Origin of the sequence: Burkholderia sp. Ac-20349 (assembly GCF_017104865.1) — a bacterium.
Taxonomy (GTDB): Bacteria; Pseudomonadota; Gammaproteobacteria; order Burkholderiales; family Burkholderiaceae; genus Burkholderia; species Burkholderia aenigmatica.
Genome location: NZ_JAAGPM010000013.1, coordinates 1 through 56,857 on the forward strand (window position 1 = coordinate 1; position 56,857 = coordinate 56,857).

The following is a 56,857-nucleotide window of genomic DNA, read 5'->3' on the forward strand; positions in this document are numbered from 1 at the left end:
GAAGCGGCGCATATCGCGCTGCTGCTCGCCGTTCGGCATCAGTTCGAACTTGAAGGCCTGGAGTCGTCGCATCGGACGATTGTATGTCTGGCCCACAAGAGCGAGTCAAGCCATTCGACGTGGTCGCAATTACGTCTTTCAAGTGCTACTCGAGCATTCGTAAAAAGCTGTGGGGCGGCGCGCCGTGGTCTCTGTCTTACATTGCCGGAAGTTGTGGCGGAGCGCCTGTCGAAATCGTTCGCAAATACATCGACCAACAGAAAACGCCCCACTAGCAGCCCGGAAGGATGCCTACGGCGTCCGCGCTATCCTCCCCCGCCCTGAAGGACGAGGTTTGACGTGCATTCAGATCAAACTGGCGGACGGTACCCAGTGGCATGTCCAGTACGGCAACAGCGGCGACTACGATTTCAAGTCGAGCCAGGGGTTTGCCGATCACGGCGACTGGAAGGCCGAGGACGGCAAGATCTGCAGCAAGGGCCGCAAGATCCCGTACTCGTGCAACGACGTTCGCGTGAAGGGCGACGACCTCTATCTCAAGCGCGACAACGGCGAAATCATTCAGTTCGTCGAATCGCATTGAGCGCCGTGCGTCGGAACGAATACGCGCATTCGGGCAGCCACGGCTCGGTACGCTTCGCGTCGACGCGGCGCCACGACATTGACCAGGAGAAGCTGCCGCATTCCGGCCCGCCGCGGCGGAATGCGCCAGCCACCGCTACGATGCCCACGCTTCCCGCCAGCCTGCGTACGCGGTTTCGTTATTTCGCTCCGATGCGCCCGCCTTCGCGCTGGACCCGCGCGTGGCTGCTTGCGGTCGCACTGACGCTGCACGGCTATTCGGCGCATGCGCAGAACCCGCCCAAGGTCGTCGATATTCCGACCCGTCCCGGCGTGACCCAACGGTTTCTCTACATCGCGCCCGACGCGCCGAAGGCCGCGGCCATTCTCTATGCCGGCGGACACGGCGGACTGCAGCTGGATCCATCCGGACGATTCGGATGGGGCGCAGGCAACTTTCTCGTCCGCACCCGGCAGCGGTTCGTGAATGACGGCATCGCGGTCGCGGTCATCGATGCGCCGAGCGACCGCCAATCCGCGCCCTATCTCAACGGCTTTCGACTTTCAAAGGAACATGCCGACGACGCGCGTGCGGTGATCGCCTGGTTGAGGGAGCAACTCCACGTACCGGTCTGGCTGGTCGGAACGAGCCGCGGCACCCAGTCCGCCGCGGCCATTGCGATTGCGCTGGCCGGCGGCGGCGGGCCCGACGGTATCGTGCTGACGTCCACCATCCTTCGCGAAGATCGAGGCGGTACCGCGGTCACGGACATGGACCTTGCCAGCCTCAGGATTCCGGTGCTCGTCGTGCATCACGAGAAAGACGGCTGCAGGAATTGTCCGGTGTCCGAAACGGATACGCTGATGAAGAAGCTGGACCAGTCGCCTAAATCCGACCTGATGATCGTGTCGGGCGGCACGTCCCGGGGCGATCCGTGCGAGGCGTTTGCCTATCACGGCTTCAATGGCCTGGAGAGCGGCGTGGTCGACGCGATCTCCGCGTGGATGCTCGCTCGTTGAACGTGCGCGCCGCGTGGTGCAGTCGCGGTTGCCTCTTGTAATCCTTCGCTGTCACCTGCCTGCCAGCATGGACGGCCATGCCTTCCGCGTACGCATTGCGCATCACTGAAACGGCATGCCGCCGCACGTCGCCCGCGCGGCGTTTGCTTACTTGCTCGCCGCGTCGCCCTGTTGCTTCTGCAACTTCGGCGGCAGCCGCCAGTTACCGCTACGCCGCAACCCGTCGACGAACTTCGCGCGCTCGTCCGGCGTCAGCGTCGCCGCGAAATCGACGACGCTGCGCTCGACCTGCGCACGCAGCGCGGTATCGGCCGCACGCGTGCGGTCGAGCGCGGCGTCGATCGCCGTCCGATCGAGTTGCGGCGCGGCGAGCAGGTCCAGCACGGTGATCCGGCCGTCGCGCCCTTCCCGCGCGAAATCGCGGCCGTCCTTGCGCGCCGCCTTCAGTGCCGCGGCGAATGCCTGCTGGCGCGTATCCGGCAATTCGTCCGCGGCGAAACGCAATGCGGTGCGCGACGCCGGTGCGCCCGCGGCCCGCAGGTCGCGATGCGTCGAGAACCACTGATACGCGCCGCCGCCGATCGCGCCGAGCATGAATACGTTCAGCACGACCGAACCGACGAGGATGAATTTCCAGCCACGCTCACTCATTCATCACTCCAGTCCACGCTCGGTCCGCCGAACGTCGTTGTCAGATAGCCGGGCTCATGCGAAGGCGGCACGCTGCCGAGCATCAGCATCGACACGGCCACCGCGCCCGCGAGCGCGCCGGCCAGGCCCACGCCCGCGAATGCCGCGCCCGACCACCACACGGCCCACCGCCGCCGCGCGCGGCGCGGTGCGGGCGCCGTCGCGACGATGCGCTCGACGAGCGCCTGCGCGGGCGGTGCGACCGTATCGTTGGCGAGCCACGCATCGAGTTCGGCGGCATCGTCCAGCGCCGCCAATGCGTCCCCTGGATGCGTGCGCGCCCAGGCCTCGGCGGCCGCGCGCTCGCCGTCCGGCCAGCGCCGCGCATCCGAGCCGTACGCGGCGACGATGGTACGAAATCGTTCGGGTGTCATCGGATGTCCTCGCTAGGTGAATCGCCGGCCAGTTGCGCGCGCAAGTTTCGCCGGGCGCGCGCGAGCAGGCTTTCCAGCGCGTCGACGGTAATGCCCATCAGGTTGGCTGCCTCCACGTTCGACATTTCCTGATAGTACTGGAGCACGAGCGCTTCGCGTTGCCGCGCCGGCAACGCCGCGAGCGCCTGCCGCACGCGCGCGTCGCGCGAGCGGGTCTCCGCCCGGGTGGCCGGCTCAGGTTGCGGATCGGGCACGTCGGGCAACACATCGACCGGTTCCTCGCGGCGGCCGCGCAAGCGGTCGTAGCACAGATTCAGCACGACGCGATGCAGCCACGTGTCGAACCGCGCCTCGCCTTCGCGCCAGCCCGGCGCCTGTTTCCAGATCCGCAAGAACGTCTCCTGGGCGACGTCCTCGGCTTCCGTGCGGTCGCCGAGCATACGCGTCGCGAGCGCGAGCAGCCGCGGCAGCTTGCGCGCGACGAGCATGCGCACGGCCGACGCGTCGCGCGCGCCGACCCGTGCCACCAGTGCCGCGTCCGGATCGCCGTCGCTCAACGCGGGGCGCTCCAGCGCATCGCGCGTCTGTGCCGAGGCGCGATCGTCGATGCGCCCACCGGCAGACTGAAGTTCATCGTCATGCTCTCCTTGCATGCGCCGCGCCATTACCCGGCCCCGCCACACCGGCGGTTCGGAATCGCCGCACGCATCGCGCACGGCATCGGCAAGATCCGTTTCATCGGCATCCGTTTCAGGCCGCATGGCGATCGTGTCGATCGGGTGCCGGCCGCCCGGACGCGTTCGCGTGAGCGGCGGCCGGCGCGTTCAATATACGACGACCGGCGCGGGCCGGTAATAGGCTGGGCGCGCCGGCACGACGACACAGCCGGCCAGCACGATGGCTGCGGCCGCCAGGATCACCACGGTTCGAAAAGGCATGGCTGCGACTCATGACGTTGCGGGAAGAAGCCGCCGTGCCGGCACCGCGTGCCGTGCGGCGGCATGCGCATCAGGCCCAGTGGCCCGGAACCCAGCGCCACGCCGGACCGCGCGCGGCCCAGTGGCCCGGCACCCAGTGATAACCGACACGCACCACTTGCCAGTGGCCTGGAATCCACACGTAGCGGCCCTGCCGCCAGTGCCAGTGGCCCTGGTCCCACACGTAGCCCGCGCGCGGCGCCGGCATCACTTCGACGCGAGGCGGCGGCGGCGCGTAAGGCGCGACGATGACGGCCTGCGCGAAGGCGGCGGACGCAGCCAGCGCGGCCACGCATGCCGCGGCAAACCGCAACGAAATGGAAAGCTTCATGAAAGACTCCGAAGTAGCGGGTATCGACCGGAAGCGGCCGTTCATGCGTTAAACGGCGCGGGCGAACGGAATCCGTCGCGATGTCGGCAAAAAAATTTCGACCGAACCGGACGCGCGTCGGCGCGGGCCGGATGCCACGATGCGCAAGCTTGGGGATGTGCCGGCGCTTGTATGGGGTTGCCGCGCTGTCACAACCCGGCAAAACTGCCCTTCGACAATGTTCGGCACCGGGATCCCGCTCGTTTCCGGCCCACGCCCCGGCCACGCTTGCGCACGGCCAGGCGGTTCCACATCTCGCGTCTCCACCAACGAAAACACCGACCATGTCGAACCAGGACAACTCCCCGATCCAGCCGAACGAGCCGGCCGCGTCCGTGTCGCGTCGCGGCTTCCTGAAACTCGCCGGCGTGTCCGGCCTCGCCACCGCCGCCGGCGGTCTCGCGGCAGCCAGGGCCGCCGCGTCGAACCCGGACGGCACGCCCGAACAGGTCCACCTGACGTGGGGCAACGACCCGACGTCGGAAGTCGTGATCTCGTGGGCATCGCTCGCGTCGGCCGTCAATCCGCGCGCCCGCATCGTCGCCGACGGCGAGCCGCCGCGCATCGTGCACGGCGTCCAGCGCCTGTACACCGACGGCCTGAACGGCGAGACCGTGTTCGCGTACCACGCGCGCGTACACGGGCTGAAGCCCAATACGCGCTACCGCTACGAGATTACGGCCGACAACGACAGCAACGCCGCGCAGCCGTTCTCTGCGAATTTCTCGACCGCGCCGCGCGGCCGCGCGCCGTTCCGCTTCACGAGCTACGGCGATCTCGCGACGCCGAACGGCGCGTGGGTGCTGTCGTCGCCGCAAAGCCGCTTCGCGGTGCAGGCGGTCGAGCAGTTCCAGCCGCTGTTCCACCTGCTGAACGGCGACCTCTGCTACGCGAACCTGAACCCCGCGCACCAGCCCGAGGTGTGGCGCGATTTCGGCAACAACAACCAGACGTCGGCCGCCAATCGTCCGTGGATGCCGTGCCCCGGCAATCACGAGATCGAGTTCAACAACGGCCCGCAGGGGCTCGACTCGTATCTCGCGCGCTATACGCTGCCGGAGAACGGCACGCGCTTCCCGGGCCGCTGGTACAGCTTCCGCGTGAGTTCGGTGTTGTTCGTGTCGCTCGACGCCGACGACGTCGTGTACCAGGACGCCGCCGCGTTCGTCGGCGGCCCTGCGCCGCTCGTGCCGGCCGCGAGCACGGGCCGCCCGCCGATCGAGCCCGGCACGTCGTTCTACGTGCGCGGCTACAGCAACGGCGAGCAGACGCGCTGGCTCGAACACACGCTGCGTCATGCCGCGCATGACGACGACATCGACTGGATCGTCGTGCAGATGCACCAGGACGCGCTCAGTTCGTCGAAGACGGGCAACGGTTCCGACAAGGGCATCCGCGAAGCCTGGCTGCCGCTGTTCGACCGTTACGGCGTCGACCTCGTGCTGTGCGGCCACGATCACGACTACGAGCGCAGCTACCCGGTGCGCGGCTGCAATCACCGCGCGGGCGTCGATGCGACGACCGGCGAAGTCGTCGAGACGCTGCAGCCGCGCCCGGTCGGCTCGAACGACCCGGATCGCACGAAGTTCGACACGAGCCACGGCACGATCCACCTGATCCTCGGCGGCGGCGGCACCAGCGCGCCGCTCGACGTGTACGGCGAGAACCCGGCGACCGGTTTTGCGCGGGCGAAGGTGTTCACGAAGCCGAACCGGCCGGTGCCGGGCACGGCGCCCAATACGTTCGTGCGCGAGCCGGCCGATGCGCTCGAGGATGCGATCTGGTCCGCGCGGCGCGATACCGGCACCGGCTACGGGATCGCCGTGTTCGACTACGAGCCGGGCAAGCCGGACGGACACACGACGATCACGATGCGCTACTACCACGCACCGGGCGCCGACCAGCACCCGACCGCCGACTACGAGCTGTTCGAGACGATCGAACTGAGCAAGAAGCGGAACGAACGCTGATCGGGCGGGTGCCCGCTGCGACGGGCGCCTGCTGCTGCACGCAGCACGACTCGTTGCATGCGCAACGTTACGGAGCGATCAGGATGCCGCGGTTCGCGAAATAGCGGTCGAACGTCGCGCGCGGCATCGCTACGTTCTGCTGCGTGCGTACGTCGAACCCGGACGGGTTGTGGAACAACCAGTCGCCGGTGTCGCGGTTCGCGCCGAACACCAGCACCATATGCCCGCCGCGCGACGGCGGCTCGAACCCGTCGTGCCGGATGCCGGGATGAACCGATGCCATCAGCATGTGGCCGTCATGCAGCTTCGGTTCAAGCGCGGCCGAATCGATCCCTTCCACGACGTCGCCGTCGATCCCATACCGCTCGCGCACCCAGTGCACGAAAGGCCGGTAATGCAGGCGCTTGCCGGTGTCGCCGAGTTCGGGCCGGTAGACGCCGAACCCGACGGCTTCGCGTACCAGTTCGAGCAACGGCACGATCGTATTCGAACGGTGCGCGAGCAGCATCTTCAGGCACGCCATGCCGCAGATGCTCGGGCTCCACTGCGCATATTCTTCCGGCGTGCTCGCGCCGGAGCGATGCCACAACGGATCGTCCTCCGAGCGCAGTTCGCGGGAGACGAACCGCGAAACCAGGTGCGACGATTCCCATTGCGCGAAATACGGCACTTCTTTCATGGCTTCCCTCTCTGAAAGCACGATGCGGGCGGCTCGCTACATCAGCGAGAACGTGATCTTCTCCTTCATGCGAATCGGGCGTGCGCCCTCGTCGGCGGTACAGTGAATGCGCATGAACGCCGCGGTCACCACGGCATCGAGTTCCGCGTGCCCGCTGCTCTCCAGCAGCGTCACGTCCGACACCGTGCCGTCCGGCAGCACGACGCCGCCGACCGTCACCTCCCCGCTTTGCCGAGCCCGGCGCGCGCTGGCCGGATATGGCACGTCGCGGGACTCGATCCGGGTGCAGCGCGTGACTTCGGATGCGTAGAGGTAGGACGCGTCGGCACGCGCGACGCCGGAAAGCGCGGCGAAGGCGGTGGCGGAAATGGCGAGCATTGAGCGATTCAACATGGATCTTCTGGTTGGTCTTATGAGATTCGATGCATGCGACGACGGCTGCGTGACTATACCGCGATGGCGCGCAGGCGCCTGTCACACACCCATTGCAGGGCGTTGCGCCATGACACGCGCTAGACTGCCCGCCTCCCCCATCGGCCCATGAAGATGAGTTTCGAATACCGCATCCACACGATCCCGTCGGCCGACGCATTCGATGCCATCGCGAATGCGTTGCGGCAAGCGCATGACGACATCGACATCGATCCCGACCGACGACAGCTTGAAGTCCGTGGCGACACCCGCGGCTGGCCGCTGGTCAGCCTGTGGACCGACGACGACGGCTTCTTCCTGGCCACGACACTCGGGCGGACGCGATACACGATGCTCGACTCGATCGGCCGCGCGTTGACGGCAATCGGCGTGGCTTGGCACATCGACGACGCATGACCGGCGCCCCCTTTCGACGGCTTGCCTGAATCGGCCCCACACGCCGAGCCGGCACCGCGCCAATGCCCGCCATTCGGCCGTCCCGGCTTCGTCCCTTTAAGCTACGCATGTCAGGGCACGCCACCCCGCGCCCTCACCGGCCTCACCCGCGCGACGAGGTAAGGTGTAAACCCTTATTTTTGCTTGGTCTATTCTCAACCTAAACTGTGTCTACAGTTTGTAGACAATGAAATCATGTCCAGACAGAAGCTTCAGACCGCTGCACCGGATGCCGAATCCGGCGGTTCGGCGGATCGCAAGAACGTAATGGCGGAGACACTGCGGCGGCGGATCGTGAGCATGGAGCTCGCGCCCGGCGCCGTGGTCGACGAGCTCGCGCTCAGCGAGGAATTCGGGCTCTCCCGCCCGCCGGTGCGCGAACTGATGCGCCAGATGGCGGCGGAAGGCTATCTCGAGCTCGAGCCGAACCGGCCGGCCCGCGTGTCGCCGATGGGTTATCAGTCGTTGCGCAGCTTTTTCCTGGCCGCCCCGCTGATCTACGTCGCGACGACCCAGCTGGCGGCCAGCCACGCGACGGCGGAGGAAGTGGAACGGCTGAAGGCGATCCAGGCGCAGTTTCGCACCGCGATCGAGGAGAACGACCTGCAGGCGCGCGTGCTGCAGAACGATGCGTTCCACTTCGAGATCGGCCGGATCGCGCGCAACGCCTACCTGATGCCGAGCCTGCGCCGCGTGCTGATCGATCACGCCCGCCTCGGCAAGATTTTCTATCGCTCGCCGGAGACGAGCGACATGCAGCAGGACCTGGAAACCGCCGTCAGGCAGCACGACGAGATCATCGAAGCGATTGCGCAGCGCGATGCGCAGCGCGCCGGCGAGCTGGTCCGCAGCCACATGGAGCTGTCGCGCCGCCGCATGGCCGAGTACGTGATTCCGGAAGGCCTCGACGTACCGATCCAGTTTTAACGGCCGCACCAGACGGCGCACGCTTTCACGTGCGCCGCCTTCTCATGCCATCGATCATGACTCTTTACCGATATTGGATTTAGGAATGCATAAGGTCACATCGCTTCCAGCCGACGACAGGATGTGCGGCTGGTACCACACCAGCCGGCAGCGTCAGCCCAGGCCATCGCACCGCGGGGAATCCAGCGCGCGCTGGGCCGTCGTCGGTGCGGGTTTCACCGGCCTGGCCGCCGCGCGGCAGCTCGCGCTGAATTTTCCGGATGACGAGATCGTCCTGGTCGACGCCCAGGAAGTCGGCTTCGGCACCTCGGGTCGCAACGCCGGTTTCGCGATCGACCTGCCGCACGACATCGGCGCCGACGACTACATCGGCGACATCCCCACCGCCCGGACGACGCTGAAGCTGAACGTGCTCGGCCAGACGATCCTGCGCCGGCTCGTCGCCGAGCACGGCATCGATTGCGCGATGAGCGCGTCCGGGAAATACCAGGCGGCCGTGGAGCCACGCGGGATCGCCGTGCTCGACGCCTACCGCCGCGGTCTCGACAAGCTCGGCCAGCCGTACGAAATGATCGAGGCCAAGGATCTGCCTGCGCATATCGGCACGTCGTTCTACCGGAAGGCGCTGTTCACGCCGGGCACCGTGCTGATCCAGCCGTCGGCGCTCGTCAAGGGGCTGGCCGACTGCCTGCCGCCGAACGTGACGCTGTACGAGCACACGCCGATCACCGACGTCGAGTACGGCGACAGGATCGTACTCGCGCACCGCCACGGCCGGATCACGGTCGACCAGCTGGTGCTCGCGAACAACGCGTTCGGCATGCGCTTCGGCTTCCTGCAGCACACGATGCTGCCGGTCTTCCTGTATGCGAGCCTGACGCGCCCGCTGACCGGTGCCGAACAGGCGCAACTGGGCGGCAAGCCGTTCTGGGGCGTGATTCCGGCAGACCCGTTCGGCAGCACGCTGCGCCGCACGCACGACAACCGCATCCTGGTGCGCAACAGCTTCAGCTTCAACCCCGACGGCCGCCCGCGCGAAAAGTACCTGCCGCGTTTCGCCGACCGGCACCGGCTGTCGTTCGAACGCCGCTTCCCGATGCTGCCGGACGTCGAGTTCGAGTACACGTGGAGCGGTTCGCTGGCGCTGTCGCAGAACCACAAGGGATTCTTCGGGCAGCTTGCGCCGAACGTCTACGGCGCGCTGTGCTGCAACGGCCTCGGCATCACGCGCGGTACCGTGACGGGCACGCTGCTCGCCGACTGGCTGGCCGGCAAGCGCAGCGAGCTGGCCGATTTCCTGCTGGAAACATCCGGACCGAACCGCACCCCGCCGGAGCCGTTCCTGTCGATCGGCGTCAACTCGACGCTCTGGTGGGGGCAGCGCAAGGCGGGACTCGAAAGCTGACCGGGCCGCGACGAGCGTAACCCCGCCAGGAAGCACCCTAACAACGATACCGATTCATGCATCACGCTTAGTAGACCATATCAATAGATCGCGCGACGGTGTTCCGTGCGCAATTTCATGGAAGGAGACAGGCAATGTCAACGCATCACGTTTCCATCGAGGATGTTCCGCTCAATGGATTCCACCAGTTGCTCACGATCCGCTCGGGCGGCGGCTGGCTCATGGACGGCTACGTGCTGAGCATCATCGGCGTCGCGATGGTGCAGTTTTCCGACGCACTCGGCCTGACCGGCTTCTGGCAAGGCATGGTCGCCGCGTCCGCGCTGATCGGCATCTTCTTCGGCGGCTTCATCGGCGGCTGGCTCAGCGACCGGCTCGGGCGGCAGAAGCCCTACTTCTTCGGCCCGGTGATCTTCTTCGTCTGCTCGCTCGCGCAGTTTTGGGTCCAGTCGGGCGAAGCGCTGTTCGTGCTGCGCTTCCTGATCGGTATCGGCGTGGGCATCGAATACCCGGTCGCCGGCTCGCTGCTTGTCGAATTCATGCCGCGCAAGTATCGCGGACCGCGCCTCGCGATGCTGACGATCATCTGGTTCTTCGGCGCGGCGCTCGCGTACATCGTCGGCAACATCATCCTCGGCAGCGGCGGCCCCGATGCATGGCGCTGGGTGCTGGCCAGCCCGGCCGTGATCGGTCTCGCGCTGTTCGTCGTGCGCATCGGCACGCCCGAATCGCCGCGCTGGCTGCTCAGCAAGGGCCGTGTGGCGGAAGCGGACAGCGTGATCCGGAAAGTCTACGGCCCGTCGTTCTCGGTGAAGAACCTGCCGGAAGAGCAAACCGAAAAGAAGATCTCGCTGTGGGCACTGCTGCACTCGGGCTACGGCAAGCGAATGCTGTTCGTGTCGGTGTTCTGGAGCTGCTCCGTGATTCCCGTGTTCGCCGTCTACTCGTTCGCGCCGCGCGTGCTCGAAGCGCTGCACCTGACCGGCAAGTGGGAATCGCTCGGCTCCGTGGCCATCACGTTGCTGTTCGTGGTCGGCTGCATCATCGCGACGTGGCTCATCAACGAACTCGGTCGCCGCGCGATGGTGATCCACAGCTTCCTGTGGTCGGGCCTCGCGCTGCTGGCCCTCGGCGCGTGCTCCGGCGGCTCGGCGGTGCTGATCCTCGTGCTGTTCGGTGCGTATGCGGTGCTGATCGGCGGCGCGCAGGTGCTGCAGCTCGTGTACCCGAATGAAATCTTCCCGACCGACATCCGCGCATTCGCGGTCGGCATGGACGCCTCGCTGTCACGCATCGGCGCGGCGGTCGGCACCTGGCTCGTGCCGATCGCGCTGCAAACCGTCGGCATCGGCAACACGATGTACGCGGCGGCGGCCGTCTCGTTCGTCGGGCTGATCGCATCGCTCGCGCTGGCGCCCGAAACGCGCTCGCTCAGCCTGCAAGAGGCCGCTTCGCTCAACCACTAATCCCATCACCGGTGCGCCGCTGCGCTCGCAACGGCACACCGTTCGTCAACCCGACCGTTTCCCTTTCCGCGGAAGAACATCATGAATTTCGAAGGCATCTACACCCCGGCCATCACGCCCCTGAACGCCGCCGGCCAGATCGACAAGACCGCATTCGCCGACGTGATCGAATCGCTGATCGCGGCCGGCGTGCACGGCATCATCATCGGCGGCTCGACCGGCGAATACTATGCGCACACCGCGCAGGAGCGCTTCGACCTCGGCGCCTGGGCGCGTGAAGTGATCGGCTCGCGCGTGCCGCTCGTGATCGGCACCGGCGCGGTGCGCACCGAGGATTCCGTCGAATACGCGAAGGCGGCCAAGGCCGTGCGCGCCGACGCGATCCTGGTCGGCTCGCCGCCCTACGCGCTGCCCACGCAGCAGGAGAATGCCGCGCACGCGCTGGAGATCGATCGCGCGGCCGGCCTGCCGATCATGCTGTACAACTACCCGGGCCGGATGAGCGTGTCGATGGACCGAGAATTCTTCCGCACCGTCTGCGACGCGTCGAAGAACATCGTCGCGATCAAGGAAAGCTCGGGCCAGACGGGCCAGCTGCACATGCTGGTACGCGAGTTCCCGAACATCAGCGTGTCGTGCGGCTGGGACGACCAGGCGCTGGAATTCTTCGCGTGGGGCGCGCGCAGCTGGGTCTGCGCGGGCTCGAACTTCCTGCCGGCCGAGCATATCGCGCTGTACCAGGCGTGCGCGATCGAGAAGGACTTCGACAAGGGGCGCCGGATCATGTCCGCGATGATGCCGCTGATGGATTTCCTCGAAGGCGGCAAGTTCGTGCAGTCGATCAAGTACGGTTGCGAACTCGTGGGGCTGCGCGCGGGCGGCGTGCGCGCACCGCTGCGCGGGCTCGACGAACCGGAAAAGCAGGCGCTGGCCGCGATCGTGGCCGGGATCAAGCGTGAAGTCGCCTCCGTCACCGGAGGCCAAGCCTGATGACCGACCTGCTCAGCGCGTCCGAATACGCGGCGCTGGCCGCGGCGTTGCGCTTCCCGACCGGGCCGTTCATCGACGGCGCATTCCGCCAGGCCAGCTCCGGCGACACGTTCGCGACCGTCAATCCGGCCACCGACGCCGTCCTCGCGCAGATTGGCGCGTGTAATGCGGCCGACGTCGACCTCGCGGTCGCCCATGCACGGCAGGCGTTCGAGGACGGTCGCTGGCGCAAGCTGGCGCCGTCGCAACGCAAGGCCGTCCTGCTGAAGTTTGCCGACCTGCTCGAGCAGCACGCGCACGAACTCGCGACGATGGAAAGCCTCGACAGCGGCAAGCCGATCCGCGAATGCCAGAACACCGACGTGCCGGAGACGATTCATACGATCCGCTGGCACGCCGAGCTGATCGACAAGATCTACGACAACACGGCCCCCGTCGGCGGCAACGCGCTGGCGCTCGTCGTGCGCGAGCCGATCGGCGTCGTCGGCCTCGTGCTGCCGTGGAATTTTCCGCTGCTGATGCTCGCGTGGAAGATCGGCCCGTCGCTCGCGGCCGGCTGCTCGATCGTGGTCAAGCCGGCCAAGGAAACCACGCTCACGGCGCTGCGCGTCGCGGAACTCGCGCACGAAGCCGGCGTGCCGGCCGGCGTCTTCAACGTGCTGCCGGGCGGCGGCAAGGAAGTCGGCGAGCCGCTGGGCCGTCATGCGGACGTCGACATGGTGAGCTTCACCGGGTCGACGGATACCGGGCGGAAGTTCCTCACGTACGCGGCCGAATCCAACCTGAAGCGCATCGTGCTAGAGTGCGGCGGCAAGAATCCGGCGGTCGTGCTGCCCGATGCGCCCGATCTCGACGCGGTCGCGCAGCACATCGTCAACGGCGCGTTCTGGAACATGGGCGAAAACTGCTCGGCGTCGTCGCGGCTGATCGTTCATGCCGACATCAAGGACGAACTGCTGCGGCGTATCGGCACGCACATGCGCGAATGGACGATGGGCAACCCGCTCGACCCGGCGCACCGGATCGGCGCGATGGTCAGCAAGGCCCACTTCGAGAAAGTGCGCTCGTACCTCGAGCAGGCCGGCGCGGAACGCTTGAAGGTTGCGTTCGGCGGCCAGACCGACGGCGGCATTTTCGTCGAACCGACCGTGGTGGACGGCGTGAGCCCGCACAGCCGGCTGTTCCGCGAGGAGATCTTCGGCCCGGTCCTGTCGGTGACGACGTTCACCGACATCGGCGAAGCGATCACGCTGGCCAACGACTCGGTGTACGGGCTCGCCGCTTCGGTCTACACCGGCAGCCTGAACCAGGCGATCCGGCTGTCGCGCGAGATCCGCGCGGGCGTCGTGACCGTCAACTGCTTCGGCGAAGGCGACGTGACGACGCCGTTCGGCGGTTACAAGGCGTCCGGGTTCGGCGGCCGTGACAAGTCGATCTGGGCGCACGACCAGTACACCGAGATCAAGACCATCTGGATCGACGTACCCGTGGGCCCCGCATAAGCGGGCCGCATGGGATTGCCGGTTGGCGCCGCCCCGCGGGACGGCGCCAACCGGCTCATTCCGTCCGCCATCGCGGTTCGTGCGGGCGGAACCGAATCATCTGAAATCGAATTTGAATGTTGAAACAGGCAGGAAGCATGAAGCGCAAGAATAAGGCAACGCTCGCCGGGCTCGGCGCGGTGTTGTTGTGGGCCTCCGTCGTCGCTCTCGTTCGCGGCGTGAGCGAAAGTCTCGGCGCGACCGGCGGCGCCGCGATGATCTACACGGTGGCATCCGTGCTTCTGCTGTTTTCGGTCGGCTTCCCCGATCTGAGCCGGTTCCCGAAAAACTATCTGCTGTGGGGCGGGCTGCTGTTCGTCGCGTACGAGCTGTGCCTGTCGCTGTCGATCGGCTATGCAAGCAACGGCCAGCAGGCGATCGAAGTCGCGATGGTCAACTATCTGTGGCCGAGCTTCACGCTGGTCGCGGCAATCGTGTTCAACAAGCAGCGTGCCAACCTGCTGGTCGTGCCCGGCGTCCTGCTGTCGATGCTCGGCATCTGCCGGGTGCTCGGCGGCGACCAGGGCCTCGATCCGGCCGGCATGCTGCACAACGTCACGGACAATCCGCTGAGCTACGGCCTCGCGTTCGTCGGCGCGCTGATCTGGGCCGGCTATTGCACGGTGACGGCGCGCATCGCCGACGGCAAGAACGGTGTCACGCCGTTCTTCATGCTGGTTGCGCTGGTGCTCTGGATCAAGTTCGCGATCGAAGGCGGCGGCGGCATGACGTTCAGCCTGCATGCGGTCATCTACATCGTGCTGGCGGCATCGGCGCTGGGGTTCGGCTATGCGGCCTGGAACACCGGCATCATGCACGGCAACGTGACGGTCATCGTCGGCGCGTCGTACTTCACCCCGGTGCTCGCCGCCATGCTCGCCGCGACGCTGCTGCATGCGCCGCTGTCGATTGAATTCTGGCAAGGCGCATCGATGGTATGCGGCGGGTCGATCCTGTGCTGGCTCGCGACACGCGGCCGGCGCCGTGAAAAAGCCGCGCCCGTTCGGGTCGGCAACGAAGCGCAGGGCAATTGCCAGGGCTGACGGTACCGGGCGCTTTCGTCGCGCTGCAACGCGAACGCCCCCGGCGGTCCTGCAAACCGCCCGTCAGCGCTAGCGCGACTCCAGCGCGATACGCACGGCCAGTCCGGCCAGCACTGTGCCCATCAACCAGCGCTGGGCCGACGCCCAGACCGGCCGCCCCGCCAGAAAGCCCGCGATGGCGCCGGCCATGCATGCAATCAGCGCATTCACACTGACACTGACCGCGATCTGCACGCAACCGAGCGCCAGCGATTGCGCGAGTACGCTGCCGTGCCCCGGCGAAATGAATTGCGGCAGCAGCGACAGATACATCACCGCGATCTTCGGATTCGCGAGGTTCGTGACGAACCCCATCGTGAAGAGCCTGGCGCGACTGTCATTCGGCAACTGCCTGACCTGGAACGCCGAGCGACCGCCCGGCTTCAGCGCCTGCCACGCCAGGTACGCGAGATAAAGCGCGCCGGCAAAGCGCAACGCGTCGTACGCATACGGCACGGCCATCACCAGCGCGGTGATGCCCAGCGCCGCGCACACCATGTAGAACACGAAGCCCAGCGCGACGCCGCCGAGCGACACCAGCCCGGCACGGCGACCCTGGCAGATCGAGCGCGAAACCAGGTAGATCATGTTCGGCCCGGGCGTCAGCACCATGCCGAGCGACACGAGTCCGAAAGCAAGCAAGGTGGGCAAGGCCGGCACGGCAATCTCCTTCGGGGCGAAGCGGTCAGGGGCGAGTTCGAACAATGTATTGCATCTCGATCGACATCGTCATGAATAAACTGCAAGCCGCTCATGAGCGCTGTTCATCGCACCGGCCGCACGCTACCTGCCTTTTTTCGCGCGCGTGTGGAGCGCCTTCCCTGCCTTCGCGCGTTGTGCGTCGACGAGCCGCACGAACTCATCTGCGACCGCATTACCCGCCGTATTCCACGACAACCGCACCGAACGATGCAGCCTCGGCGACAGCTCCAGCACGCGGCCACCGAATGGCGTGTACGTGAGCGTGATGCGCGGCACGATCGACACGCCCATGCCGGCTTCCGCCATCGACAGGATGGTGCGCATCTCGACCACGTTGAACGCGGCCCGCAGCGGCGCGTCGCTGCGCGCGAAGTAATCGGCGATCACCGGCCCGCATCCTGCCTTCGAGAAAATGAACGGGGCCGTGGACAACTGCTTTGCCGACACGCTCTTGCGGTTGGCGAACATGCCGTCCGCCGCCACCGCGACAAAGTCCTCGTCGAGCAGCGGCAGATTGTGCGCGAACGTCTTCGTGCCGGCCACCACGCCAATATCGGCCGTCCCGTCGTCGATCCACCCTTCGACTTCGCTGTCCGTGCCTTCGAGCAGCACGGCCGACACGCCCTGGTGCATCTCCTTCAACGCCTCGAGTGCGGGCACGACGAATGCCAGCGACACGCTCGGCAGCGACGCGACCACCAGCTGCCCTTCCAGCTTGCCGCGCGACAGGCTGAACTGCTGGCGCAACAGCTGCGCTTCGCGCACCACGTTCTGGATGGACGGCCACAGGCGTTCGCCCGCCGCGGTCAGGACGACCGGCTGCCGGTCGCGCCACAGCAGCTTGACCTCCGTGAGGTCTTCCAGCTCGGTCAGGGCATGACTGATCGCGGATTGACTGCGGTTCAACCGGTCGGCCGCAGCCGTGAGCGAACCGAGTTCGACCACGGCCGCCAGGGCCTGCAACTGGGCAAGGGTCATCGGGTCTCCTCATTCCGGGATATGTAGGTTGTGCATGATGCGGCAAGCTGTCGTGAATTATATTGAACCGCGAACCTGATCGGGCCGACGATACCGGTGGTGCGCCGCGACCCGCGTCGAATGTCCGCCGCGCCGCTCAGGTAAGATGCATCCTCGAACCGCGTGCCGATTGCCTGCGGCCCCGGCCGCACAACGGCGCGGCGCCATGCGATCGACTTCCGGTTCGAGCCCAACCAGAACAAATGCGTGCACCATGCACGCGACCGCAACAGGCTCCGTCGGCAGCGCTCGCTGCCGGATAGGCCGCGACATGCCATTCCATGATGCATTTCAATCTGACTGAAGGTGTGCTGGTCTCCAGCCTGCAGGGGCTCAGCGCGTTCGATCTGGCCGGCATCGCCGTCGCGCTGCTGCTGGGCGGCATGGCCAAGGGGATCACGGGCATCGGCGTGCCGCTGATCGCGATGCCGATACTCAGCCAGTTCCTGCCGATCCGGCATGCGGTGCTGCTGCTGTCGATGCCGATCATCCTCGGCAACATCCCGCAAGCGCTGGAAGGCGGCCAGGTACTGGCGACGGCACGCAAGATCGCCGCGCCGATCGCGGGCACCGTGATCGGCAATATCGTCGGTGTCGCGATCCTGCTCTCGCTCAACCCGGGTCATGCGCAAGCGGCGTCCGGCGCGCTGCTGATCGTGGCCGCGGCGCTGATGCTCGCCGCGCCGAAACTCAACCTGCCGGACGCATGGCAAAAGCCCGTCGGCTTCGCACTCGGCTTCGGCGCCGCGCTGATGGAAAGCATCGCGTCGGTGCCGGGCCCGCTGCTCGCCACCTACCTGATTTCGTCCGGCGCAACCGGGCGCGTCTTCACGAAGCAGATCGCGATCATCCTGGTGGTGTCGATCGTCACGCTGATCACGACGTTCAGCGGCGCCGCGCACGCGAGCGGCGCCGACCTCGCGATCTCGGCGGCGGCCAGCCTGCCGGCCATTGCCGGCATGTGGCTCGTTCGCCCGCTGCGGGACAAGATGTCGCCCCGGATCTTCAGGATGGTCGTGCTGCTGTTCGTGCTCGCCGCGGCGTCGCAGATGATCTGGAAATCGGGCGTGCTCCGGCACGGCGGATCGCACGTTACCCAGATGAACAACGCGCACGCGGGCAAAAACTGAGAGATGGCGTAAAGCCATCGATCGCGCATGCGTTCTGAAAGCTGCAAAGCGTAGTATTCGCGGACCCGGCGTATCGCCCCGCCCGACGGCGCGGACGATACGTCACCGACTTTGCTGCTCGCACGCCGACATCCACATCGGCGCTGCCGCGCTTTCAGAGGCATGAAATGGAAACCTACGTGTTGCTCGGCTGCGGATTCGGCCTTGGCCTGTTGATCGCCATCTGGGGTATCTGGCAGCTCAAGTAACGCTCGCCAGACCCGTCCGCGCGCAAGCCATCCGTAGGGAGATGGACGGGAAATTGTAGTTGACGGCTGTACCCTCCGCCCAACTATTTCGCACTCCGACCCACCTGTCCGGCAGCATCGCCTACGCGTGCCGGCTTCCGTTCGACAGCAAGCGCGATCGGGCGGCACCGAAGCGCGCGCATTCGGCCTTGAGCCAGTCCGAAAAAACGGCGGTACGCGGATCGTCGGGATTGCGCGACAACAGCATGTAGCGCGCCGGCGCACGCACGTGCGTGCCGAAGACATCCACGAGCCGTCCGCTCGCGATTTCGTCGTGCACCAGCGCGGCGCGCCCCATCGCGACACCCTGATGGTTCAGCGCAGCCGTGATGGCAAGGCTCGAGAAATTGAACTGCGGGCCGTCGAGATGCGCCGTCCACGCCGGACGGACCTCGTCCAGCCACGTGCGCCACTCCACGAACTCGGGTGCGCCGCCCCACGGCGCGGCGTCGTGCAGCAGAACGACGCCGTCCAGCGATTCCCCGCTCGCAAAGGACGGATGCTGCGCCAGATACGCGGGCGTGGCGACCGGAAACAGGATTTCGTCGAGAATCGCCTCGGCATGCAGCCGCGCGTAGTGCACCGGGTCGTAGCGCACGGCCACATCGATGTCGTCGGTCTCCATCGCCTGGCGATCCAGCACCTGAAACTCGGCCTTCACGCGAACCGGCACGTTCGGTTGTTGCCGGTGAAATTCGGACAGGCGCGGCATCAGCCATTGCAGCGCGAGCGACGGCAGGCAGCTGACCTGCAGCGGAGCATCCGACATGCCAAGCGCCTGAAGCGTGCGATTGATGTCGACGAACGCGCCCGACATCGTCCCGAGCAGGATCCCGCCCTTCTCGGTCAGCTTCAGGCCGCGCGCCTGGCGCACGAACAGCGGATAACCGAGCCGGTCCTCCAGGTTCCGGATCTGCTGGCTCACCGCGCTTTGCGTCAGGTTGAACGCCTGCGCCGTCTTCGTGAAGCTCAGCAACCGGCCGGCCGTTTCAAAGCAGAGCAACGCACCCAGGAGCGAACCGTCGAGTCGCATAGATATCAGTCAGGCTAATGGATTCATTAGAAATCGGCGCTTTTGCGCAGGCTGCCGGAATCGTAGCATTCCAGCCATTCTCCCTGCTTATCCGATGCAAGACCGATCCATGACCATCACGCTCCAACCCGCCGATCTATTAGCCCAACTGCAAGCCCGCCACCCGTTGCTGTGGCTGAATCCCCATGCCGGCAGCCCGCTGCCGCCCGACGCGCCGGCGCTCGACGCGATTGCGATGGCCGAAGCGCGGCTCGCGCGCTGCGAACCGCTGATGGCCGAGCTGTTTCCCGAACTCGCGGCGAGCGCGGGAAAAATCGAGTCGTCGCTGATGCCGGCCGACGGCCTGCAGCGCAGGTTGACGCTCCCGGCAGACGCACACGGCGCCTGGTTCATCAAGCGCGACGACGCGTTGCCGGTCGCCGGCTCGATCAAGGCGCGCGGCGGCTTTCATGAAGTGCTCGCGCTCGCGGAGTCGATCGCGATCGAGCAGGGACTGCTCGAACCCGCGGGCGACCGCCGGATCCTCGCATCGGCCGCCGCACGCGAACGGTTTGCCGCGCACACCGTCATCGTCGGCAGCACCGGCAATCTCGGCCTCAGCATCGGCGTGATGGCCGCCGCGCTGGGGTTCGAGTCGGTCGTCCACATGTCGACCGACGCGAAGCCGTGGAAGAAGGCGCGCCTGAGACAACGCGGCGTTCGCGTGATCGAGCATGACGGCGACTACGCGCAAGCCGTCGCGGCCGGACGCGCGCAGGCACGCAATCAGCCGCGCAGCCACTTCGTCGACGACGAAGGCTCGCTGCTGCTGTTCCTCGGCTACGCGGCCAGCGCCCGGCCTCTCGCCGCGCAGCTCGCCGCGGCGGGCCGCCGCGTGGACGCGGCGCACCCGCTCTTCGTCCATATCCCGTGCGGTGTCGGCGGCGCACCGGGCGGCATCGCGTACGGTCTCAAGGCACTGTTCGGCGAGCACGTGCATTGCTTCTTTGCCGAACCCGTTGCTTCGCCGTGCATGCTGGTCCAGCTGGCCGCCGGCCCCGGCAAGCCCGTGTCCGTCTACGACGCGGGGCTCGATAACCGGACCGAAGCCGATGGCCTCGCCGTCGCGCAGGCATCGCACCTCGTCAGTCCGCTGATGGCGTCGTTGCTGTCGGGCGTCTTCACCGTCAGCGACGCGCAGCTCTACGCCCAGTTGCTCGCGGTTCAGCACGCGACGGGCGTGGCGCTCGAGCCGTCGGCCGCCGCTGCCGTCGGCGGTCCCGGCTGGCTGGCGCAGTCCCCGGCCGGTCTCGATTACGTGGATCGCCACGCGATCGACCTGCGCCGGTCGACGCACGTGATCTGGGCGACGGGCGGCTCGCTCGTGCCGCCGGAAGAACACCGCCGCTTCCAGTCGCATGCACAAGCGCTCGCCGCTACCGCACCCGGCGCGTGACACGTTGGGGTTGGGGCCGGCACCCCGCCCGGTTCCCGAAGACGCGTTAGACTGTCCGGATGGAACAATGCCGTTATTGCCAGAGAATCCGCGATGAATGGGATTGCCACGGTGACGAATGCCGCCGGGCAATCGCCAAGGCGCTGCGCCGGCAGCGTGCGGGCCTGCCCATGGTGCCCGATCGCATCCGCAACGAACTGCCGTCCGGCGCGCCGACCCAGCAGGTGATCGCCGTGCTGTCGCGCCAGCGCCTGCGCGCGCGCCGCGGCAACGAGGAACGCCGGGAACGCAAGGAAATCGACGACGACGTCTGATCCGGCAGCATCGCAGCCCCAGCCCCACCCTCGTCCTCTCCGCCCGCGCCTTCGCCGCCGGGCGCCCATCCGTGCACGCCCCCTGTGCCGCACGCATCCGCCCCCTCGCCCTTGCAAATCCGGCAACATCGAATAGGGACAGAAGGCGTTTGTCTCGGAATTATTGCCCCGGCTGCAAGGATCTTTCGCTGAAACCCACGTTTACCCTAGGTCACCCGACGCCTACGATGTAATCAACCGCTTACGACATGGTGTCGAACGCGGAAGCCAATAAACATCGGAGGTCATCATGAAATCGCTCGTTTCCGCAGTCGTTGCCGCTGTCGCCCTGTCCGCCTCGTTCGGCGCATTCGCCCAAAGCACCGTGACCCGCGCTCAAGTGCGCAACGAACTGGTCCAGCTTGAAAGCGTCGGTTACAAGCCGAGCCAGTCGAGCCCGCACTACCCGGCCGACATCCAGGCCGCACAAGCCCGCGTGCACGGCGCCGACAACAGCGGCTACGGTGCGCAACCGGCCGCAGCCGTCCAGGGCGGCGCACCGGCCGTGAAGGTGCAAAACCCGCGCGACTCGATCTACTTCGGCCACTAAGCCTGCCGCTGCGCGCCTTCGCGCGCAGTCCGCACCGGCCACGAGCCCGTCCCGCGACGGGCTCGTCGCGTTTGCATCGTGCGTATCAGCGGCCGGCCGTCACCGGCTGCCGCCCGACGCGACCCGGCCGGCCGCTTCGTCCGTCCCGCTGCCGGTGCCGCTCCCGCTGCCGACCAATTCCTGATAACGCACGAACGCGCGCTGCGCGGACGCCTTCGCCGCGTACATCGCCGCGTCGGCCTTGACGAGCAGTTCCTCGGCCGACGCGCCGTCGGCCGGAAACTCGCTGACGCCGATGCTCGCGCCGACGGCCATACGCCGGTCGCCGAACTCCAGTTCCTCGGCCATCACGAGCTGGATGCGCGACGCGACGTCGCCGATCACCGCCGGTGAACGCACGTCCGAAATCAACACGATGAATTCGTCGCCGCCGAGCCGCGCGACCATGTCGCCGCCGCGCAGTACGAGGCTCAGCCGCTTGGCGACCGCGACGAGCGCGCGGTCGCCCGCCGAGTGCCCATGCTGGTCGTTGATCTGCTTGAAGCGGTCGAGATCGACGAACATCACGGCCAGCCCTTCGTGCATCGCGGCCGCGCGCCGGATCGCGGCGTCGAGATGCTCCATGAACAGCAGGCGGTTCGGCAGCGCGGTCAGCGCATCGTGGCCCGCGAGGTGCGTGAGCTCCAGCTGCTTCGCGCGCAGCATCGCGACCTGCGTGCGGATCTCGACGCGCATGCTGTCGAAACAGCGCGCGAGCACGCCGATCTCGTCGGCGCGCCCGACCGGCAGCTGCTCGGCGGCCGGATCGTCGAACACGTGCGTCGCGGCACGCGCGAGCGTCTGCAGCGGCCGCGTGATCGCACGCGCGAACAGGATCGCGAGGATCACCGCGAACAAACTCGACACGAGCACCATCCGGACGATCCGTTCGCCGAGCATGCCGGCCGGCGCCAGCACGTCCCCCAGCGGGCGCGCCATCCCGAGCACGACGAAGCGGTTGCCCTCGTCGTGCCCGAACGGCGTGCGCGCGAACGCGAACATCTGCCCCGGTGCCTCGGCCGGATTGGCAAGGCCATTGACCGTAGCGTTGACGCGCGTACTGTCGAACAGCGCGCGCGTGACGGCAAAGCGGTCCTGCATCAGCACGCGCCGGCCGCGATCGAAGCCGAACGTCTGCGACGGATCGGGGTGCACGAGGAAATCGCCCCACTCGTTCGCGAGATACACCCCATAGTCTTCCGGCAGATCGCGCTCGAGCCGGTCGAACACGCGCGACAGCTCGACGTCGACGACCAGCGCGCCAACCGTCTGGCCCGACGTGTCGACGACCGGCGTGCCCACCCGCAGGATCGGCAGCCCTTCGGCTGCGTGCGACCCCGTCTCGTGGTTGATCACGATCGGCGACAGGTAGATATGGCCGGGCGCGGTCGCGAGCGTATCGAATACGTAGGAAAACTGTCCTTTCTCCTGGAACACGCTGTCCGGCAGCACGACGATGCCGTGCGCGTCGCGATCGACGCGGATGCGTTCGAGCCCGAAATCCCCGCGCGCGATCAGCCGGATCTGCAGGTATTCGGGGTGATTTCTCATGAAGCTGTAGAACACCTGCTCGAGCCGTGCGCGTGGCGCGCCATCCCGGTTGTCGCCGTCCGAGACCAGCGCGCACGACGGCAGCTGCGCGAGCACGAGCGCATCGTCCGCAACGTCGGACAGCGCAGTGGTAAAGCGCTGCCCGAGCAGTTGCGTCGACATCAGCAGGCTGTGCTGCGCTTCCTGCACGAGCATCGCGCGGTTCGCGCGATACGTGTAATAGCCGGTCGCGCCGGACGCGATCACGCCGATGCATGCGAATAGCACCGACAGTTTCGACGTGAGCCCGAGCCGGATCATTTTTCGAATCGCTCCGGACGGTCGCCCGACACGATGCGGCTCCACAACGATTCGCGTCGCGCGATGTCCTCGACGGGCTGGAGCCAGACGAGATGCTGGTGCCCGGTGTCGAGGCCCGGCGGCGGCGCAAGCGTGTTCGCGAGGCCCTGGCGTTCGGTCAGCAGCGCGCCGATCGCCGGTTCGAGCATGTAGTTGATCCACGCGAACGCGAGCTCGGGATGCTGCGCGCCGCGCGTGACGGCCCAGCAGTCGAGCCATGCGAGCGCGCCTTCGTCCGGAATCACGTAGCCGACGTCCGCGCCGGCGCGCCTGAGCAGTTCGACCTGCTGCGTGCCGTAGTTGCCGAACATCAGCGCCGCGCGATGCTGGACGAACAGCGCGGTCGCCTCTTCAGGAAGCGTGTAGTACGTCAGCAGGTTGCGACGCAGGTCGATCAGCTTGTGCGCGACCACGAGCGTCTGCGCGGGCGACAGGCGAAACGGATCGGAATAGCCGAGCGCCAGCGCCGTGAACGAAAAATTGTGCTGCGCACTGTTGAAGTCGAGCACCTTGCCGCGGTAGCGAGGATTCCACAATTCCCGCATCGAGTGCGGCGCAACCGGCACCTGCTTGCGGTCGTAGATCAGCCCCATCGACGAATACGTGAACGGGATCGCGTACGTGGCGCCCTCTTCCACGAGCCCGCCGATCGTCGCGAGTTGCTGGAAGTTCGGCAACTGCCGCCGCCGGTTCGGGATGCGCGACAGGTCGATCGGCGCGAGCAGACGTTCGTGCGCGTAGCGCTGGATCTCCGCCGTGTTCGCGGCCAGCACGTCGTACGGCGGTGGCGCGGCGCTGTGCATCCGCGTCCACAGTGCTTCGTCGGAATCGACGAACGTCACTTCGACGCGTACGTGAAATTGCGCCTCGAACGCGCTGACGACGTCGCTGTCCGCATAGCCCGGCCATGCAAGCACGCGCAGCACGTTGTCGTTGACGGCTTCGGGAGGGGCGGCGAACGCCGCAAGCGCAGCGGCAACCAAGCCCGCCGTCAAAATGATGAGCAGCCCGAACACGGCGATACGTACGCGCGTACGTGCGCCGATTCCCCTGATCAATCGGTCCCCGTGTGAATCGCCCGGCTGCATTCGACTGTCCTTTTTCGAGTCGATGCGATATCCCGCAACAAGACCATAAAACCTACGGTCGCGCAATCGGAAGAAGCCGTATACGGCGGTGCCGGCGCGGCCTCACCGGCGTCGTTGCACGTGCATCAAAGCCCGTCGGGCAAGCGGCCATTCATCAGTCGAAAGTACGCCATCACCGCGTCGCCCGCTCGGGAACGGACCCGTCACGCCTGCGCGTCGCGATGCCCGTCGATGGTGCGCGGCACGCCCTGCGGATTCGCGTCGCGCAGCGCATCGGGCAGCAGCGCGTCGGGCACGTCCTGATAGCAGACCGGGCGCAGGAAGCGACCGATCGCGAGGCTGCCCACCGACGTCGAGCGTCCGTCCGACGTCGCCGGATACGGACCGCCGTGCACCATCGCATGCCCGACCTCGACGCCCGTGCCGAAACCGTTCACGAGAATGCGCCCCGCGCGCCGCTCGAGCAGCGGCATGAAGGCGCGCGCCGCAGCGTGATCGCCGTCGTCGACATGCAGCGCCGTCGTGAGCTGCCCGTCGAGCCGCTCGACGAGCGCATGCATCGTGTCGAGATCCGGGCAGCGCACGACGAGCGAGGCGGGGCCGAACACTTCGTCGTGCAACTCGGGCTGACGAGCGAACCGGTCGGCCTGCGTGGCGAACAGCGCGGCGCGGCCCGCATGACGGATCCCGTCACCGGCCGCCGCGCCGCGCGCAAGCAGTTCGACACCGGCCTGCGCGCCCAGCCGCGCGACCGCCTCGTCGTACGCGCGGTGAATGCCGGGCGTGAGCATCGCGGCCGCGGGCAGATCGGTCAGCGCGGCGGCGGCCGCAGCCTCGAAGCGTCGCAGCGCGGGGCCGTCGACGCCGAGAATCAGCCCCGGATTCGTGCAGAACTGACCGACGCCGAGCGTCAGCGCCGCCGCGAATGCGCGGCCGATCGCCTCCGCGCGCGCGTCGAGTGCATGCGCAAACAGCAGCACCGGATTCACGCTGCTCATCTCCGCGTAGACGGGTATCGGCTGCGGTCGCGCAGCCGCGAGCGCCATCAGCGCGACGCCGCCGTGGCGCGAGCCCGTGAAGCCCACCGCCTGGATGCGCGGATCGCGCACGAGCGCGGCACCCACGTCGTAACCGTCGTCGAACAGCAGCGAGAACGTGCCATCCGGCATCGCACATGCGTCCACGGCATCCCGAATCGCACGGCCGACGAGTGCCGACGTGCCCGGATGCGCGGGATGCGCCTTCACGATCACCGGGCAGCCGGCCGCCAGCGCCGACACCGTGTCGCCGCCAGCGACCGAGAACGCCAGCGGGAAATTGCTCGCACCGAACACGGCGACCGGGCCCAGCGCGACGTGCTGCATGCGCAGGTCGACGCGCGGCAGCGGCTGACGCGCCGGCTGCGCGGGATCGATGCGCACGCCGAGGAAATCGCCCGCCCGCACGACCTGCGCGAACATTCGAAGCTGCGCGACGGTGCGTGCGCGCTCGCCTTCGATGCGCGCGCGCGGCAGGCCGCTTTCCGCGACGCAGCGCTCGATCAGTAAATCGCCGAGCGCGAGCAGCCCCTCGGCGATCGTGTCGAGCAACGCCGCGCGCGCGTGCAGCGACGTATGTCGATACGCATCGAATGCCTGTGCCGCCAGCGCACAGGCCGCGTCGACGTCTTGCGCCGACGCGCGGCCGAACACGGGGGCGAGCGCCGCTCCGGTTGCCGGGTCGATCGCCTGGAATCCCGCGGCGCCGACCACGCTGTGCCGACCGATCAGGGAAGCGCCAGAAATCTGCATGAATCGTCCTCGTTGAACATCATTGAATATCGTTGCATCGTGAAAGCGTCGAACCGTGCCGTCGCGCGCCGCGCTCAGCGGCCCCAGCGCAGCACGAGCGGATCGAGCGAGCGGGCGATCCGCAGCAGGCTCGCTCGCGTGTCGGGGTGCATCATCGGCAGCGGATGACGCACGGCGTCCGACGCGATCACGCCGCCGGCCTTCATCAGCGCCTTCGCGGTCGCGATGCCGCCCTGGCGGTTCTCGTGATTGATCAGCGGCAGCCAGTGCGCGTACTCGCGCTCGGCTTCGTCCGCACGGCCGGCGGCCCATGCGTCGACGATCCGGCGGATCCCGTCCGGATACGCACCGCCCGTCATGGCGCCCGTCGCGCCCGCTTCGAGATCGGCCATCAGCGTGATCGCCTCTTCGCCGTCCCACGGCCCGACGATCGCGTCGCCGCCGAGCCGGATCAACTCGCGCAGCTTCGCGGCCGCCTGCGGCACCTCGATCTTGAAGTACGACACGTTCGGAATCTCGATCGCCATCCGCGCGAGCAGCGCGGCCGGCAGATGCGTGCCGCTCGCCGGCGCATCCTGGATCATGATCGGGATGTCGATCGCATCGGAGACGCTGCGGAAGAACTCGACGATCGCCGCCTCGCCCGCGCGAAACGTCGCGCCGTGATACGGCGGCATCACCATCACCATCGCGGCGCCCGCGTCCTGCGCACGGCGGCTGCGCTGCGCGCACACGGTCGTGCCGAAATGCGACGTGGTGACGATCACCGGCACGCGACCGGCCACGTGCTCGAGCACGCAGTGCATCACCGCGTCTCGCTCGTCGTCGGCCAGCGAAAACTGTTCGGAGAAGTTCGCGAGCACGCACAGGCCGTTCGATCCAGCATCGATCATGAAGTCGACGCAGCGGCGTTGTCCGTCGAGGTCGAGACGGCCATCGTCGGTGAAGATCGTCGGTACGACGGGAAACACGCCACGATAGCGCGTGGATGAAACGTTCGATTGCATCAATGGCACTCCTTGCCGCAGGGAATTCAAATCAGGTAATCGCGCCGATCTGCCACGGCACGAATTCGTTCTGCCCGTAGCCATGCAGCTCGCTGCGCGTCGCGTGGCCGGACGCCGCGTCGAGCATCATCCGAAACAGCGTCGCGCCGAGCGCGTCGATGCGCACACCGCCGTCGAGCACGTCGCCGCAGTTCAGGTCGATGTCGTCGGCCTGCCGCCGCCACAGCGCACTGTTGGTCGCCAGCTTCAGCGACGGCGTCGGTGCGCAGCCGTATGCGGAGCCGCGCCCCGTCGTGAAGCAGATCAGGTTCGCGCCGCCCGCGACCTGCCCGGTCGCGGAGATCGGGTCGTAGCCTGGCGTATCCATGAACACCAGCCCTTTCGAGCGAACCGGCATCGCGTATTCGTAGACGTCGACGAGATTCGTGCTGCCGGCCTTCGCGATACCGCCGAGCGATTTCTCCAGGACGGTCGTGAGGCCGCCTGCCTTGTTGCCGGCCGACGGGTTGTTGTTCATCGCCGCGTGATGGCGCGCGCAATAGTCCTCCCACCAGCGGATGCGCTCGACCAGCTTCTCGCCCACGGCACGCGACACTGCGCGACGCGTGAGCAAATGCTCGGCGCCGTAGATCTCCGGCGTTTCGGACAGGATCGCGGTCCCGCCGTGCTTCACCAGCAGGTCGACCGCCGCGCCGAGCACGGGGTTCGCGGTGATGCCCGAATAGCCGTCGGAGCCGCCGCATTGCAGGCCGACCGTCAGGTGGCTCGCGTCGACGGGCTCGCGCCGCACGTCGTTCGCGGCGGCGAGCATCGACTCGACGAGCGCGATGCCCTTCTCGATCGTCTTGCGCGTGCCGCCGCTGTCCTGGATCGTGAACGTGCGCAGTCGCGCGTGCTCCGTCAGCCCCTGGGTTTCGAGCAGGCGCGGAATCTGGTTGGTTTCGCAACCCAGCCCGATCACCAGCACCGCCGCGAAATTCGGATGGCACGCATAGCCGCCGAGCGTGCGCTGCAGGATCGCGAGCGCATCGCCGTCGGGATCGACCGCGCAGCCGACGCCGTGCGTCAATGCCACCACGCCGTCGACGTTCGGATACGCGGCAAGCGCGTCGGGGTGGATGTCGCGGCGGAAATGATCGGCGATGGCACGCGCGACCGTCGCCGAGCAGTTCACCGACGTCAGGATGCCGATGTAGTTGCGGGTCGCCACCCGGCCATCGGCGCGCACGATGCCGTCGAACGTCGCGCGCTGCGCGTCGGGCACGAATGCGGTGTCGCGCGTGCCTTCGCCGAACGCGTAATCGCGCGCGAACTCCCCCATGTCGAGGTTGTGCGTGTGGACGTGCTGGCCGGGCCGGATCGGCTGGCTCGCGAAGCCGATGATCTGGCCGTAGCGGCGCACGGGCGCGCCAGCGTCGATCGCGCGCGTCGCGACCTTGTGACCGGGCGGGATCAGCCCCGCGACGCTCACGCCTTCGTCATCGAGGCGCGTGCCGCTGACGAGTTGCTCGACGGCGATGACGACGTCGTCGGCGGGATCGAGCCGGATCGTGCGTGCGCGCAACGCGGCCGGCGCCTGACGGGTTTCGGTGGGAAATGACGACATGATTCGGTTCCGGTTGAATCGGGCGACGGGCTTCAGTCGAGGCCCCGGTCGCGGTAATCGATGAGGCTCGCGCAGACGGCCAGGCCGAACGCCGCGACGACGAAAAACATCAGCGCGAGGAAATAGGTGCCGGTGAACTGCACGATGAGACCGATCAGGATCGGCACGATGACGCCGACGATGTTGCCGCCGAAGTTCATCGCGCCCGCGAGCAGGCCCGCACGGGACTGGCCGCCGAGCGTCGCGGGCACGCCCCAGAACATCCCGCACCAGCGGATGAAGAACAACGCGATCGACAGCAGCACGACGACGCTGACGAGCCCCGTCGCGAAGCTCACCGCGAGGATCGCCGCGGCAGACGCAAGGCCCGCGACCGAGAACATCACGCGCATCACGCGGTTCGGCGCGCCGCCGGCCGCGCGCCACTTGTCGGCCAGCCAGCCGCCGAACAGCTCGCCGATGAAGCCGCACATGAAGATGATGAAAGTCGCGCCGCCCATCTGCTTGAGGTCGAAGCCGTGCGCCTTGTGCAGGTAGCTGGGCATCCACGTCATCAGCCCGTAGAACACGCTGTTGTAGCAGGCCCAGCTCGCGAACATGAACAGCACGGAACGGTCGCGCAGCAGCTCGCGAAACGGCACGCTCGCCTTCGGCTCGCCGGCGCGGGCCGCGGCCGCATGCACGGTCACGTGCTCGAGCTCGGCCGCGTTCACGCCGGCATGCTCGGACGGATGGTTGCGGATGTACCACCACGCGAAGATGCCGACCACGATCGTGCCCGCCCCCGCGACGACGAACGCGAGCCGCCACGAGCCGAGGCCCGCGATCAGCGCCGTGATGATGATCGCGCCGCACGCCGAGCCCAGCGGTGCCCCGCCATCGAGCAGCGCGGCGCCGCGGCCGCGCTCGGCCGGCGTGAGCCACGAACCCGCGAGCTTCGCGCCGGCGGGCATGATCGGCGATTCGGCGATGCCGAGTCCGAGCCGCGTCAGCAGCAGCGGCACCCAGCTGAAGCACACGGCCGCGACGGCCTGACAGGCGCCCCAGCCGATCGTCGCGAGGCCGACGATGGTGCGCGCCTTGTAGCGGTCGACCAGCAGCCCGCTCGGGATCTGCATCAGTGCATACGTCCAGAAGAATGCGCTGAGCAGCACCCCTTCCATCGCGGGCGACAGACTGAATTCGGTCGAGATGATCGGCAGCGCGACGGACAGCGACGCGCGGTCGATGTAGTTGATCGACGACAGCAACAACAGCAGCCAGAAAATCCGCCAGCGCACGGCGGTCGGCGCGGCGGTCGAGGCCCGGGCCGTCGGGCGGGGGCCTGCTGAGTCTTCGAGGTGCATACGTGTCTCCTGTGGGGATGAGTCGCCGGTCGCGCCTTCTTCGAAGCGTCGGCCAACTAATATATTAGTTGGCAATTATAGAGATGCCTCCCGGTGTCGATACGGGGGTAAACCCGGGAATCGGTCGACCGACGATCCCCGCCGAGCCGCCGATATCGAGTTGCGCATTAATATATTGGTCGACCGGTATCCATCGATGCATGCCGGCCCGCCTGCCACCCTCTAGCCAATTCATGAAGTCAGAACGCACCACCCAGGACACCTTCATCGCCCGCCTGATCCCCGCCGATTTCACACTGGACCGCTCGCAGGCCCTGTCCGTGCAGATTCACGCGCTGTTGCGCGACGCGATCGTGACGATGACGCTGCTTCCGAACGACGTCATCTACGAGCGCGCCATCGCGGAGGCGCTCGGCGTGTCGCGCACGCCCGTGCGCGAGGCGCTGCTGCAGCTCGCACGCGAGGAGCTCGTGCTGATCGCCGCGCAATCGGGTACCTTCGTCGCGCCCGTGAAGCGCGAGCAGTTCGTCGAGAGCGCGCTGATCCGCAAGGTGCTGGAGACGGCCGCGATCCGCCGCGCGGCCGAAGTCATCAGCGCGCGCGAGCTCGAACAGCTCCACGACATCCAGGATGCGCACCGGCGCGCGATCGAACGCGGCAACGCGGTCGCGGCGATCGCGTGCGACAACGCGTTTCATGCCACCGTCAGCGCGGCCGCGCGGCTACCGCGCGTGCAGCAGCTCGTCGAGATCGTGCGCGCGCCGATCGACCGTGTGCGGCACGTCACCGTCCGCGACCCGATCGTCGGCGAGGTCACGCTTGCGCAGCACCAGAAAGTGCTCGACGCGCTCGAGCGGCACGACCCCGATGCGGCCGAGCGCGCACTGCACGAGCATCTCGACGATGCGTACGCACGGCAGCAGCGCGCGTACGACCAGCATGTGGGGTTGTTCGAAGGGATTTGAAGGTGGTCTAGCGGCGGCCGGCGGCCAGCAGCCGGCGCGTCAGCGCCACGCCTGAGTGAATTCCGCGATCACGCGCGACAGGTGCGCAGCCATCGCATCGCGTGCGGCGGCCGCGTCGCGCGCCATGATCGCCGCGAAGATCCGCTGGTGATCGTCCTGCGACGCCTCGCGCAGCGCGGTCGAGTGAAAATGCTCCTCGATCTTGTCCCACAGCGGATCGCTGCGCGCGCAGTCCCACATCGCCGTGACCATGTGCAGCAGCACCGTGTTGCCGGTCGATTCCGCGATACGCAGGTGGAACTGGCGATCGGCCGCGTCGTAGGCGGCCTTGTCGTCCATCTGCTCGCGCATCGTCGTCAACGAGAAGAACAGCCGGTCGAGATCCGCATCCTTGCGTTCGGTCGCCGCGAGCGCCGCGACTTCCGCCTCGATCAGCCCGCGTGCGCGCAGCGTCTCGATCGGCCCCGGGCCGCGCGGCACCTCGAACGTCACCGGCCGCGCGGCATCGGCCGCGGACACATAGATACCCGAACCGATCCGCACTTCGACGATCCCCTGCACCTCGAGCGCAATGATCGCCTCGCGCACCTGCGTGCGGCTCACGCCGAACTGGTCGGCCAGGCTGCGCTCGGACGGCAGCCGCGCGCCGGCCTCGAACGCGCCGGCGGCCACCATCGCGTGAATCTGACGCGCCAGGCCGATATAGGAGCGGTCCGCGGCATCGGTGTCGCGGCTGGCGGGCAGGCTGGAAAGATCGGTCATCGAAAGGCTCGCAACGGGCTGGCCGGCGCCGTCGCGGCACCGGATCGCCAAAATGGTACACCAATTCCGGCCCGCATCCGGTTCGGCGTGTTGGTCGATGTGCCGGGGTCCTGACTGCAGTGCCATGCCAGCCGGCTCCGAACCCGACAACTGGTAAACCACTATCCCGCACAACTGGCATACCAATCATAATCCGCACACCGGAGACGGGCCGGCCGCTGCCGCCCGTCCGCCCGATGCAACAACCGCCAGCCAGGAGCCGCTCCAGTGAAGATGTCATTCCGTTGGTACGGCGAGTCCGATCCGGTCTCGCTGCAATACATCCGCCAGATCCCGGGCGTCACGCATATCGTGTCCGCGATCTACGACGAACCGGTGGGCGAAGTCTGGCCCGCGCACAAGATCGATGCGCTGAAGGCGACGATCGAGCGCGCCGGCCTGCAGTTCGAAGTCGTCGAATCGGTGCCCGTCCACGAGGACATCAAGCTCGGCAAGCCGGGCCGCGACCGCCTGATCGACCACTACCGTCAGACGATTCGTCATCTCGGCGCGGCTGGCGTGCGCGTGATCTGCTACAACTTCATGCCCGTGTTCGACTGGACGCGTACCGAGCTGTCGAAGACGCTCGACGACGGCTCGACCTGCCTCGCGTTCAGCACCGACGCGGTCGACCGGATCGATCCGGACGACGGCATCGCGCTGCCGGGCTGGGATTCGAGCTACCAGCCCGACCAGTTGAAGGCACTGCTCGCCGAGTATCGCGACGTCGACGAGGCGGCGCTGTGGGCGAACCTCGAATACTTCCTGAAGGCGATCATCCCCGTCGCCGAGGAAGCCGGCGTGAAGATGGCGATCCACCCCGACGATCCGCCGCGCCCGATCTTCGGGCTGCCGCGCATCGTGAAGAACCGCGACGATCTCGCGCGGATCCTGCGCATCGTCGACACGCCCGCGAACGGGCTGACGCTGTGCTCGGGCTCGCTCGGCGCGGGCCCGCAGAACGATGTCGAGGCACTCGTGCGCGAATTCGGCGCGATGGGCCGTATCCACTTCGCGCACATCCGCAACGTGAAGGTTGACGCGAACGGCGACTTCGAGGAAACCGCGCATCTGTCGAGCTGCGGTTCGCTCGACATCGCCGCGATCGTGAAGGCGTACCACGACACCGGCTTCACCGGCTACGTGCGCCCCGACCACGGCCGCATGATCTGGGGCGAGACGGGCAAGCCCGGCTACGGCCTCTACGACCGCGCGCTCGGCGCGGTCTACCTGAACGGCCTGTGGGAAGCGCTCGCGAAGTTCGACCGCACGCCGCCGCACACCACCCGATAACCCGCCCATCGAGGCGGCCGGCGCAGCGGATCGCCGGCCGCCCGTCACGACATTCCGCGCGGAGACACCACATGCCACGCATCCGATGGGCCATGATCCTGATGTGCTTCCTGGCCAACGTCATCAACTTCATCGACCGCGCGAACCTCGCGATCGCGGCGCCCAGCATCCGCGCCGATCTCGGCCTCGACGCGGTCGGCATGGGGCTCGTGCTGAGCGCGTTCTTCTGGACCTACGCGTTCCTGCAACTGCCGGCCGGCTGGTTCATCGACAAGGTCGGCGTGCGCGTGAGCCTCGCACTCGCGGTCGGCTGGTGGTCGGTGTTCACCGTCGCGACGGGCGCCGCGCGCGGCCTCGCACAGCTCGTCGGCGTGCGGCTGATGCTCGGCGTCGGCGAAGCGGCCGCGATCCCGTCGTTCGCGAAGGTCGCGTTCAACTGGTTCCCGCGCAGCGAACGCGGGCTCGCGAGCAGCATCTTCGACAGCGGCTCGCGCGTCGGCTCCGCGCTGTCGCTGCCGCTCGTCGCGTGGCTGATCTCGATCGTCGGCTGGCGCGGGTCGTTCGCGATCACGGGCGGCATCGGCATCGTGTGGGCACTGGCGTGGTGGTTCGTCTATCGCGACCCGGAACGCTATCGCGCGATTGCGCCCGATGCGGTCGATGCGCTGCTCGCGCAACGCGGCGCACCAACCGTTGCGGCCGCAACCGACGGCCCGAAGGTGTCGTGGCTGGACCTGTTCCGCTACCGCACCGTGTGGGGGATGATGATCGGCCTGTTCTGCCTGAACTTCGCGATCTACTTCTTCATCACGTGGTTCCCGAGCTACCTGCTGCAATCGCGCGGCTTCTCGCTCGCGTCGCTCGGCACGTGGGGCATGCTGCCCGCGCTGCTCGCGATTCCGGGCGGCTGGCTCGGCGGCTATGTGTCGGACAGCCTGTTCCGCCGCGGCTGGAGCGCGACCGCTGCGCGCAAGACCTGCCTCGTGATCGGGATGCTGCTGTCTTCGTCGATCGCGCTGTCGGCGTTCGTCGAAAACGTGTGGGCCTGCCTCGGCCTGTTCGCGCTGGCTTATGCGAGCCTGTCGTTCGCGGGCGCCAACGTGTGGACGCTCGTCGGCGAAGTCGCACCGACGCCCGCGCATGTCGCGTCGCTCGGCGGCATCCAGAACTTCGCGGGCAATCTCGCGGGGATCTTCATCACGACGTTCACGGGCGTGATGCTGTCGATCACGAAGGGTTCGTTCGTCGTGCCGCTCGCGGTGGCCGGCGCGTTGTGCGTGGTTGGCGCGCTGTCGTACCTGTTCATCGTCGGCAAGGTCGAGCCGTTGCCGCCGCTGCGCGGCGCGGCGAACCGGCAGAACGTCGAACCGAACGCGGCCTGACACAACCGGAAAGCGCGGCCGACGCGCCTGCGCTTTCCTTTTCGGGCCGCGCATCGGACAATGAGCCGCGCCCGCCGGCGCGGCGCCGCTCCGGCCCGCGCGTGGCGACGGCGCGCGCCACCCTCGCCGATGAAACGCTACGAAACCCTCGCCCACACGATCGCCGACGACATCCGCAACGGCAACCTCGCCGTCGGCACGCGCCTGCCGTCGTTACGGCAGATCATTGCGCAGCACGGCGTGAGCCAGTCGACGGTATTTCGCGCGTACTACCTGCTCGAACAGTGGGGGCTGATCCGCGCGCGCGAACGTTCGGGCTACTACGTCGCGCCGGGCGCCACGCCGGCAGCGAGCCCGGCTGCCAAGCGCCGCGCAAGCCGTGCCGGCGCCACGCGCAAGGTCGACATCAGCAGCCTCGTGTTCTCCGTCCTCGACGCGGCCACGCAACCCGGCATCGTGCCGCTCGGCTCCGCCTTCCCGGCGCCGCAACTGTTTCCGCTACCGCGTCTCGCGAAATCGCTCGCGCAAGCCACGCGGCTCGTCAGCCCGTGGAGCACGGTCGTCGACCTGCCGCCCGGCAACGAGGCGCTGCGCCAGCAGATCGCGCGGCGCTATCTCGCGACGGGCATCTCGCAGCCGATCGACGAGATCGTCGTCACGAACGGCGCGCTCGAAGCGCTGAACCTGTGCCTGATGGCCGTCACGCGGCCCGGCGACGTCGTGGCCGTCGAAGCGCCCGGCTTCTATGCGGCGCTGCAGGCGATCGAGCGGCTCGACCTGCGCGCGGTCGAGATTCCCGTCGATCCGCGCACGGGCCTCGACCTTGAAGCGCTCGCGAACGCGCTCGACCGGCACGACATCCGCGCGTGCTGGTTCATGACCAATTTCCAGAATCCGACCGGCGTCACGCTGTCCGCCGAGAAAAAGCGCGCGCTCGTCGAGTTGCTCGCCGCGCGCGAAGTGCCGCTGATCGAAGACGACGTGTACGGCGAGCTGCACTTCGGCCCCGACTATCCGCTGCCCGCGCGCGCGTTCGATCGGCACGGCCTCGTGATGCACTGCAGTTCGTTCTCGAAGACGCTCGCGCCCGGCTACCGGATCGGCTGGGCCGCCGCCGGCCGGTTCGCGGAGAAGGTGCAGCGGCTCAAGCTGATGACGACGCTGTCGGCCAGCATTCCCGCGCAGGTCGGCATCGCGAACTATCTCGAGCACGGCGGCTACGACCGGCACCTGCGCAAGCTGCGCGGCGCGCTGCACACGCAGCTCGACCGGATGGACGACGCGCTGCGGCGCTGGCTGCCGACCGGCGTCGAGTGGGTGCGGCCCGAAGGCGGCTATTTTCTGTGGCTCGCGTTTCCCGACGCGATCGACGCGATGGAACTGCATCGCCAGGCGATCGCACGCGGGATCAGCTTCGCGCCGGGGCCGCTGTTTTCGGCCGCGCACGGCTTCGAGCGCTGCGTGCGCGTGAACTTCGGCCATCCGTGGAGCCGCGACATCGAGCATGCGATCCGCGTGCTCGGCGAGCTCGTCGCGCAGCCTTCGGTGCGCAAGGGCGGTTGAATCGCGCACGGTGCGCATGGTGCTGCACGCAATCCACCCGCGGGTTACAGTGCTGATCCCGCCGCCCTTCATGAATTCCCATGAGTCAACTGCCCTACCTCGATCACGACGCGCTGTTGAAACTGACGGCTGAAGCCGCGCACGTCACGCAATCGTGCACCTGCACGAAAACGCCGCTCGCCGGCTGGACGACCCTGCCGCTGTCGCTGCAGGACGCGCAACTGATCGAAGTCGCCACGCTCGCGCCGCCCGGCGACACGGAGCCGACCTACGCCGAATATCATCCGGGCGGCACGCACTACGCGTCGGACGACGCGCCGATCGCCCTGCGCCATTTCCCGTACAACCGCTGCACCGTCAATCGCTGCCGCTCGTGCGCACGCCTGTTCCTGCGCTACCAGGAAGGCGGCGGCTACTTCATCGACCAGCGCATCCGCGCGCTCGATCCGGCGCGCGTCGTCGACGCCGACGCATAACCACCCGCCACGGGCATGCACGCATGCCCTACCCGCGCCGGCGCCCCGCCGGCCATCTGCTGCGCCCATTTCGTCCCGATCTGCTGCTTGTCCCGCCGCACCGCGTTCCCTACGCTGTCTCCGGTTGCCTGACACCCGTCGCAACGTCTGTCCCAAGCCGCGCGCTTCGCGCCGCGGCGCCTCTCGCGTATCACGTCATGTATCGATATACCGTTTTCGACCGGGCGCTCGTGCACAGCCGCGCCGCCCAGTTTCGCGACCAGCTCGAACGCTGGCAGCACGGCACGCTGAGCGAAGACGCGTTCCGGCCGCTGCGCCTGCAGAACGGCTGGTACGTGCAGCGCCACGCGCCGATGCTGCGCGTCGCCGTGCCGTACGGCGAACTGTCGAGCGCGCAGCTACGCGTGCTCGCGCGGATCGCGCGCGACTACGACGTGCCCGACGACGCCACCTACCGCGCCGCATGCGACGCGCAGGCGTTGCTCGGCACGCTGCGCCTGCCGACCCGCAGCGCGCACTTCACGACGCGCACCAACGTGCAGTTCAACTGGATTCCGCTCGCGAAAGCAGCCGACGTGATGGACCTGCTCGCGACCGTCGACATGCACGGCATCCAGACGAGCGGCAACTGCATCCGCAATATCTCGTGCGACGAGCGCGCCGGCGTCGCGCCGGACGAGATCGCCGATCCGCGCCCGTTCGCCGAGGTGATGCGCCAGTGGACGACGCTGCACCCCGAATTCGCGTTCCTGCCGCGCAAGTTCAAGATCGCGATCACCGGCGCGGCCGAAGACCGCGCGGCCACCGACTGGCACGACGTCGGGCTGAAGCTCGTGCGCGACGACGCGGGCGCGCTCGGTTTCCGCGTGAGCGTCGGCGGCGGGATGGGCCGCACGCCGACGATCGCGACGCTGCTGCGCGCGTTCCTGCCGTGGCAGCACGTGATGAACTACATCGAGGCGATCGTCCGCGTGTACAACCGCTACGGACGGCGCGACAACAAGTACAAGGCGCGCATCAAGATCCTCGTCAAGACCGAGGGGCAGCGCTACATCGACGACGTCGAGGAGGAGTTCCGCCAGATCGTCGATCACGACGGCGCGCCGCACACGATTCCGCAGGTCGAGTTCGACCGCGTCGCCGCGTCGTTCGTCCCGCCGCGGCTCAAGCCGCGCACGGCCAGCCTGCGCGACGCGAACCTTCGCGTGTCCGCCCAGGCGGCACGCCATCCGGCCTTCGCGCGCTGGCTCGCCCGCAATGTCGCCGGCCACCGCGACCCGGCGCTGCGCATCGTCACGCTGTCGTTCAAGCGCCGCCTGCAGGCGCCGGGCGACGCGTCGCCCGACCAGCTCGATGCGCTCGCCGATCTCGCCGACCGCTTCTCGGCCGGCGAGGCCCGCGTCACGCACACGCAGAACGTCGTGCTGCCGTGGGTGCATGTCGACGACCTGTTCCTGCTGTGGGAAAACGCGCGCGCGATCGGGCTCGCCAGCGCGAACGTCGGACTCCTGACGGACATGATCGCGTGCCCGGGCGGCGACTTCTGCGCGCTCGCGAATGCACGCTCGATCCCGATCGCCGATGCGATCGCCGAGCGCTTCCAGGATCTCGACATGCTGCACGACGTCGGCGACATCGACCTGCACATCAGCGGCTGCATCAACTCGTGCGGCCATCATCACAGCGGCCATCTCGGCATCCTCGGCGTCGACAAGGACGGCGCCGAGTGGTACCAGGTCACGCTCGGCGGTTCGGACGGCTCGACCGCGAGCGGCCCCGCGCGGCCGGGCAAGGTGATCGGCCCGTCGTTTTCGGCGGACGAGATCGTCGATGTCGTCGATGCGATCGTCAACGCGTATCTCGACGCACGGATCGATGAGGACGGCCGCAGCGAACGATTCATCGACACGGTGCGCCGCATCGGCGCGGAACCCTTCAAGGCCGCCGCGAACGACGCGCGCCACCAGGCGGAGCACGCATGAAGCAAGCACACCCGACCGCACGCATCCGGCTGCTGACGCCGGCCGAACACACCGGCGACACGCAGCCGCACGACGCCGCGACGCTGACGATCGGCAACGACGAGGAACTGCCGCCGCTCGCCGCGCAGATCGCACAGGCTGCGCGTATCGACCTGCAGTTTCCGTCGTTCACCGATGGCCGCGCGTACAGCCAGGCGTACCTGCTGCGCAAGCGCTACGGCTTCGCCGGCGACTTGCGCGCGACCGGCGACGTGCTGGTCGACCAGGTGCTGCTGATGGAGCGCACGGGGTTTTCGAGCGCGGTGCTCGGCGACGGTACGGACATCACGGCCGCGCGGCGGCAGCTCGACCGGTTCCCGGGCTTCTATCAGCGCGATGCGAGAACGGCACTGCCGCAGCAGGACGCGGCCACGCCCGCCGGAAAATGAAACGGGCGGCCCGCAGGCCGCCCGTACGATGAACCGGAAGCTACCGGCCGGTGCCCGCCGCGAAGCGGGCGCCGGCGTTCAGCGCGCCGCCACCGGCTTGTCGAACGCGCCGAGGATCTTCTTCTCGAGCGCGATGTAGTCGCGGCCGAAGTGGTGATCGCCCTGCGTCTTGATCACGTCGACGCCCGTGTTCACCAGCGCCGGACACATCGTGTCCTTCTCTTCCGCGCCGTAGAAACACTGCACGAGCTGCGGCGGCACCTTCGCCATTTCCGGCGCGACCTTCAGCGCCTTGTCGCTCGCGGGCATGCCGAGCCAGCCCGTCACGCGGATCTGGAAATCGGCGGCCGGCGCGAAGCCGAGCAGCGACATCACGGCGACCTTGTCGCGCAGGTCGGCCGGCAGCCGGTTGTACGCGAACGGCATCACGTCGGCGCCGAACGAGTAGCCGACCAGCGCCACGCGATTCGCATGCCAGCGCGCCGTGTAGGTGCGCATCACGCGCGCGAGATCGCGGCTCACCTGTGCCGGCGGCTTCTCGCTCCAGAAATAGCGCAGGCTGTCGATGCCGACCACCGACACGCCGTCGCGCTGCAGCGCCTCGGCGATCGTCTTGTCGAGATCGCGCCAGCCGCCGTCGCCCGAGATCACGATCGCGAGCCGGTCGCTGCCGCCCTTGGCCGGCAGCTCGACGAGCGGCAGGTCCGACACGTCGAGCTCGTCGCCGCTGGTGGCGTCCCGCAGATGCGACGTGACCAGCGACACCAGCTTCGTGCTATCGCCCGCGGCAGCCGTTTCGACGAAACCCGGCATCGCGCGGCGCACGATCGTCGGATCGGGCGGACACGGCTTGAAGCGCGGATCGAGCTTCGCGGCCGGATCGACCGATACGACGCCGGCGATCGTGTTCTCCGGCGCCATCGACAGGATCTGCTTCGCGATCGCGCCGCCCTGGCCCACGCCCGCGACGATCGGCGTGAAGTAGCGCGACGATTGCGCCAGGCGTTCGAGCTGGTGGCTGACCGCTTCGGCGTCGCCGTCGAGGTGGTGGCAGGTCTCCTGCTTCGCGGCGAGATTCATTGCATACCGCTCGGAATCGACGCCGACCGTCATCGCACCGGCCTTCGCCAGCGCATCGGCGGCCTGCTGGTCGGCCGCATTCCAGCCGGCCTCGCGCGAGAACAGCACGACGAAGCCGCGCAACGGCCCACTGGGTTTGGTGACGGTAACGGGCCCATAGCGGCCGCCCGATACGGTTTCGGCCTTCACTGCGGCTGGCTGCGTGGCGCACGCGGCGCCGGCCAGCATCATTCCCGCGCAGGCGGCTGCCGCCCGCGCGATTCCCTTCTTCAACATCATGAGCGCCGACCTCCAGCCAGCAATGACAGATCCGCCAGCGTGACGAACACGCCGACCGTGCCCGAGGCCGCGAGATAACGCGGCTCCCAGTGCGGTTCGAACTTGCTCTTGAATGCGCGCAAGCCGCGGAAGTTGTAGAAGCGGCCGCCGAAGCGCCAGACCATCAGGCCGATCCGGTGCAACGGCGACGGCATCTTCGCCGCCCCCATCCCCGAGAACGGCGCGATGCCCAGGCTCAGCTTGCGGAAGCCCGCTTCCTTCAGATGCAGCGCGAGCTGCGTAAACAGATATTCCATCGCATACGGCGACGCGTCCGGCAGATGGCGCATCACGCCGACCGTTGCCTCGGTGTTGAGGTCGGTCGTCATGAACGTGACGAACGCGATCGGCTTGTCGGCCTGACGCACGAGCATCACCGACTGCGTCGCCAGATAGCCGTCGTGGAACGCGGCGACCGAGAAGCTCTTCTCGCGCGCGTCGCGGCTGTCGAGCCAGCCGTCCGAGATGTCGCGCAGCGCCGGCAGCGCGGCCGGCACGTCGCACGGCGCGATCACCTCGACCGTCAGCGCGTCCTTGTCGCCGCGGCGCAGCGCGTAGCGCAGGTGCGACCGGTTCGAGCCCTTCAGGTCGAACTGGTCGAGCGCGATATGCGCTTCCTCGCCGAGCTTCATCAGCGTGAGCCCCGCGTCGAGATACAGCGGCAGCGCGTTCGCACGCACCTGGTAGAACGCCGCACGGCCGCTATGCGCATGCGCGAGCGCGATGAACTTGCTGATCAGTGCCGGCCATTCCTCGCGCGGCCCGACCGGGTCGTGGAGCGCGGCCCACGTGCGGCCGTTCTTCGCATACATCAGGAATGCCTGGCGCGACTCCGAGAACAGGAACGACTTGTCGCCCATCAGCGCAAGGCCCGCATCGCTGCATTCCTGCGCGCGGATGATCCGTTCGGCATCCGACAGATCCTGCGCCGCGGGCTTCACGAAACGGCCGGGCGCCGGGCGCAGCAGTTGCCACAACGCGAACAGCGCGACGAACACGCCGGCCGCGAGCGTCGCGCGCAGGGCACGCGGCGCACGCGCGTCGAACGAGAAATGCGACCACAGCTCGCGCGTGTACGGCACGTCGCGGAACGCGAAGAACAGCACCCACACGGCCAGCATCAGCACCATCGCCACCGACACGAACCAGCTCACCGTGAAGCGCTCGGCCAGCAGCGACGAATGGCGGTTGAAGCGGCGACGGCTGACGAGCAGCAGCACCAGCAGCGTGCCGAGCACGCCGGCCTCGACGAATGCGAGGCCCTTCACCAGCGACAGCCCGAGGCTGGCGAGCGTCAGCGCGAAAGTCATCCACCATGCGCCGTCGAGACGGCGCAGCAGCCCGCGCGCGACGAACAGCAGCGCGACGCCGAGCACGCTGCAGATCACCTGCGAGCCTTCGAGCACCCACAGCGGCACGAGGTGGCGCAGGATCGCGATCCGGTGCCAGAACGCGGGCGTCGCGCTCGAGATCACCAGCATCCCGCCGACCGCGAACGTCACGAGGCTCAGGAACACCGGCGCGAGCTGCGACACGCGCACGGCCTGCCGCGTCACGAGCCGGCGCCGCAGCGCGCGGCCTTCGAAACCGGCCAGCAGGCCGGCCGACAGCACGAGCGGCACGCCAAAGTAGATTGCGCGATACGCGATCAGCGCGGCCACCATCGCGTGCGGCGGCACTTCGCGGCCGAGCGTGAAGACCATCGCGGCTTCGAACACGCCGATCCCGCCTGGCGTATGGCCGATCATCCCGAGCAGCAACGCGGCGGCGTAAACAGTAATGAAGGTCGGGAAGCCGACCGGCGCGGCCGGCAGCAATACCCACAGCGTCAGGCCCGCCGCGACGACGTCGAGGACCGCATAGACGACCTGCGCGACGAGATCGCGCCGCGCCGGCACGTCGAACGACAGCCACTTGAAGCGCGTGACGACCGGGCGCGCGGTGTTGCCGCACATCACGACCATCGCGGCCAGCGCCACCAGCAGCACCGCGCCGGTCCAGGTCAGCACGCCGGGCGCGACGTGCAGCATCGCGGCGAGCGCCTCCGGCACGCAGACCATGCCGATCGCCGTCATCCACACCATCGCGAGCGCCAGCGTGCCGCTCGTGAACACCGTCATCCGGCCGATCTGCGCGGGCGTGACGCCCGACACGCCGTACACGCGGGCACGCACCGCGCCGCCCGTCAGTGCGCCGAAGCCGGTCGCGTTACCGAGCGCGGATCCGGCGATCGCGCCGATCCACAACGCGACGCGCGGCACCTTCGCGGCGACGTAGCGCAGGCCGACCGCGTCGCGGGCGACGAGCGCGAGATAACTGAGGGCCGTCGCGGCCAGCGACGCGCCCCACTCGCCGACGGACATGTGACGCAACTCGCGGATCACCGACCGGTAGTCGACGGATTCCGACAGGTGCTGGAAAACCACGATCAGCAGCAGGCCGATGCCGAGCGCGAGCAGCGGCGACAGCAGACGCTCGTTGCGGATCAGCGCCCGGACACGGGCGATCACCGCCGCGGCGCGGCCGGGCGAACCAGAGTGGCGGGAAGACATAGAGTGTTCAGTGGTGGTGCATAGCGTGTCGCGGCGCAAGGCGGCCAGGCGGCGACGTATCTGGTTGTTCTGCGTGGGCGGTCGGCCGAAGGAATGGGCAGGTGGCGCCTGGATCAGAACTTACGAGTATACGGAATTTATATTACAGAATCTTTCAGGTTCGGATTGTGCGGATTTGTCGTGCCGCGTGCGTAAAAATCGCATCAAAAATAGTGCGTCCGACAAACGCAAGGTGCGCATCATACCGGGAACCGGACACGATTTTTCATCGGATGAATGGCCGGTGGCGGATTGGGGAGAAATTCTCCCGGCCGGGCGGCACGGGCGAGGACAGATTCACCGGCCAGCGCGGCCCTTCCGAAATGGGGACGGGGTCGTCTGCGTGACCGGCGCTTGCCCTGTTCCGACCCGGAACACTCGCCCCCGTTACTGCGGCTACGCGTCGTCCGCACCGTTGCGTTCACGCAGCACGTCGATGAACGCACGCAGCTTGGCCGGCACGTGCTTGCGATTGACGTAGTAAAGCCACATCGGCGGCAGCGTGCGGCATGCACCGGGCAGCACCTCGACGAGCGTGCCGTCGCGCACGTCCTGCTCGATCCGCTCGCGCATGAACGCGAACGCGATGCCGACGCCCGCGCGCGCCGCATCGATCACCGCGTCGGCGTCGTTCGTCACGAACACGCCGTCCGGATCGAGATCGACGTCGCGCTGCCCGTCGCGCAACAGCCATTTGTGCAGGCGTCCGCTCTCCGAGAACCGGAAACGGATGCACGCATGCCGCTCGAGCGCCGCAATCGACTCAGGCGCGCCATACCGTGCCAGATAGCCGGGCGACGCAACCAGCGCACACGTCAATGCCGGCGCGATCCGCACGCCGATCATGCCCGGCTGCAGCCGGTCGGCCAGGCGAATCCCCGCATCGAACCCGTCCTTCGCGATATCGACCAGCTCGTTCTCGTAGCGGATCTCGAGCCGGACTTTCGGGTAGCGTTCGCGGAACGTGGCGAGCACCGGCGCGATCACGAGCGCTCGCGCCAGCGGCAGCGCGGTCACGCGCAACAACCCGTTCGGCTCGCTGCGTGCATCCTTCAGCTCGTCGCGGGCCTGCATGACCTGCCGGTAGGCAGGCTCCGTCTGCCGCCAGTAGCGCTGGCCGGCTTCCGTCAGGCTCACGCCGCGCGTGCTGCGATTGAACAGCTTCACGTTCAGCTCGCCCTCGAGCTGCCCGATCGCGAGGCTGACGGCCGCCGGCGTCAGGCCCAGCGCGGCGGCGGCACGCGTGAAGTTTCCGGCCGTCGCGACGGTCATGAACACGTGCAGCCCGGCCATCGGATCGCGTCTGCTCATCATTAAAAAAACTTGAAACTCCTTCGAGCGGAATGCGGATTCTCCCATATACCGCAACTGCCTACACTGGCACTGTCGTCCTCCCGGAGCCTTGCATGAACCCGCTCACCGCCGCGCTGCCGCTCGCAGCCGCCCGCCGCACGATCGACGCGGCACTTGCACATGCCGCATCGCTGCAGGTCGCCGGCATCGCCGTCGCGATCGTCGATGCCGGCGCGAACCTGCTCGCGTTCGCGCGCACCGACGGCTGCTTTCTCGGCGCGATCGATCTCGCACAACGCAAGGCGCTGACGGCGGTCCGCTTCCGCGCATCGACCGGCGCGCTCGGTGCGATGTCGGGCGACGGTCCGCTGCGCGGCATCGAACACAGCCACGGCGGGCTCGTCACGTTCGGCGGCGGCGAACCGCTCGTCGACGGCGACGGGCGCTGCGTCGGCGCGATCGGCATCTCGGGCGGCAGCGTCGACGAAGACACCGCGATCGCGCAGCACTGCCGCGACCGCTTTCCGGCAACGTTCCACTCCACAAGGTAAGCACATGGCACAGAAACGCATCCTCATCACCGGCGCGGGCACCGGCTTCGGCCACGAAGTCGCGCTGCGCCTCGCCGAACGCGGTCACGACGTAACGGCCGGCGTGCGCGTCACCGCCGAAATCGACGCACTGACGGCCGCCGCCACGCAGCGCGGCACCGCGCTGCGCGCGATCAAGCTCGACGTGACGTCGCCTCACGATCGCGCCCGCGCGGCCGATCTCGATATCGACGTGCTCGTGAACAACGCGGGCGTCGGCGAAGCCGGCGCGCTGGTGGACCTGCCGGTCGAGATCGTCCGCGAGCTGTTCGACGTCAATGTGTTCGGGCCGCTCGAACTCACGCAGCAGATCGCGCGCGGCATGCTCGCGCGCCGGCACGGCAAGATCGTGTTCGTGTCGTCGATCGCGGGCCTGATCACGGGACCGTTCACGGGCGCCTATTGCGCGTCGAAGCACGCGATCGAATCGGTCGCCGAGGCGATGCACGCGGAACTCGCCCCGCACGGGATCAAGGTCGCGGTCGTGAACCCCGGCCCGTACAGCACGGGCTTCAACGACCGGATGATGGAAACGACGCGACGGTGGCGCGATCCGGCCGCGCATACCGTGACGCCCGAGCGGCTGACGTTCCCGCTCGAACAGCACGATCCGGAGGAAATGATCGCGAAGATGGTCGACGTGATCGACAGCGACGGCGGCGCGTTCCGCAACCTGCTGCCGAAATCGTCGGAAGCGTTCGTGCGCGCCGAACAGGCACGCGCGTGGGAGCGGCAGCAGTAACCCGCCGGCGGAGCGGCGGACCGCACGCCGCCGCTCGCGCGTTCAGTACACGTCCCGCATGTAGCGGCGTGCCTTCGAGAGTCGCGCGACGTAGTCGTTCGCGGCTTCGTCCGACATCCCGCCATGCTCGGCGACCACCGCCTTCAGCGCCGTGTCGACGTCCTTCGCCATCCGCGCGGCATCGCCGCACACGTAGAAGTGCGCGCCTTCCTCCAGCCACGCGAACAGCTCGGCGCCCTGCTCGCGCATCCGGTCCTGCACGTAGATCTTGTCGGCCTGGTCGCGCGAGAACGCCAGGTCGAGCCGCGTCAGGAAGCCGCTGTCGTGCATCGCGCCCAGTTCATCGCCGTAGTAGAAATCGGTCTGTGCGTGCTGCTCGCCGAAGAACAGCCAGTTGCGCCCACGCGCGCCGCGCGCCTGCCGCTCGTGCAGGAAGCCGCGAAACGGCGCGACGCCGGTACCGGGGCCGACCATCACGATCGGCACGTCGCCGTTCACCGGCGGCCGGAAATGCGCGGACTTCTGCACGAACACCGGCACGCGGCCGTCGTCCGCGCGATCGGCGAGGAACGTCGACGCAACGCCTTTGCGCGCGCGCCGGCCGTTGTGATAGCGCACGGCCGACACGGTCAGGTGGATCTCGCCCTGGTGCGCGCTCGGGCTCGACGCGATCGAATAGAGGCGCGGCTGCATGCGCTTCAGCATCCCGACCAGTTCCGTGCCCGACAGCTCGACCGGAAATTCGTGCAGCACATCCGCGAGCTGCTGCCCCCACAGCCATTGCTTCAGGTCGCCCTTGCGGTCGTCGCCGAGCAGCGACTTCAACGCGCCGTTCGCGCTGCGCGACGCGATCAAGGCGAGCGTGTCCGGATGCGGGCGCGTGATGTCGAAGTGACGCGCGAGCGCGTCGCCGAGGCGCACGTCGCCGACGCCCGCCACCGACACGGGTGCGTCGGCCTTCAGCGCGGTGACGGCCAGCAGTTCGTCGACCAGTTCCGGGCAGTTGGTCGGCCACACGCCGAGCGCGTCGCCGGTTTCGTATTCGAGGTTCGCGCCTTCGGTCGACAGCGATACATAGCGCGTGTCCTTCGCCGCGCCCGGACGGTTGAGCCGCAGGTTCGCGACGAGCTTCGACGGCGCCGGATGCGCCTTCGTCGGCAGCAGCCCTGACGGGCTCATCCCGCCGGACGGCACCGCGTGCAGCGCGGCATCGGCCTCCTTGATCCGCGCGACGACGCGTTCGAGCCACTGGTCGGCGTCGCGCTGGAATTCGACGTCGCAATCGACGCGCGCGCAAAGACGCGCCGCGCCAAGTTCCGCGAGCCGCGCGTCGAGCCGGCGGCCGTGGCCGCAGAACTGGTCGTAGTTGCGATCGCCGAATGCGAGCACCGCGAAGTGCACGCCGTCGAGGCGCGCGGCGCTGCCGGCCTGCAGCGCTTCCCAGAATTCGCTGCCGTTGTCGGGCGCATCGCCGTCGCCGAACGTGCTCGTCATCAGCAGCACGTATTGCGCACCGGCGAGCGAAGCGAGCGGATAGTCGGACATGCACGCGGTACGGATCTCGAAGCCCGCGTTCATCAGCTGCGTCGCGTAATCCTCGGTCAGCGATTCGATGTTGCCGGTCTGCGACGCCCACAACAGCACGACCTTCGGCCGCGTGCGCACGATCCGCACGCCACCGGACGCGCCGGCATCGGCCGGCGGGTTCAGGGTGTCAGCGGAAGGGGTCGACATGATTCGTTCGTGTTGGAGAAATGAAGGAGGCCGGCCGGTGCCGGCCACGGTCAGCCCGCTCGCGCGAGCAGGCGGTTGCGTGCATGCAGCAACGCATCCGCGGTCGCGTCCCAGCCGATGCACGGATCGGTCACCGAGCAGCCGTAGCGCAGCGCGCCGCCGAGCGGCTGCGCGCCCGTCTCGATGAAGCTTTCGAGCATCACGCCGCGAATCGCGTCGTCGCCCGCGCGCATCTGCTCGACGACGTCGTCGAGCACGGCGAGTTGCCGCATCGCCTGCTTGCCGCAGTTCGCGTGCGAACAATCGATCAGCACGTTCGCCGGCAAGCGGCTGGCCCGCAACGCGTCTGCCGCGGCCGCGACGGATGCCGTGTCGTAGTTGGGTCCGTGCCGGCCGCCGCGCAGCACGAGATGCGCATGCGCATTGCCGGCGCTGTGCAGCAGCGCGGGACGGCCGGCCCCGTCGATCCCGATGAACGTGTGCGGTCGCATGCTGGCCAGCATCGCGTGAGCCGCGACGTCGATCTGGCCGTCCGTCCCGTTCTTGAAACCGACCGGCATCGGCAAACCCGAAGCCATCTCGCGATGGATCTGCGACTCGGTCGTGCGGGCGCCGACCGCCACCCAGCTCACCAGATCGCCCAGATAATGCGGCGTCATCACGTCGAGCGCTTCGGTCGCAGCCGGCAACCCGATCGCATTGATGTCGGCGAGCAGCTGCCGCGCGGTGCGCAGGCCGTCCTCGATGCGATGGCTGCCGTCGAGCCCCGGATCGTTGATCAGCCCTTTCCATCCGACCGTCGTGCGCGGCTTCTCGAAGTAGACGCGCATGACGACGCAGAACGTGTCCCGCACCGCATGCGCGAGCGTGGCGAGCCGCCGTGCGTAGTCGAGCGCGGCGTCGGGATCGTGGATCGAGCACGGGCCGACGACGACGATCCGGCGCGCATCGCGCCGCTCGAGGATCGCCCGCAACTGCGCGCGCCCCGCGTCGACGGTGGCCCGCGCGGCGAACGAGGCCGGCACGTCGCGGCACAGTGCGTCGGGTGACGGCAGCGGCGCGCCGACGCGCAGCCGCTCGTCATGACGCGGCTGCACGAATGCGCCCGCCGCGCCCTGTTCGGTAGTGGCAGTGAAGTGTTTCATGACGAGGGCTCCGGAAACCGTTCGCGCGTCATGCGCCGAGCGTCGCGCCGCCGTCCACGCACAGCGTGTGCAGCGTCACGTGACGCGACGCGTCGGACAGCAGGAACAGCACGGCTTCGGCGATATCGTCGGGAATCGCGATGCGGCCGAGCGGAATACCGTTCCGGTAGGTGTCGAGCGCCCCCGCGATGACGCCCGCCGGGCCTTCCGGGCCATGCCAGAGCTGACGCTGCATCGGCGAGTCGGTCGATCCCGGCGCGACGATGTTGCAGCGAATGCCGTCTCCGGCCAGTTCAAGGCCGAGGCAACGGGTGAACTGATGGGCTGCCGCCTTCGATGCTGCGTACGCCGCCATCTGCGTGCGCGGCACGAGCGCCGCATTCGATCCGACGGTCACGATGGCGCCCGCCCGGCGCGCGACCATCAGCGGCGCGACCGCGCGCGACAGATGAAACACGCCGTCGGCATTGACCGCGAAGCAGTGCGCCCAGTCATCGTCCGTCAGCGACGCCGCGCTTGAAAGCCGCAGCACGCCGGCAACGTTGGCGAGCATGCCGATCGGGCCGACAGATGATTCCACCCGTTCGACGGCCGCCTGCACCGCACGCGCGTCGGCGACGTCGACCGCGAACGCGTGCACGCGCCCGGGCATCGGCGGGTGGTCGGCGATCGTACGCGCCAGCGCGTCGCCGTCCATGTCGAAGGCGGCCACGTCCACGCCGTGCGTGGCAAGCGCGCGCACGACCGCGGCGCCGATGCCGCGCGCCGCACCGGTCACGACGGCGATACCTGCCGGGAAAGTCAGGTTCGGATTGCTGTTCATCGATTCGAATTCCGTGATTGAAGATCCGGGCCCGCCGTTGCGGCGAGCCGTTCGGTGAGGACGGCGCCGATCGCCGCCATCGGTTCGGGGTCCGACATGCCGTCGTGCGAGCAGTCGAGCGCATGGCAGGTCAGCGTCCCCGCAGGCCGATGCGCATGCCAGCGCTCGGGCGTCGGCATGCCCTGCCGCTTGCGGGTCGCGTTGAAGAGCAGCAGTTCGCCGTCGTAGCGCGGCGTCGATGCCGCGCGAAACAGGCGCATCTGCCGCAGCGTCGCCGCGACGAACGCATCGAGGCCGGCGCCGCCGAGCGCCGCAAACGGGCTGTTCGCACGCAGCAGGCGTTGTCGCAGCACGGTGTCGGACAGGTCGGCCGTATCGAAGTCGCCATTGACGGTCAGCAGGATCCGCAGCGCGTCGCCGCAGGTCGGCATCGGCTGCGCCGTCCATGCCGACGACGGATAGCTGTCCATCAGCGCGAGCGTACCGACCGCGTCGCCGTCGCACGCCAGCGCCGCCGCGACGCCATACGCCAGCGCGCCGCCAAGCGACCAGCCCAGCAGGTGATACGGCCCGTCGGGCTGCAATGCCCGTACGCGCCGCACATAGGTTTGCACCAGTGCGTCGAAATCGGCTGCATCGCGCGTGTCGTCGACCGAAAGCTGCAACCCGTCGATCGTCGCGTCGGGCAGATAGGCGGCCAGCCGCAGGTAACTCCACGCGAGGCCATCGGCCGGATGGATGCAGATGAGCCGCGGCGCGGCACCCGAGCCCGACTGGATCGCCAGGTGCGGCGCGAACGCGTTGCGCTCGGTGCGCGGCCGGTACGCCAGCGGCGTGCGCAATGCGGCTGTCAGCATCGCGATCGTCGGATGCCGGAACAGCATCGAGACGGGCACGTCGCGCCCGAGTTCCGCCGCGAGCCTCGCGCTCGCCTGCATCGCCTGCAGCGACTTGCCGCCGATGTCGAAGAAATTGCTGCCCGGCGTCAGCGCGACATCGCCGAGCACGTTCCGCCACACGGCCATCACCTGCCGCTCCAGCGCACCGGCGCGCGGATCGTCGGCCGCCTCGTCGCGCCGCGCATCGGCGCGCTGCAGCGCGTTGCGATCGATCTTGCCGTTCGCGTTGCGCGGCAGCCGTTCGAGCACGTGCCAGCGGTCCGGAATCGCCGCCGCCGGCAACCGCTGCGCCAGTTGCATGCGCAACGCGGCCGGCTCGGCCGACCCGGCGACGAACGCCGCGAGCGTCACCGTGCCGGCACCGCTGCGGGAAGCGACGACCGCCGCCTCGCGCACGTCCGGTTCGCGCAGCAGCGCGTCCTCGATCTCGCGCGGGTCGATGCGTACGCCGCTGATCTTCACTTCGTGATCGATCCGGCCTTCGAAATAGAGCCGGCCATCGCGCAGCGTCGCGAGATCGCCGGTGCGGTACGCACGCTGCCCGCCGCGCGGCAACGTGACGAAGCGTTCCGCCGTCAGCGCGGGGTTGCCCGCATACGCGAGCGCCAGCCCGTCGCCGCACAGCACCAGCTCGCCAGTGCATCCCGCGGCGACCGGGTACGCGCGCCCGTCGACGATGCACGCGTCGACACCCGCACGCGGCGTGCCGATCGGCACCGGCTCGCCCTCCTGCCAGACTGCCTGCGGGCCGCCGACGCATGCCGCGGTCGCGATGATCGTCGCCTCGGTCGGTCCGTAGGTATTGAGCAGCACCCGGTCCGGCAGGTGCGCGCGCCAGCGCCGGATCCGCTCCGGCAACGCGGCCTCGCCGCCGATGATCGTCAGGCGCACACGGTCGAGGCGCTGCGCATGGCGTGCGTCGAGCGCATGCGCGAGCACGTGCCAGTAGGCGGTCGGCAGGTCGAGCACGGTGATGCCGCGCCGCTCGACTTCCGCCGTGAACGTGTCGACCGAATCGAGCATCGCATCGTCCCGCAGCACGAGCGTCGCGCCATGGCACAGCGTGGCGAAGACTTCCTCGAAGCTCGCGTCGAAATGCAGCGGTGCGAACTGCAGCACGCGATCGCCCGGCCCGATGCAATACAGGTCGCGCGTGCTCGCGACGAACTGGCCGAGCGCGCCGCGCCCGGTCAGCACGCCGTTCGGGCGCCCGGTCGATCCCGACGTGTACAGCAGATACGCGGGCAGCGAATCCGGCACCGGTGCGTCGCCGGTCGGCGCATGCCGCGTCGCCGGCACGCGCGCCGCGTCGAGATCGAACACCGGACACGCGCCCGCACATGCGCGGTGCGCGCCGCGCGTGATGACGATCGCCGGCGACGCGTCCGCGAGCATCGCAGCCGTGCGTTGCGGCGGCCCGTCCGGGTCGAGCGGCACGATGACGGCGCCCAGCTTAAGCACGGCCAGCATGGCAGCGATCACGTCCGGCGCACGCGGCGCCGCGATCGCGACGCGCGTCTGCTGCGTCACGCCACGCCGAGCGAGCGCGTCCGCCAGCGCCGCGGCGTCGGCGAGCAACGTGCGATAGTCGACACGACGCTCCCCGGCTTCGATCGCCGTGTGCGCAGGCGCGTCGCGTGCCACGCGTTCGATCAGCGCGATCACGTCGTCGTGCGGCCCGGGGAGCGGCGCGCCACGCACGATCGACGGCGGCGGCATGTCGTCGAGCAGGCGCGCGACCGGTTCGTCGGCCGCGCACGCGGCGAACGTGTCGAGCCAGTCCACGAAGCTTTGCACGTACGCCGCCAGCGTGTCGGCGTCGTACGCATTCGGATTGGCCTCGAGCGTCAGATGCCACGCGCCGCCGCGCACGGCGAGCGTCACGTTCAGGTCCTTCACCGGCCCGCCGCTCACCGCGCGCGTATCGCTCGCCAGCCCGCGAAACGCGACCTGCCGCTCGAACGGCATCACGTTGACGGCCTGGTTGAACAGGAACACGTTGCGCTCGAGCAGGCCCAGATCGCCGCGAATCCAGCCGTACCGGTAAACCAGGTGCGGCCGGATCGCGCGCAGCTGATCCGAGCAGGCGCGCGCGAGATCGCGCGGCGAATGGCCTGCGTCGACATGCACGCGAAACGGCACGATATTCATCGCCATGCACGGCACGCCGAGCGCTGGCGTGCCGAGCCGGTTCATCACCGGCAACCCGAGCGTCAGGTCGCGCTGCCCACCCTGTCTTGCCAGCCAGATCCCGGTCGCGCACAGCAGCCACGCGTTCCAGTCGACGCCCGCATGCGCCGCCGCATCCCTGAGCCGCGCCAGCCGGGCGCCGTCGACCACGCGCGTGGCCCGCGACGCATCAGGCGCGACGTCCTGCTTCGGCGCGAGCTCGAGCGGCGCGGGCAGGTCGCTCAGGTATTTCTGCCAGAACACGCGATCGGCTTCGAAGCCGCCGTTCGCGCGATAACTCGCTTCGGCTTCGACCACGCGATCCACACGCCAGTCGGGCAACGTCGGCACGGGTGCCTTGCCGACACGCGCGTTGTAGCGTGCCGCGACGGCTTGCTGCAGGAGCCCGTAGCCGAAGCCGTCCAGCACGATGTGATGGACCTGCAGATACCACCAGTGCCGCGTCGGCGAGAGCCGCAACAGCGCCGTGCGATACAGCGGATCGGACGTGACATCGCAGCACACCGACAGCGAGGCCTTCATCCAGTCCCGCGCCGCCTGCTCGGGATCCGCCTGCATCGACAGGTCCACGAGCGGCAGCCGCGTGGCCGGCGCGCGGCGATACTGCCAGAGCGTATCGTCGGCCCACGCGAAACGCATGTGCAGCGCGTCGGCATGATCGAGCACCGCCTCGACGCTTCCGGTGAGCGCATCGCCGTCGAGCACGCCGTCAAGTTCGACGGTTTCGGCTGTCAGGTAGCCCGGATCGTCGGGATCCACCTGTTGCGCGACCCAGATTCCGTATTGCGCGGATGTCGCGCGTATCGGCCGTTCCATCGGTCGTTCTTCGAGTTGCATGAATGGAGATATCGCGAATAAGCGTTGAACCGGAAATGCACGCCGTCACTCGGCCTGCTGCCACGCAATCACGAGTTCGCGATTGCGGGACATCAGCACCAGGTGCTCGTCCATCACGTACTGGATCTGCGCGAGCTTGTCGGCCGTATCGGCTTCGCAGCGCATCCGCAACCGATCGTCGGTCCGCTGCATCCGGCAGGTGCCGTACGGGAAGTCGACGGTCGCACGGTGCGCGTCGAACACGACGGGCACCTTGATCGCGTAGTGCTTGCACAGCTTGAACAGCACGCGATCGGTCTGCGCCAGCGTGACTTCCGCCGTGCTGGCGAACGGTGCCGGACGGATGCCGGGCATGTCGTGCCCGGTCATGCGGGCACCTGCGCGGTGCGTTGCAGCAGGCGCGTCCACGCTTCCAGCGTCGGCTGTTCGGCGAGTTGCACGAACGTGACGTCGTGCCCGTCGGCCCGCCATTGCTCGACGAACGTCATCATGCGAATCGAATCGACGCCGCAATCGACGAGGTTGGCGTCCGCGCTCAGCGTCGCGGCCGGCATGCGCAGGCTTTCGGCGACCAGCCGCGCGACGTCGTCGAGGGTCGGCGTCGCGAGATCGTCATGGGTAGCACTGACGAGCGTGTCGACCGACACGACGCTGCCGCAGCGTCCCGCGACATACTCGAGCGCCATCCGGTGCTCGCGCTCCGAGAAATCCGCGAGCGCATCGCCGACGAAAAACGGCTTGACGTCGCGCATGAAGGCGTCGCACGCAGTCATCAGGCAGCCGATGTGCGCGTAGATCCCGCAGATCGCAAGCTGGTCGCGCCCCTGTGCGCGCAGCCGGGTATCGAGATCCGAGCGCCGGAATGCGCTGTAGCGCCATTTGTCGAGCACCGTGTCGCCGGGCGCCGGTGCGACGATCTCGCTGATCGCCGCGCGCGCCGGCTCCGCGGTCAGTCCCGGGCCCCACATGTCGGTCAGGAGCGCGCGATCCGCCGGCGCCTGGGTCGCCGGCTGCGCGGTGTAATAAACGGGCATCCCCGTCGCATGCGCGAAATCGATCAGGCGCCGCACGCCGGTCAGCAACGACGGCACCGGCGCCGCGCCGCGATCGTAGAAGTCGAGGAAATAGTCCTGCATGTCGTGCACGAGGAGCGCCGCGCGGCGCGGCTCGAATTGCCAGGTCACGCGGTTGGCCGGCAGGTCGGCCGGCATCGGATAGGAAGCGATTTTCGGAATGGCCATGTTGGAATGCGTCGTGAAGCGTCGTAACAATGAATGGATCGGGAATTGCCTCGGTACCGGACGTCAGGCAGACAGGTCGGCCAGGCAATCGGCGATGCGTTGCCGCAACGCCCGCTTGTCGATCTTGCCCACCGGGGTCTTCGGGAACGCGTCGACGAACTCGATCCGGTCCGGCACCTTGTAGGTCGCGACGCCCTGCTCGCGCACGAACCGCACGAGATCCGCCGCGCTCGGTGCCGTCGTACCGCGAATCACGTACGCGCAACTGCGCTCGCCGAGATACGGATCCGGCATCGGCACGAGTGCCGCGTCGGCAACCCCCGGATGCGCCAGCAGCAGGTGCTCGATCTCCTCCGCGGGAATCTTTTCGCCGCCCCGATTGATCTGGTCCTTCGCGCGCCCCTCGACGACGAGATAGCCGCCGTCGGTGATCCGCACGCGATCGCCGGTGCGATAGAAGCCGTCCGCGGTGAACGCGCGCGCGTTGTGCGCCGGCGCGTCGTAGTAGCCACGGATCGTGTACGGGCCACGCGTCAGCAGGTGACCGACTTCGCCCGGTACGACCGGCCGATCGTCGTCGTCGACCACGAGAATCTCGTCGTCCGGCGAGATCGGCCGCCCCTGGGTAGCGATCACGACGTCGCGCGGATCGCCCAGCCGCGTGTAGTTGACGAGCCCTTCCGCCATCCCGAATACCTGCTGGAGCTGCGCGCCGAAGCCGTCCGCCGCGCGCGCGGCCAGTGCCGGATCGAAGCGCGCCCCGCCGACCTGCATGAGTTCGAGACTCGCCGGCGCGCCGCCGCGCCGCGCCACGGCCGTCAGCCACACGAGCACGAGCGGCGGCACGAGCGCGACCACGGTCACGCATTCACGTTCGATCAGCTCGAATGCAACGTCGGGGCTGGCGCTGTCGCACAGCACGACCGTGCCGCCCGCGTCGAAGACGCCGAACGAGCCCGGCGAGCTGAGCGCGTAGTTGTGCGCGGCCGGCAGCGCGGCGAGATAGACGGTGCGTTCGCTCAGCCCGCAGATGCGCGCGCTCTCGCGCACGCTGTACAGATAATCGTCGTGCGTGCGCGGGATCAGCTTCGGCGTGCCCGTGCTGCCACCGGACAACTGCAGGAACGCCACCTCGTGCGCGAGCGGCCCGGGCGGCAATGCGGCGTCCGGCGCATCGGGCAGATCGAGTCCGGCGTTGCCCGGCGTCGTGAACAACACGTGCTTCAGCGTCGGCGCGTCGGCCTGCACGTCGCGCGCGAGCGACCGGTAGTCGAAACCATCGTGAGATTGCGCCGCGATGTAGGCGACCGCGCCCGCGTGCTGGCAGAAGAAACCGATCTCGCGACGCCGGTGCGCGGGCAATGCAAAGACCGGCAACGCGCCGATGCGGAACAGCGCGAACGTCGTCGCGAAGAAGGCCGCGCAGTTCGGCAATTGCAACACCACGCGATCGCCTGGCGCGATGCCCGCCGCACTCAGCGCGCGCGCAATGCGTTGCGCCTCGCGCGCAAGGGTCCGGTACGACCAGCGCAGGTCGCCCTGCACGAGCGCCGTCCGTTCGCCGAATTGCGCGACGCGCGCATCGAACCACCGGGCGAACGACTCGCCGCGCCAATAGCCCTTTTTCCGGTACGTGTCGGCCAGCGGGGCCGGCCACGGCGTGCCGTGCGCGATCGTCATGCCGCCTCCCGGGCGCCGCCCGATGCGGCGTCGTGGCGAATCCCCAGCGCATCCAGCATCGTCCTGAACTTGGCCGCCGTTTCGGCCCGCTCGCCGTCAGGCGTCGACTCGGCGACGACACCCGCTCCGGCATAGAGCCGCAGCGTGCGATCGAACGCCTGTGCGCAACGGATCGTCACGATCCATTCGCCATCGCCGCGCGCATCGACCCAGCCGAGCATCCCCGCGTAGAACCCCCGGTCGAACGGCTCGGCCGCGCGAATGCACGCGCGGGCCGCATCCCGCGGCGCACCGCAGACCGCCGGCGTCGGATGCAGCGCAAGCGCGAGCGTCAACGCGTCGGCATCCGTTTCGCCGCGCACTTCGGTGGACAGGTGCCACATCGTTTCGGTGTGCATCAGCGACGGGCGCGCCGGCACGTCGAGATGCCGGCAGTACGGCGCGAGGCTGTCGCGCACCGCCTCGACGACGACCCGGTGCTCGTCGAGATCCTTGGCCGAATCCAGCAGCGCCTCCGCGCGACGGCGGTCCTCGACGGGGTCGCGGCTGCGCGGCGCGGAGCCGGCCAGCGGATTCGCGCGCACGATGCCGCCGAAGCGGTTCACGAGCAGC

Annotated in this window: 50 protein-coding genes and 2 pseudogenes (1 of these 52 cut by a window edge); 24 read left to right on the forward strand and 28 right to left on the reverse strand. The window is 68.2% G+C overall.

Translation table 11 applies throughout. The features are described 5' to 3' along the window. The coding region (locus G3N61_RS06930) for a helix-turn-helix domain-containing protein (protein WP_205821988.1) at nt 1-72 on the reverse strand (72 nt) is incomplete at its 3' end. Nucleotides 73-155: 83 nt separating this feature from the next. Here G3N61_RS06930 and G3N61_RS06935 point away from each other — a divergent pair. The 3 genes and pseudogenes from G3N61_RS06935 to G3N61_RS06945 form a co-directional block, all read left to right on the forward strand. Next, nucleotides 156-275, forward strand: a pseudogene (locus G3N61_RS06935) (transposase); the annotation flags it as partial. Nucleotides 276-334: 59 nt separating this feature from the next. Next, the gene (locus tag G3N61_RS06940; protein WP_089452799.1) at nt 335-583 is read left to right on the forward strand and encodes a hypothetical protein; all 249 of its coding nucleotides are present in this window, start codon (nt 335-337) and stop codon (nt 581-583) included. Nucleotides 584-588: 5 nt separating this feature from the next. Further along, a complete protein-coding gene (locus tag G3N61_RS06945; RefSeq protein WP_244912096.1) occupies nt 589-1,581 on the forward strand; it encodes an alpha/beta hydrolase in 993 nt (330 codons plus the stop codon). Nucleotides 1,582-1,728: 147 nt separating this feature from the next. Here G3N61_RS06945 and G3N61_RS06950 read toward each other — a convergent pair whose 3' ends face one another. The 4 genes from G3N61_RS06950 to G3N61_RS06965 form a co-directional block, all read right to left on the reverse strand. After that, nucleotides 1,729-2,232, reverse strand: coding sequence for a periplasmic heavy metal sensor (locus G3N61_RS06950; protein WP_205821938.1), 504 nt, complete (start codon nt 2,230-2,232; stop codon nt 1,729-1,731). Next, nucleotides 2,229-2,645 (reverse strand): hypothetical protein, encoded by a 417-nt coding sequence (locus G3N61_RS06955; RefSeq protein ID WP_205821939.1) that lies wholly within the window; start codon nt 2,643-2,645, stop codon nt 2,229-2,231. Before G3N61_RS06955 ends, G3N61_RS06950 begins: the two co-directional genes overlap by 4 nt. After that, nucleotides 2,642-3,406 carry an RNA polymerase sigma factor gene (locus tag G3N61_RS06960; protein WP_205821940.1) on the reverse strand — a complete coding sequence of 255 codons (765 nt, stop codon included), beginning with the start codon at nt 3,404-3,406 and terminating at the stop codon, nt 2,642-2,644. The genes G3N61_RS06955 and G3N61_RS06960 overlap by 4 nt, the downstream gene beginning before the upstream one ends. Nucleotides 3,407-3,653: 247 nt before the next feature. Beyond that, a complete protein-coding gene (locus G3N61_RS06965; protein ID WP_205821941.1) occupies nt 3,654-3,953 on the reverse strand; it encodes a YXWGXW repeat-containing protein in 300 nt (99 codons plus the stop codon). Between the two features lie 323 nt (nt 3,954-4,276). Between G3N61_RS06965 and G3N61_RS06970 the strand changes: the two genes are divergently transcribed. Beyond that, nucleotides 4,277-5,962 (forward strand): metallophosphoesterase family protein, encoded by a 1,686-nt coding sequence (locus G3N61_RS06970; RefSeq protein ID WP_205821942.1) that lies wholly within the window; start codon nt 4,277-4,279, stop codon nt 5,960-5,962. Between the two features lie 67 nt (nt 5,963-6,029). Here G3N61_RS06970 and G3N61_RS06975 read toward each other — a convergent pair whose 3' ends face one another. After that, the gene (locus G3N61_RS06975) at nt 6,030-6,641 is read right to left on the reverse strand and encodes a hypothetical protein (protein ID WP_205821943.1); all 612 of its coding nucleotides are present in this window, start codon (nt 6,639-6,641) and stop codon (nt 6,030-6,032) included. A gap of 36 nt (nt 6,642-6,677) precedes the next feature. Continuing rightward, nucleotides 6,678-7,019, reverse strand: coding sequence for an energy transducer TonB (locus G3N61_RS06980; protein ID WP_205821944.1), 342 nt, complete (start codon nt 7,017-7,019; stop codon nt 6,678-6,680). 162 nt (nt 7,020-7,181) lie between these two features. Between G3N61_RS06980 and G3N61_RS06985 the strand changes: the two genes are divergently transcribed. The 7 genes from G3N61_RS06985 to yddG all read left to right on the forward strand — a co-directional run bounded on the left by G3N61_RS06985 (nt 7,182) and on the right by yddG (nt 14,880). Next, the gene (locus tag G3N61_RS06985; protein WP_089452792.1) at nt 7,182-7,469 is read left to right on the forward strand and encodes a hypothetical protein; all 288 of its coding nucleotides are present in this window, start codon (nt 7,182-7,184) and stop codon (nt 7,467-7,469) included. A gap of 234 nt (nt 7,470-7,703) precedes the next feature. After that, entirely contained in the window at nt 7,704-8,435 is a 732-nt protein-coding gene (locus G3N61_RS06990; RefSeq protein ID WP_043191002.1) for a GntR family transcriptional regulator, read from the forward strand. Nucleotides 8,436-8,520: 85 nt separating this feature from the next. Next, entirely contained in the window at nt 8,521-9,840 is a 1,320-nt protein-coding gene (locus G3N61_RS06995) for an FAD-binding oxidoreductase (protein ID WP_089452791.1), read from the forward strand. Between the two features lie 134 nt (nt 9,841-9,974). Then, nucleotides 9,975-11,306, forward strand: a complete 1,332-nt coding sequence (locus G3N61_RS07000; RefSeq protein ID WP_205821945.1) for an MFS transporter — start codon at nt 9,975-9,977, stop codon at nt 11,304-11,306. A gap of 81 nt (nt 11,307-11,387) precedes the next feature. Continuing rightward, nucleotides 11,388-12,296 carry a dihydrodipicolinate synthase family protein gene (locus G3N61_RS07005; protein ID WP_205821946.1) on the forward strand — a complete coding sequence of 303 codons (909 nt, stop codon included), beginning with the start codon at nt 11,388-11,390 and terminating at the stop codon, nt 12,294-12,296. Beyond that, nucleotides 12,296-13,798 (forward strand): aldehyde dehydrogenase, encoded by a 1,503-nt coding sequence (locus G3N61_RS07010; protein WP_205821947.1) that lies wholly within the window; start codon nt 12,296-12,298, stop codon nt 13,796-13,798. Before G3N61_RS07005 ends, G3N61_RS07010 begins: the two co-directional genes overlap by 1 nt. A gap of 137 nt (nt 13,799-13,935) precedes the next feature. Continuing rightward, nucleotides 13,936-14,880 carry an aromatic amino acid DMT transporter YddG gene (yddG, locus tag G3N61_RS07015; protein ID WP_143331134.1) on the forward strand — a complete coding sequence of 315 codons (945 nt, stop codon included), beginning with the start codon at nt 13,936-13,938 and terminating at the stop codon, nt 14,878-14,880. 69 nt (nt 14,881-14,949) lie between these two features. Here yddG and G3N61_RS07020 read toward each other — a convergent pair whose 3' ends face one another. Continuing rightward, on the reverse strand, nt 14,950-15,579 hold the full coding sequence (locus tag G3N61_RS07020) for a LysE family translocator (protein ID WP_205821948.1): 630 nt from the start codon (nt 15,577-15,579) through the stop codon (nt 14,950-14,952). A gap of 123 nt (nt 15,580-15,702) precedes the next feature. Continuing rightward, nucleotides 15,703-16,599: a LysR family transcriptional regulator gene (locus G3N61_RS07025; RefSeq protein WP_205821949.1), complete on the reverse strand. Its 897-nt coding sequence runs from the start codon at nt 16,597-16,599 to the stop codon at nt 15,703-15,705. A gap of 320 nt (nt 16,600-16,919) precedes the next feature. On the opposite strand from G3N61_RS07025, the gene G3N61_RS07030 reads away from it, so the two are divergent. Continuing rightward, nucleotides 16,920-17,768, forward strand: coding sequence for a sulfite exporter TauE/SafE family protein (locus G3N61_RS07030; RefSeq protein ID WP_043191020.1), 849 nt, complete (start codon nt 16,920-16,922; stop codon nt 17,766-17,768). A gap of 369 nt (nt 17,769-18,137) precedes the next feature. On the opposite strand, the gene G3N61_RS07035 is transcribed toward G3N61_RS07030, so the two are convergent. Continuing rightward, the gene (locus G3N61_RS07035; RefSeq protein WP_205821950.1) at nt 18,138-19,088 is read right to left on the reverse strand and encodes a LysR substrate-binding domain-containing protein; all 951 of its coding nucleotides are present in this window, start codon (nt 19,086-19,088) and stop codon (nt 18,138-18,140) included. Between the two features lie 109 nt (nt 19,089-19,197). On the opposite strand from G3N61_RS07035, the gene G3N61_RS07040 reads away from it, so the two are divergent. The 3 genes from G3N61_RS07040 (at nt 19,198) to G3N61_RS07050 (ending at nt 21,426) form a co-directional block, all read left to right on the forward strand. After that, nucleotides 19,198-20,523: a D-serine ammonia-lyase gene (locus tag G3N61_RS07040; protein ID WP_241017622.1), complete on the forward strand. Its 1,326-nt coding sequence runs from the start codon at nt 19,198-19,200 to the stop codon at nt 20,521-20,523. A gap of 59 nt (nt 20,524-20,582) precedes the next feature. Beyond that, nucleotides 20,583-20,837, forward strand: a complete 255-nt coding sequence (locus tag G3N61_RS07045; RefSeq protein ID WP_027791787.1) for a hypothetical protein — start codon at nt 20,583-20,585, stop codon at nt 20,835-20,837. 289 nt (nt 20,838-21,126) lie between these two features. Then, nucleotides 21,127-21,426, forward strand: coding sequence for a DUF4148 domain-containing protein (locus G3N61_RS07050; RefSeq protein WP_175025163.1), 300 nt, complete (start codon nt 21,127-21,129; stop codon nt 21,424-21,426). A gap of 99 nt (nt 21,427-21,525) precedes the next feature. On the opposite strand, the gene G3N61_RS07055 is transcribed toward G3N61_RS07050, so the two are convergent. From G3N61_RS07055 to G3N61_RS07080, 6 genes are all read right to left on the reverse strand, one after another. Then, nucleotides 21,526-23,316, reverse strand: a complete 1,791-nt coding sequence (locus tag G3N61_RS07055; RefSeq protein WP_043191031.1) for a GGDEF domain-containing protein — start codon at nt 23,314-23,316, stop codon at nt 21,526-21,528. Beyond that, a complete protein-coding gene (locus G3N61_RS07060; RefSeq protein ID WP_043191034.1) occupies nt 23,313-24,443 on the reverse strand; it encodes an extracellular solute-binding protein in 1,131 nt (376 codons plus the stop codon). The genes G3N61_RS07055 and G3N61_RS07060 overlap by 4 nt, the downstream gene beginning before the upstream one ends. A gap of 203 nt (nt 24,444-24,646) precedes the next feature. Continuing rightward, a complete protein-coding gene (locus G3N61_RS07065; protein WP_089452781.1) occupies nt 24,647-26,233 on the reverse strand; it encodes an aldehyde dehydrogenase (NADP(+)) in 1,587 nt (528 codons plus the stop codon). 74 nt (nt 26,234-26,307) lie between these two features. Continuing rightward, the gene (locus G3N61_RS07070) at nt 26,308-27,240 is read right to left on the reverse strand and encodes a dihydrodipicolinate synthase family protein (RefSeq protein WP_205821952.1); all 933 of its coding nucleotides are present in this window, start codon (nt 27,238-27,240) and stop codon (nt 26,308-26,310) included. Between the two features lie 31 nt (nt 27,241-27,271). Next, entirely contained in the window at nt 27,272-28,846 is a 1,575-nt protein-coding gene (locus G3N61_RS07075) for an altronate dehydratase family protein (RefSeq protein WP_205821953.1), read from the reverse strand. Nucleotides 28,847-28,878: 32 nt separating this feature from the next. Next, a complete protein-coding gene (locus tag G3N61_RS07080; protein ID WP_089452778.1) occupies nt 28,879-30,192 on the reverse strand; it encodes an MFS transporter in 1,314 nt (437 codons plus the stop codon). Nucleotides 30,193-30,425: 233 nt separating this feature from the next. Here G3N61_RS07080 and G3N61_RS07085 point away from each other — a divergent pair, with 233 nt between their 5' ends. Next, complete coding sequence (locus G3N61_RS07085; RefSeq protein ID WP_051890403.1) at nt 30,426-31,157, forward strand: GntR family transcriptional regulator; 732 nt, start codon at nt 30,426-30,428, stop codon at nt 31,155-31,157. Between the two features lie 39 nt (nt 31,158-31,196). Here G3N61_RS07085 and G3N61_RS07090 read toward each other — a convergent pair whose 3' ends face one another. After that, complete coding sequence (locus G3N61_RS07090; protein WP_043191108.1) at nt 31,197-31,919, reverse strand: FCD domain-containing protein; 723 nt, start codon at nt 31,917-31,919, stop codon at nt 31,197-31,199. A 267-nt stretch (nt 31,920-32,186) separates the two neighbouring features. Here G3N61_RS07090 and uxuA point away from each other — a divergent pair, with 267 nt between their 5' ends. The 6 genes from uxuA (at nt 32,187) to G3N61_RS07120 (ending at nt 39,082) form a co-directional block, all read left to right on the forward strand. Beyond that, nucleotides 32,187-33,251, forward strand: a complete 1,065-nt coding sequence (gene uxuA / locus G3N61_RS07095; protein ID WP_205821954.1) for a mannonate dehydratase — start codon at nt 32,187-32,189, stop codon at nt 33,249-33,251. Between the two features lie 71 nt (nt 33,252-33,322). Then, nucleotides 33,323-34,633 carry an MFS transporter gene (locus tag G3N61_RS07100; protein WP_043191046.1) on the forward strand — a complete coding sequence of 437 codons (1,311 nt, stop codon included), beginning with the start codon at nt 33,323-33,325 and terminating at the stop codon, nt 34,631-34,633. Between the two features lie 129 nt (nt 34,634-34,762). Continuing rightward, complete coding sequence (locus G3N61_RS07105) at nt 34,763-36,196, forward strand: PLP-dependent aminotransferase family protein (RefSeq protein ID WP_205821955.1); 1,434 nt, start codon at nt 34,763-34,765, stop codon at nt 36,194-36,196. A gap of 80 nt (nt 36,197-36,276) precedes the next feature. Further along, the gene (locus G3N61_RS07110; protein WP_089452775.1) at nt 36,277-36,672 is read left to right on the forward strand and encodes a hypothetical protein; all 396 of its coding nucleotides are present in this window, start codon (nt 36,277-36,279) and stop codon (nt 36,670-36,672) included. Nucleotides 36,673-36,869: 197 nt separating this feature from the next. Beyond that, a complete protein-coding gene (locus G3N61_RS07115) occupies nt 36,870-38,654 on the forward strand; it encodes a nitrite/sulfite reductase (protein WP_043191054.1) in 1,785 nt (594 codons plus the stop codon). Next, complete coding sequence (locus tag G3N61_RS07120; protein WP_089452773.1) at nt 38,651-39,082, forward strand: DUF934 domain-containing protein; 432 nt, start codon at nt 38,651-38,653, stop codon at nt 39,080-39,082. The genes G3N61_RS07115 and G3N61_RS07120 overlap by 4 nt, the downstream gene beginning before the upstream one ends. 78 nt (nt 39,083-39,160) lie before the next feature. On the opposite strand, the gene G3N61_RS07125 is transcribed toward G3N61_RS07120, so the two are convergent. The 3 genes from G3N61_RS07125 to G3N61_RS07135 all read right to left on the reverse strand — a co-directional run bounded on the left by G3N61_RS07125 (nt 39,161) and on the right by G3N61_RS07135 (nt 44,382). Then, nucleotides 39,161-40,441, reverse strand: coding sequence for a virulence factor family protein (locus G3N61_RS07125; RefSeq protein WP_205821956.1), 1,281 nt, complete (start codon nt 40,439-40,441; stop codon nt 39,161-39,163). Next, nucleotides 40,438-43,032, reverse strand: coding sequence for a bifunctional lysylphosphatidylglycerol flippase/synthetase MprF (gene mprF / locus G3N61_RS07130; protein ID WP_089452771.1), 2,595 nt, complete (start codon nt 43,030-43,032; stop codon nt 40,438-40,440). The genes G3N61_RS07125 and mprF overlap by 4 nt, the downstream gene beginning before the upstream one ends. Nucleotides 43,033-43,467: 435 nt before the next feature. Beyond that, complete coding sequence (locus G3N61_RS07135) at nt 43,468-44,382, reverse strand: LysR family transcriptional regulator (protein WP_175025179.1); 915 nt, start codon at nt 44,380-44,382, stop codon at nt 43,468-43,470. A gap of 95 nt (nt 44,383-44,477) precedes the next feature. Here G3N61_RS07135 and G3N61_RS07140 point away from each other — a divergent pair, with 95 nt between their 5' ends. Both G3N61_RS07140 and G3N61_RS07145 read left to right on the forward strand, forming a co-directional pair. Beyond that, nucleotides 44,478-44,915, forward strand: a complete 438-nt coding sequence (locus tag G3N61_RS07140; RefSeq protein ID WP_205821957.1) for a heme-binding protein — start codon at nt 44,478-44,480, stop codon at nt 44,913-44,915. Nucleotides 44,916-44,919: 4 nt separating this feature from the next. Further along, nucleotides 44,920-45,696, forward strand: a complete 777-nt coding sequence (locus G3N61_RS07145; RefSeq protein ID WP_205821958.1) for an SDR family oxidoreductase — start codon at nt 44,920-44,922, stop codon at nt 45,694-45,696. Nucleotides 45,697-45,738: 42 nt separating this feature from the next. Here G3N61_RS07145 and G3N61_RS07150 read toward each other — a convergent pair. The 8 genes and pseudogenes from G3N61_RS07150 to G3N61_RS07185 all read right to left on the reverse strand — a co-directional run. After that, a pseudogene (locus G3N61_RS07150) lies at nt 45,739-47,397 on the reverse strand (flavodoxin domain-containing protein); the annotation flags it as partial. 83 nt (nt 47,398-47,480) lie between these two features. Continuing rightward, nucleotides 47,481-48,575, reverse strand: a complete 1,095-nt coding sequence (locus G3N61_RS07155; RefSeq protein ID WP_205821959.1) for a 3-deoxy-7-phosphoheptulonate synthase — start codon at nt 48,573-48,575, stop codon at nt 47,481-47,483. Between the two features lie 28 nt (nt 48,576-48,603). Continuing rightward, on the reverse strand, nt 48,604-49,398 hold the full coding sequence (locus G3N61_RS07160) for a 2,3-dihydro-2,3-dihydroxybenzoate dehydrogenase (protein ID WP_205821960.1): 795 nt from the start codon (nt 49,396-49,398) through the stop codon (nt 48,604-48,606). After that, entirely contained in the window at nt 49,395-53,303 is a 3,909-nt protein-coding gene (locus G3N61_RS07165) for an amino acid adenylation domain-containing protein (protein ID WP_241017623.1), read from the reverse strand. The genes G3N61_RS07160 and G3N61_RS07165 overlap by 4 nt, the downstream gene beginning before the upstream one ends. A gap of 66 nt (nt 53,304-53,369) precedes the next feature. Next, on the reverse strand, nt 53,370-53,693 hold the full coding sequence (locus G3N61_RS07170; RefSeq protein ID WP_205821962.1) for a DUF2218 domain-containing protein: 324 nt from the start codon (nt 53,691-53,693) through the stop codon (nt 53,370-53,372). Beyond that, nucleotides 53,690-54,565: an isochorismatase family protein gene (locus G3N61_RS07175; RefSeq protein ID WP_205821963.1), complete on the reverse strand. Its 876-nt coding sequence runs from the start codon at nt 54,563-54,565 to the stop codon at nt 53,690-53,692. The genes G3N61_RS07170 and G3N61_RS07175 overlap by 4 nt, the downstream gene beginning before the upstream one ends. 63 nt (nt 54,566-54,628) lie before the next feature. After that, the gene (locus G3N61_RS07180; RefSeq protein ID WP_205821964.1) at nt 54,629-56,245 is read right to left on the reverse strand and encodes a (2,3-dihydroxybenzoyl)adenylate synthase; all 1,617 of its coding nucleotides are present in this window, start codon (nt 56,243-56,245) and stop codon (nt 54,629-54,631) included. Next, a protein-coding gene (locus tag G3N61_RS07185) for an isochorismate synthase (RefSeq protein ID WP_205821965.1) crosses the window boundary here: on the reverse strand, nt 56,242-56,857 show its 3' portion. 569 nt of this gene lie beyond the right edge of the window; only the last 616 of its 1,185 coding nucleotides appear in the window; its start codon lies off the right edge, out of view; it ends in the stop codon at nt 56,242-56,244. Before G3N61_RS07185 ends, G3N61_RS07180 begins: the two co-directional genes overlap by 4 nt.

What these genes read in the sequence shown, in the direction of transcription:
- G3N61_RS07170 (WP_205821962.1), bottom strand. Translation starts at nt 53,693, where the DNA reads ATGACCGGGCACGACATGCCCGGCATCCGTCCGGCACCGTTCGCCAGC.
- G3N61_RS07100 (WP_043191046.1), top strand. Translation starts at nt 33,323, where the DNA reads ATGCCACGCATCCGATGGGCCATGATCCTGATGTGCTTCCTGGCCAAC.
- G3N61_RS06970 (WP_205821942.1), top strand. Translation starts at nt 4,277, where the DNA reads ATGTCGAACCAGGACAACTCCCCGATCCAGCCGAACGAGCCGGCCGCG.
- mprF (WP_089452771.1), bottom strand. Translation starts at nt 43,032, where the DNA reads ATGTCTTCCCGCCACTCTGGTTCGCCCGGCCGCGCCGCGGCGGTGATC.
- G3N61_RS06980 (WP_205821944.1), bottom strand. Translation starts at nt 7,019, where the DNA reads ATGCTCGCCATTTCCGCCACCGCCTTCGCCGCGCTTTCCGGCGTCGCG.
- G3N61_RS07145 (WP_205821958.1), top strand. Translation starts at nt 44,920, where the DNA reads ATGGCACAGAAACGCATCCTCATCACCGGCGCGGGCACCGGCTTCGGC.
- G3N61_RS07070 (WP_205821952.1), bottom strand. Translation starts at nt 27,240, where the DNA reads ATGCAATCGAACGTTTCATCCACGCGCTATCGTGGCGTGTTTCCCGTC.
- G3N61_RS07035 (WP_205821950.1), bottom strand. Translation starts at nt 19,088, where the DNA reads ATGCGACTCGACGGTTCGCTCCTGGGTGCGTTGCTCTGCTTTGAAACG.
- G3N61_RS07000 (WP_205821945.1), top strand. Translation starts at nt 9,975, where the DNA reads ATGTCAACGCATCACGTTTCCATCGAGGATGTTCCGCTCAATGGATTC.
- G3N61_RS06975 (WP_205821943.1), bottom strand. Translation starts at nt 6,641, where the DNA reads ATGAAAGAAGTGCCGTATTTCGCGCAATGGGAATCGTCGCACCTGGTT.
- G3N61_RS07135 (WP_175025179.1), bottom strand. Translation starts at nt 44,382, where the DNA reads ATGAGCAGACGCGATCCGATGGCCGGGCTGCACGTGTTCATGACCGTC.
- G3N61_RS07045 (WP_027791787.1), top strand. Translation starts at nt 20,583, where the DNA reads ATGGAACAATGCCGTTATTGCCAGAGAATCCGCGATGAATGGGATTGC.
- G3N61_RS07090 (WP_043191108.1), bottom strand. Translation starts at nt 31,919, where the DNA reads ATGACCGATCTTTCCAGCCTGCCCGCCAGCCGCGACACCGATGCCGCG.
- G3N61_RS07010 (WP_205821947.1), top strand. Translation starts at nt 12,296, where the DNA reads ATGACCGACCTGCTCAGCGCGTCCGAATACGCGGCGCTGGCCGCGGCG.
- G3N61_RS07155 (WP_205821959.1), bottom strand. Translation starts at nt 48,575, where the DNA reads ATGAAACACTTCACTGCCACTACCGAACAGGGCGCGGCGGGCGCATTC.
- G3N61_RS07060 (WP_043191034.1), bottom strand. Translation starts at nt 24,443, where the DNA reads ATGCAGCCGGGCGATTCACACGGGGACCGATTGATCAGGGGAATCGGC.
- G3N61_RS07105 (WP_205821955.1), top strand. Translation starts at nt 34,763, where the DNA reads ATGAAACGCTACGAAACCCTCGCCCACACGATCGCCGACGACATCCGC.
- G3N61_RS07110 (WP_089452775.1), top strand. Translation starts at nt 36,277, where the DNA reads ATGAGTCAACTGCCCTACCTCGATCACGACGCGCTGTTGAAACTGACG.
- G3N61_RS07075 (WP_205821953.1), bottom strand. Translation starts at nt 28,846, where the DNA reads ATGTCGTCATTTCCCACCGAAACCCGTCAGGCGCCGGCCGCGTTGCGC.
- G3N61_RS07180 (WP_205821964.1), bottom strand. Translation starts at nt 56,245, where the DNA reads ATGACGATCGCGCACGGCACGCCGTGGCCGGCCCCGCTGGCCGACACG.
- G3N61_RS07040 (WP_241017622.1), top strand. Translation starts at nt 19,198, where the DNA reads ATGACCATCACGCTCCAACCCGCCGATCTATTAGCCCAACTGCAAGCC.
- G3N61_RS06950 (WP_205821938.1), bottom strand. Translation starts at nt 2,232, where the DNA reads ATGAGTGAGCGTGGCTGGAAATTCATCCTCGTCGGTTCGGTCGTGCTG.
- G3N61_RS07025 (WP_205821949.1), bottom strand. Translation starts at nt 16,599, where the DNA reads ATGACCCTTGCCCAGTTGCAGGCCCTGGCGGCCGTGGTCGAACTCGGT.
- G3N61_RS07125 (WP_205821956.1), bottom strand. Translation starts at nt 40,441, where the DNA reads ATGATGTTGAAGAAGGGAATCGCGCGGGCGGCAGCCGCCTGCGCGGGA.
- G3N61_RS07115 (WP_043191054.1), top strand. Translation starts at nt 36,870, where the DNA reads ATGTATCGATATACCGTTTTCGACCGGGCGCTCGTGCACAGCCGCGCC.
- G3N61_RS07160 (WP_205821960.1), bottom strand. Translation starts at nt 49,398, where the DNA reads ATGAACAGCAATCCGAACCTGACTTTCCCGGCAGGTATCGCCGTCGTG.
- G3N61_RS06955 (WP_205821939.1), bottom strand. Translation starts at nt 2,645, where the DNA reads ATGACACCCGAACGATTTCGTACCATCGTCGCCGCGTACGGCTCGGAT.
- G3N61_RS07140 (WP_205821957.1), top strand. Translation starts at nt 44,478, where the DNA reads ATGAACCCGCTCACCGCCGCGCTGCCGCTCGCAGCCGCCCGCCGCACG.
- G3N61_RS07080 (WP_089452778.1), bottom strand. Translation starts at nt 30,192, where the DNA reads ATGCACCTCGAAGACTCAGCAGGCCCCCGCCCGACGGCCCGGGCCTCG.
- G3N61_RS07175 (WP_205821963.1), bottom strand. Translation starts at nt 54,565, where the DNA reads ATGGCCATTCCGAAAATCGCTTCCTATCCGATGCCGGCCGACCTGCCG.
- G3N61_RS07005 (WP_205821946.1), top strand. Translation starts at nt 11,388, where the DNA reads ATGAATTTCGAAGGCATCTACACCCCGGCCATCACGCCCCTGAACGCC.
- G3N61_RS07120 (WP_089452773.1), top strand. Translation starts at nt 38,651, where the DNA reads ATGAAGCAAGCACACCCGACCGCACGCATCCGGCTGCTGACGCCGGCC.
- G3N61_RS06995 (WP_089452791.1), top strand. Translation starts at nt 8,521, where the DNA reads ATGCATAAGGTCACATCGCTTCCAGCCGACGACAGGATGTGCGGCTGG.
- G3N61_RS07165 (WP_241017623.1), bottom strand. Translation starts at nt 53,303, where the DNA reads ATGGAACGGCCGATACGCGCGACATCCGCGCAATACGGAATCTGGGTC.
- G3N61_RS07055 (WP_043191031.1), bottom strand. Translation starts at nt 23,316, where the DNA reads ATGATCCGGCTCGGGCTCACGTCGAAACTGTCGGTGCTATTCGCATGC.
- yddG (WP_143331134.1), top strand. Translation starts at nt 13,936, where the DNA reads ATGAAGCGCAAGAATAAGGCAACGCTCGCCGGGCTCGGCGCGGTGTTG.
- G3N61_RS06985 (WP_089452792.1), top strand. Translation starts at nt 7,182, where the DNA reads ATGAAGATGAGTTTCGAATACCGCATCCACACGATCCCGTCGGCCGAC.
- G3N61_RS07050 (WP_175025163.1), top strand. Translation starts at nt 21,127, where the DNA reads ATGAAATCGCTCGTTTCCGCAGTCGTTGCCGCTGTCGCCCTGTCCGCC.
- G3N61_RS07030 (WP_043191020.1), top strand. Translation starts at nt 16,920, where the DNA reads ATGATGCATTTCAATCTGACTGAAGGTGTGCTGGTCTCCAGCCTGCAG.
- G3N61_RS07085 (WP_051890403.1), top strand. Translation starts at nt 30,426, where the DNA reads ATGAAGTCAGAACGCACCACCCAGGACACCTTCATCGCCCGCCTGATC.
- G3N61_RS06965 (WP_205821941.1), bottom strand. Translation starts at nt 3,953, where the DNA reads ATGAAGCTTTCCATTTCGTTGCGGTTTGCCGCGGCATGCGTGGCCGCG.
- G3N61_RS06990 (WP_043191002.1), top strand. Translation starts at nt 7,704, where the DNA reads ATGTCCAGACAGAAGCTTCAGACCGCTGCACCGGATGCCGAATCCGGC.
- G3N61_RS07065 (WP_089452781.1), bottom strand. Translation starts at nt 26,233, where the DNA reads ATGCAGATTTCTGGCGCTTCCCTGATCGGTCGGCACAGCGTGGTCGGC.
- G3N61_RS06960 (WP_205821940.1), bottom strand. Translation starts at nt 3,406, where the DNA reads ATGCGGCCTGAAACGGATGCCGATGAAACGGATCTTGCCGATGCCGTG.